The 56,428-nt window shown below is 44.9% G+C and carries 48 protein-coding genes and 2 tRNA genes; 38 read left to right on the top strand and 12 right to left on the bottom strand.

Going from position 1 to position 56,428, the window contains the following annotated elements; genetic code table 11:
- On the bottom strand, nucleotides 1-1,115 hold a 1,115-nt coding region (hemL, locus tag R7E51_RS19960), incomplete at its 3' end, for a glutamate-1-semialdehyde 2,1-aminomutase (RefSeq protein ID WP_318128315.1).
- Nucleotides 1,116-1,361: 246 nt separating this feature from the next.
- Between hemL and erpA the strand changes: the two genes are divergently transcribed.
- From erpA to vmeK, 3 genes are all read left to right on the top strand, one after another.
- The gene (erpA, locus tag R7E51_RS19955; protein ID WP_005380031.1) at nucleotides 1,362-1,703 is read left to right on the top strand and encodes an iron-sulfur cluster insertion protein ErpA; all 342 of its coding nucleotides are present in this window, start codon (nucleotides 1,362-1,364) and stop codon (nucleotides 1,701-1,703) included.
- A gap of 105 nt (nucleotides 1,704-1,808) precedes the next feature.
- A complete protein-coding gene (locus R7E51_RS19950; RefSeq protein ID WP_154205059.1) occupies nucleotides 1,809-2,924 on the top strand; it encodes an efflux RND transporter periplasmic adaptor subunit in 1,116 nt (371 codons plus the stop codon).
- Between the two features lie 9 nt (nucleotides 2,925-2,933).
- Nucleotides 2,934-6,038, top strand: a complete 3,105-nt coding sequence (gene vmeK, locus R7E51_RS19945) for a multidrug efflux RND transporter permease subunit VmeK (protein ID WP_025768204.1) — start codon at nucleotides 2,934-2,936, stop codon at nucleotides 6,036-6,038.
- Between the two features lie 65 nt (nucleotides 6,039-6,103).
- Here vmeK and R7E51_RS19940 read toward each other — a convergent pair whose 3' ends face one another.
- Nucleotides 6,104-7,396: a peptidoglycan DD-metalloendopeptidase family protein gene (locus R7E51_RS19940; protein ID WP_033905576.1), complete on the bottom strand. Its 1,293-nt coding sequence runs from the start codon at nucleotides 7,394-7,396 to the stop codon at nucleotides 6,104-6,106.
- Nucleotides 7,397-7,526: 130 nt separating this feature from the next.
- Between R7E51_RS19940 and tyrS the strand changes: the two genes are divergently transcribed.
- Nucleotides 7,527-8,714: a tyrosine--tRNA ligase gene (gene tyrS / locus R7E51_RS19935; RefSeq protein WP_017820416.1), complete on the top strand. Its 1,188-nt coding sequence runs from the start codon at nucleotides 7,527-7,529 to the stop codon at nucleotides 8,712-8,714.
- A 418-nt stretch (nucleotides 8,715-9,132) separates the two neighbouring features.
- Nucleotides 9,133-9,978 (top strand): magnesium transporter, encoded by an 846-nt coding sequence (locus R7E51_RS19930; RefSeq protein ID WP_005380062.1) that lies wholly within the window; start codon nucleotides 9,133-9,135, stop codon nucleotides 9,976-9,978.
- On the opposite strand, the gene dacB is transcribed toward R7E51_RS19930, so the two are convergent.
- Both dacB and R7E51_RS19920 read right to left on the bottom strand, forming a co-directional pair.
- Nucleotides 9,957-11,378: a serine-type D-Ala-D-Ala carboxypeptidase gene (gene dacB, locus R7E51_RS19925; RefSeq protein ID WP_017820417.1), complete on the bottom strand. Its 1,422-nt coding sequence runs from the start codon at nucleotides 11,376-11,378 to the stop codon at nucleotides 9,957-9,959. The genes R7E51_RS19930 and dacB overlap by 22 nt on opposite strands.
- Nucleotides 11,379-11,564: 186 nt before the next feature.
- The gene (locus R7E51_RS19920; RefSeq protein ID WP_005380064.1) at nucleotides 11,565-12,587 is read right to left on the bottom strand and encodes a porin; all 1,023 of its coding nucleotides are present in this window, start codon (nucleotides 12,585-12,587) and stop codon (nucleotides 11,565-11,567) included.
- Nucleotides 12,588-13,132: 545 nt separating this feature from the next.
- On the opposite strand from R7E51_RS19920, the gene greA reads away from it, so the two are divergent.
- The gene (gene greA, locus R7E51_RS19915) at nucleotides 13,133-13,606 is read left to right on the top strand and encodes a transcription elongation factor GreA (protein WP_005380065.1); all 474 of its coding nucleotides are present in this window, start codon (nucleotides 13,133-13,135) and stop codon (nucleotides 13,604-13,606) included.
- An 84-nt stretch (nucleotides 13,607-13,690) separates the two neighbouring features.
- On the opposite strand, the gene yhbY is transcribed toward greA, so the two are convergent.
- Complete coding sequence (gene yhbY / locus R7E51_RS19910) at nucleotides 13,691-13,987, bottom strand: ribosome assembly RNA-binding protein YhbY (protein WP_005380066.1); 297 nt, start codon at nucleotides 13,985-13,987, stop codon at nucleotides 13,691-13,693.
- 137 nt (nucleotides 13,988-14,124) lie between these two features.
- On the opposite strand from yhbY, the gene rlmE reads away from it, so the two are divergent.
- The 17 genes from rlmE (at nucleotide 14,125) to R7E51_RS19825 (ending at nucleotide 32,204) form a co-directional block, all read left to right on the top strand.
- Entirely contained in the window at nucleotides 14,125-14,754 is a 630-nt protein-coding gene (rlmE, locus tag R7E51_RS19905) for a 23S rRNA (uridine(2552)-2'-O)-methyltransferase RlmE (protein WP_005388985.1), read from the top strand.
- 108 nt (nucleotides 14,755-14,862) lie between these two features.
- Nucleotides 14,863-16,836, top strand: coding sequence for an ATP-dependent zinc metalloprotease FtsH (gene ftsH / locus R7E51_RS19900; protein ID WP_021034025.1), 1,974 nt, complete (start codon nucleotides 14,863-14,865; stop codon nucleotides 16,834-16,836).
- 52 nt (nucleotides 16,837-16,888) lie between these two features.
- Nucleotides 16,889-17,719, top strand: coding sequence for a dihydropteroate synthase (gene folP / locus R7E51_RS19895; RefSeq protein ID WP_017820419.1), 831 nt, complete (start codon nucleotides 16,889-16,891; stop codon nucleotides 17,717-17,719).
- A 19-nt stretch (nucleotides 17,720-17,738) separates the two neighbouring features.
- On the top strand, nucleotides 17,739-19,079 hold the full coding sequence (gene glmM / locus R7E51_RS19890) for a phosphoglucosamine mutase (protein WP_005388992.1): 1,341 nt from the start codon (nucleotides 17,739-17,741) through the stop codon (nucleotides 19,077-19,079).
- Between the two features lie 220 nt (nucleotides 19,080-19,299).
- Complete coding sequence (secG, locus tag R7E51_RS19885; RefSeq protein WP_005380080.1) at nucleotides 19,300-19,638, top strand: preprotein translocase subunit SecG; 339 nt, start codon at nucleotides 19,300-19,302, stop codon at nucleotides 19,636-19,638.
- Between the two features lie 16 nt (nucleotides 19,639-19,654).
- Nucleotides 19,655-19,738: transfer RNA gene (locus tag R7E51_RS19880), tRNA-Leu, on the top strand.
- Nucleotides 19,739-19,794: 56 nt separating this feature from the next.
- A tRNA-Met gene (locus R7E51_RS19875) sits at nucleotides 19,795-19,871 on the top strand.
- Between the two features lie 225 nt (nucleotides 19,872-20,096).
- Nucleotides 20,097-20,552 (top strand): ribosome maturation factor RimP, encoded by a 456-nt coding sequence (rimP, locus tag R7E51_RS19870; RefSeq protein ID WP_005386424.1) that lies wholly within the window; start codon nucleotides 20,097-20,099, stop codon nucleotides 20,550-20,552.
- 36 nt (nucleotides 20,553-20,588) lie between these two features.
- Nucleotides 20,589-22,076 (top strand): transcription termination factor NusA, encoded by a 1,488-nt coding sequence (gene nusA, locus R7E51_RS19865; RefSeq protein WP_005380084.1) that lies wholly within the window; start codon nucleotides 20,589-20,591, stop codon nucleotides 22,074-22,076.
- 22 nt (nucleotides 22,077-22,098) lie between these two features.
- Complete coding sequence (gene infB, locus R7E51_RS19860; protein ID WP_005380086.1) at nucleotides 22,099-24,810, top strand: translation initiation factor IF-2; 2,712 nt, start codon at nucleotides 22,099-22,101, stop codon at nucleotides 24,808-24,810.
- A 114-nt stretch (nucleotides 24,811-24,924) separates the two neighbouring features.
- Nucleotides 24,925-25,320: a 30S ribosome-binding factor RbfA gene (gene rbfA, locus R7E51_RS19855; RefSeq protein WP_005380087.1), complete on the top strand. Its 396-nt coding sequence runs from the start codon at nucleotides 24,925-24,927 to the stop codon at nucleotides 25,318-25,320.
- The gene (gene truB, locus R7E51_RS19850) at nucleotides 25,320-26,273 is read left to right on the top strand and encodes a tRNA pseudouridine(55) synthase TruB (protein ID WP_005380088.1); all 954 of its coding nucleotides are present in this window, start codon (nucleotides 25,320-25,322) and stop codon (nucleotides 26,271-26,273) included. Before rbfA ends, truB begins: the two co-directional genes overlap by 1 nt.
- 141 nt (nucleotides 26,274-26,414) lie before the next feature.
- Nucleotides 26,415-26,684, top strand: coding sequence for a 30S ribosomal protein S15 (gene rpsO, locus R7E51_RS19845; RefSeq protein ID WP_005380094.1), 270 nt, complete (start codon nucleotides 26,415-26,417; stop codon nucleotides 26,682-26,684).
- Nucleotides 26,685-26,976: 292 nt separating this feature from the next.
- Entirely contained in the window at nucleotides 26,977-29,112 is a 2,136-nt protein-coding gene (gene pnp / locus R7E51_RS19840) for a polyribonucleotide nucleotidyltransferase (RefSeq protein WP_005380098.1), read from the top strand.
- A gap of 178 nt (nucleotides 29,113-29,290) precedes the next feature.
- The gene (nlpI, locus tag R7E51_RS19835; RefSeq protein ID WP_005380101.1) at nucleotides 29,291-30,211 is read left to right on the top strand and encodes a lipoprotein NlpI; all 921 of its coding nucleotides are present in this window, start codon (nucleotides 29,291-29,293) and stop codon (nucleotides 30,209-30,211) included.
- Between the two features lie 99 nt (nucleotides 30,212-30,310).
- Complete coding sequence (locus R7E51_RS19830) at nucleotides 30,311-30,733, top strand: MarR family winged helix-turn-helix transcriptional regulator (protein ID WP_005380103.1); 423 nt, start codon at nucleotides 30,311-30,313, stop codon at nucleotides 30,731-30,733.
- Nucleotides 30,734-30,857: 124 nt separating this feature from the next.
- The gene (locus tag R7E51_RS19825; RefSeq protein ID WP_017635889.1) at nucleotides 30,858-32,204 is read left to right on the top strand and encodes an MATE family efflux transporter; all 1,347 of its coding nucleotides are present in this window, start codon (nucleotides 30,858-30,860) and stop codon (nucleotides 32,202-32,204) included.
- A 51-nt stretch (nucleotides 32,205-32,255) separates the two neighbouring features.
- Here R7E51_RS19825 and R7E51_RS19820 read toward each other — a convergent pair whose 3' ends face one another.
- From R7E51_RS19820 to R7E51_RS19810, 3 genes are all read right to left on the bottom strand, one after another.
- Nucleotides 32,256-33,134, bottom strand: a complete 879-nt coding sequence (locus tag R7E51_RS19820) for a U32 family peptidase (protein ID WP_021034024.1) — start codon at nucleotides 33,132-33,134, stop codon at nucleotides 32,256-32,258.
- Nucleotides 33,135-33,154: 20 nt separating this feature from the next.
- Nucleotides 33,155-34,168: a ubiquinone anaerobic biosynthesis protein UbiU gene (ubiU, locus tag R7E51_RS19815; RefSeq protein WP_005386427.1), complete on the bottom strand. Its 1,014-nt coding sequence runs from the start codon at nucleotides 34,166-34,168 to the stop codon at nucleotides 33,155-33,157.
- Between the two features lie 133 nt (nucleotides 34,169-34,301).
- Nucleotides 34,302-36,341 carry a sensor domain-containing protein gene (locus R7E51_RS19810; protein WP_017820424.1) on the bottom strand — a complete coding sequence of 680 codons (2,040 nt, stop codon included), beginning with the start codon at nucleotides 36,339-36,341 and terminating at the stop codon, nucleotides 34,302-34,304.
- Nucleotides 36,342-36,704: 363 nt separating this feature from the next.
- Here R7E51_RS19810 and ubiT point away from each other — a divergent pair, with 363 nt between their 5' ends.
- Both ubiT and R7E51_RS19800 read left to right on the top strand, forming a co-directional pair.
- On the top strand, nucleotides 36,705-37,232 hold the full coding sequence (ubiT, locus tag R7E51_RS19805; RefSeq protein ID WP_005394645.1) for a ubiquinone anaerobic biosynthesis accessory factor UbiT: 528 nt from the start codon (nucleotides 36,705-36,707) through the stop codon (nucleotides 37,230-37,232).
- A complete protein-coding gene (locus R7E51_RS19800) occupies nucleotides 37,216-37,719 on the top strand; it encodes a GNAT family N-acetyltransferase (protein WP_017820425.1) in 504 nt (167 codons plus the stop codon). The genes ubiT and R7E51_RS19800 overlap by 17 nt, the downstream gene beginning before the upstream one ends.
- Before the next feature lie 62 nt (nucleotides 37,720-37,781).
- Here the strand turns inward: R7E51_RS19800 and R7E51_RS19795 are convergent, their stop codons facing one another.
- Nucleotides 37,782-38,228 (bottom strand): hypothetical protein, encoded by a 447-nt coding sequence (locus tag R7E51_RS19795; protein ID WP_017820426.1) that lies wholly within the window; start codon nucleotides 38,226-38,228, stop codon nucleotides 37,782-37,784.
- A gap of 159 nt (nucleotides 38,229-38,387) precedes the next feature.
- Here R7E51_RS19795 and R7E51_RS19790 point away from each other — a divergent pair, with 159 nt between their 5' ends.
- The 6 genes from R7E51_RS19790 (at nucleotide 38,388) to R7E51_RS19765 (ending at nucleotide 43,672) form a co-directional block, all read left to right on the top strand.
- Nucleotides 38,388-38,789, top strand: a complete 402-nt coding sequence (locus R7E51_RS19790; protein WP_005380121.1) for a DNA polymerase III subunit psi — start codon at nucleotides 38,388-38,390, stop codon at nucleotides 38,787-38,789.
- 12 nt (nucleotides 38,790-38,801) lie between these two features.
- Nucleotides 38,802-39,257: a ribosomal protein S18-alanine N-acetyltransferase gene (rimI, locus tag R7E51_RS19785; protein ID WP_005380122.1), complete on the top strand. Its 456-nt coding sequence runs from the start codon at nucleotides 38,802-38,804 to the stop codon at nucleotides 39,255-39,257.
- A gap of 285 nt (nucleotides 39,258-39,542) precedes the next feature.
- Nucleotides 39,543-41,132, top strand: a complete 1,590-nt coding sequence (gene prfC, locus R7E51_RS19780; protein ID WP_005380123.1) for a peptide chain release factor 3 — start codon at nucleotides 39,543-39,545, stop codon at nucleotides 41,130-41,132.
- A 94-nt stretch (nucleotides 41,133-41,226) separates the two neighbouring features.
- On the top strand, nucleotides 41,227-41,424 hold the full coding sequence (locus tag R7E51_RS19775; RefSeq protein WP_005380125.1) for a DUF5363 family protein: 198 nt from the start codon (nucleotides 41,227-41,229) through the stop codon (nucleotides 41,422-41,424).
- Nucleotides 41,411-42,184: a TatD family hydrolase gene (locus R7E51_RS19770; protein ID WP_206957698.1), complete on the top strand. Its 774-nt coding sequence runs from the start codon at nucleotides 41,411-41,413 to the stop codon at nucleotides 42,182-42,184. The genes R7E51_RS19775 and R7E51_RS19770 overlap by 14 nt, the downstream gene beginning before the upstream one ends.
- A gap of 204 nt (nucleotides 42,185-42,388) precedes the next feature.
- The gene (locus R7E51_RS19765; protein ID WP_005380131.1) at nucleotides 42,389-43,672 is read left to right on the top strand and encodes a NupC/NupG family nucleoside CNT transporter; all 1,284 of its coding nucleotides are present in this window, start codon (nucleotides 42,389-42,391) and stop codon (nucleotides 43,670-43,672) included.
- Nucleotides 43,673-44,030: 358 nt separating this feature from the next.
- Here the strand turns inward: R7E51_RS19765 and R7E51_RS19760 are convergent, their stop codons facing one another.
- Nucleotides 44,031-44,165 carry a hypothetical protein gene (locus tag R7E51_RS19760; RefSeq protein WP_005391675.1) on the bottom strand — a complete coding sequence of 45 codons (135 nt, stop codon included), beginning with the start codon at nucleotides 44,163-44,165 and terminating at the stop codon, nucleotides 44,031-44,033.
- Between the two features lie 90 nt (nucleotides 44,166-44,255).
- On the opposite strand from R7E51_RS19760, the gene deoC reads away from it, so the two are divergent.
- The 4 genes from deoC (at nucleotide 44,256) to deoD (ending at nucleotide 48,610) form a co-directional block, all read left to right on the top strand.
- Nucleotides 44,256-45,032 (top strand): deoxyribose-phosphate aldolase, encoded by a 777-nt coding sequence (deoC, locus tag R7E51_RS19755; RefSeq protein ID WP_005380133.1) that lies wholly within the window; start codon nucleotides 44,256-44,258, stop codon nucleotides 45,030-45,032.
- Between the two features lie 97 nt (nucleotides 45,033-45,129).
- Nucleotides 45,130-46,461 carry a thymidine phosphorylase gene (deoA, locus tag R7E51_RS19750; protein ID WP_017820429.1) on the top strand — a complete coding sequence of 444 codons (1,332 nt, stop codon included), beginning with the start codon at nucleotides 45,130-45,132 and terminating at the stop codon, nucleotides 46,459-46,461.
- Between the two features lie 65 nt (nucleotides 46,462-46,526).
- A complete protein-coding gene (locus R7E51_RS19745) occupies nucleotides 46,527-47,747 on the top strand; it encodes a phosphopentomutase (RefSeq protein WP_017820430.1) in 1,221 nt (406 codons plus the stop codon).
- Between the two features lie 143 nt (nucleotides 47,748-47,890).
- Entirely contained in the window at nucleotides 47,891-48,610 is a 720-nt protein-coding gene (gene deoD / locus R7E51_RS19740; RefSeq protein WP_005380140.1) for a purine-nucleoside phosphorylase, read from the top strand.
- 95 nt (nucleotides 48,611-48,705) lie between these two features.
- Here the strand turns inward: deoD and R7E51_RS19735 are convergent, their stop codons facing one another.
- A complete protein-coding gene (locus tag R7E51_RS19735; protein WP_005391677.1) occupies nucleotides 48,706-49,311 on the bottom strand; it encodes a YtjB family periplasmic protein in 606 nt (201 codons plus the stop codon).
- A 91-nt stretch (nucleotides 49,312-49,402) separates the two neighbouring features.
- Between R7E51_RS19735 and serB the strand changes: the two genes are divergently transcribed.
- Nucleotides 49,403-50,383, top strand: coding sequence for a phosphoserine phosphatase (serB, locus tag R7E51_RS19730; protein WP_005386439.1), 981 nt, complete (start codon nucleotides 49,403-49,405; stop codon nucleotides 50,381-50,383).
- 64 nt (nucleotides 50,384-50,447) lie between these two features.
- Here serB and R7E51_RS19725 read toward each other — a convergent pair whose 3' ends face one another.
- On the bottom strand, nucleotides 50,448-52,796 hold the full coding sequence (locus R7E51_RS19725) for a PilZ domain-containing protein (RefSeq protein WP_017820431.1): 2,349 nt from the start codon (nucleotides 52,794-52,796) through the stop codon (nucleotides 50,448-50,450).
- 136 nt (nucleotides 52,797-52,932) lie between these two features.
- Here R7E51_RS19725 and radA point away from each other — a divergent pair, with 136 nt between their 5' ends.
- Both radA and fusA read left to right on the top strand, forming a co-directional pair.
- Nucleotides 52,933-54,312 carry a DNA repair protein RadA gene (gene radA, locus R7E51_RS19720; protein ID WP_005386443.1) on the top strand — a complete coding sequence of 460 codons (1,380 nt, stop codon included), beginning with the start codon at nucleotides 52,933-52,935 and terminating at the stop codon, nucleotides 54,310-54,312.
- Between the two features lie 215 nt (nucleotides 54,313-54,527).
- Nucleotides 54,528-56,428 (top strand): elongation factor G (gene fusA, locus R7E51_RS19715; protein WP_318128314.1); only part of this gene is annotated, 1,901 nt, incomplete at its 3' end.

Raw genomic sequence — 56,428 nt, 5'->3', positions numbered from 1 at the left:
GTTACGTCTTCGTAGCAAGTTACTTTTTCTTGGTCAGTGAAGAAGAAGCCGAACATACCGCCCACTTGGTTAACAACTAGCGGAATACCGTGTTTTTCTGCTAGAGACTTAAAACCTTCAGCAAGTTGTTTCGTTTTAGAAGCTAGGCGCTTTTCGTTGCCTTCTTCTTTTAGAAGGTTCAAACATGCGTAGCCTGCTGCCATTGCGACAGGGTTACCGGAAAGGGTACCAGCTTGGTAAACTGGGCCTGTAGGTGCAACGTATTGCATCACTTCTTTACGGCCACCGAAAGCACCTACTGGCATACCGCCACCAATCACTTTACCCAGTGTCGTTAGGTCGGGTTTGATGTTGTAGTGTGCTTGCGCGCCGCCTAGAGCAACACGGAAGCCTGTCATTACTTCATCAAAAATTAGTAGCGTGCCTTCTTGATCACAGATTTCACGTAGCCCTTCGTGGAAGCCTTCCACTGGTGGAATACAGTTCATGTTGCCTGCTACTGGCTCAACGATGATACAAGCAATTTCGCCTTTGTTAGCAGCAAATAGCTCGCGTACAGAATCTAGGTCGTTGAATGTTGCTGTTAGCGTGTGTTTAGCAAAATCTGCAGGAACGCCAGGAGAGCTTGGTTGGCCTAGAGTTAGTGCACCAGAACCTGCTTTTACTAGCAAGCTATCAGCGTGGCCGTGGTAACAACCTTCAAATTTCATGATCTTATCGCGACCGGTGAAGCCACGTGCAAGGCGAATCGCGCTCATAGTAGCTTCAGTACCAGAACTTACCATGCGGATTTGCTCCATTGATGGAACAAGCTCAGAAACTAATTCTGCCATCGCGATTTCAAGTTCTGTTGGCGCACCGAAGCTAAGACCGCGTTGCGCTGCATCAATTACTGCTTCGCGGATAACCGCGTGGTTGTGGCCAAGAATCATTGGACCCCAAGAGCCAACGTAATCAATATACGCTTTACCATCGGCATCAAAAATCAGTGGACCGTCTGCTCGTTCGATAAATAGCGGAGAGCCGCCAACGCCGTTGAATGCACGAACTGGTGAATTGACACCGCCAGGGATGGTTTGCTGAGCTTTTTGATACAGCTCTGATGATTTGGTCATGGGGTTATCCTCTTTTGATTGCTCGGACCAAGTGGAGCGCATTGTACCTAGCTATAATCAAGTTAGAAACGTTTTGCTTAATTTATGTGTTGTTTCGCAGTGTAATCTTATATATCCGCATCTGTTATAAAGAATCGGCGGCGAATACTTGAACGAGTTTGTCAGGTATTGGATAATCGTCTCAATTAGCACAAATTTGACGTCTTGCTTCAGGCTTGACGCATTACACGAGTGAGAGAGGTCTTCGTGAGCGAAGTAAACGTACCATTATCTTTTTCTGACGCAGCAGCATCTCGCGTTAAAGCATTGATTGCTGAAGAAGAAAACCCAGCATTGAAACTGCGCGTATACATTACTGGCGGCGGCTGCAGCGGCTTCCAATACGGCTTTACTTTTGATGAAAATGTAAACGAAGGCGATACAACAATCGTAAACAGTGGTGTAACACTGGTTGTAGACCCTATGAGTCTGCAATATCTCGTTGGCGGTATTGTTGACTACACAGAAGGGTTGGAAGGAGCGCGCTTCTTCGTAAATAACCCCAATGCAACGACAACATGTGGTTGTGGTGCATCGTTCAGTGTGTAATTAACACCTAACAGGCAGCTAATGGCTGCCTGTGCTTTATGTAGAAGGATGTCACGTAAAGCACACGCTCGCAGATATGCAGAGAAATAATAAAAAGGACTTTATATGTCTGGACTTTCTTTTGGACGCCGAATTGTCGAGCGCCCTTGGCTAGTATCTCTTATCCTCGTCTTACTTCTTGTTGCATGGCTAACCATCGGCCAACTCAAAGCACAAGATGATCATCCTAACTCTTCAACATCCACGAACACGACACCACTTGCAAAGGTGATGTTTGATACTTTTCTTGCCGAACCTACCAGTAAAACCATTGAATTGTATGGACGAACAGCGCCCAATCGTCAAGCGCGTCTTGGCGCCGAAGTTGCCGGTAAAATAGTCAGTCTTAACATAAAGAAAGGCCAAGCGGTCAAACAGGGACAAGTGATCGCAAACATCGATAAGCGCGACCTTGGCATTCAACTTAAACGGGCCCAGGCGATGCTGTTGGTTAAAGAGAAAGAGTTTAATGCAGCTAAATCGCTAAAAAGTCGTGGACTGCAAGGTGAGGTTGCATTTGCGACAGCGCAAGCAGCGTTGGTAGATGCACGTGCGAATTTGAGTAACGTGCAAACGGCTTTAAGAAATACTGAGGTTAAAGCGCCATTTGATGGCATCGTAGATCACCACTTTGTTGAGTTAGGTGATTTTGTCGGGATTGGCGATCCTATTGCGACGGTCATTGATTTGGATACTTTAGTGATTGAAGCCGATGTCAGTGAACGGCATATACAATACCTTAAGGAAGGCCTAGAAGCCGACGTAAGAACCATTAACCAACAGCATCATCAAGGTCGTGTGCGCTACATTGGACGTGTTTCTTCTGCTTCTACTAATACATTTCCAATTGAAATCGAAATTGATAATCAAGACGCAAGAATTCCTGCCGGTATGAGCGCAGAAGTACAGCTGCCTTTGAGTGAAGTGTTGGCAGTAAAGATTACGGCTGCCATGTTAGCACTAGATGAAGAAGGTAACTTAGGTGTCAAGACACTGCGTAATGAGCATGTTGAGTTTGTTCCAATTCAACTCGTTAAGGCCGAGGATGATGGTGTGTGGCTCTCTGGGTTAGGAGAGCGTGCAGACATTATCGTGCTGGGACAAGGTTTTGTGCGAGATGGTGATCAAGTACTGGCCAATAAAGTTGATGACGTAGTTGTTGAAGCGGCTAGTGAGCAGTAAGGAGCACTTATGTACACTCTGATTGATGCTGCGTTATCCCGCGCTCGCACCATGCTGACATTACTGGTGATGATCTTAATTGCCGGTGTCATTACTTACGTCACTATCCCCAAGGAATCGAGCCCTGATATTACCATTCCTATTATCTACGTTTCTGTTGGGCATCAAGGCATTTCTCCCGTCGATGCCGAACGTTTATTAGTTCGGCCAATAGAGCAAGAGTTGCGCTCTATTGAAGGCGTAAAAGAGATGACCTCTGTGGCATCAGAAGGTCATGCTTCGGTGACGCTGGAATTTAGTGTTGGAGTGGATCTTGATAAAGCGATGGCAGATGTGCGTGATGCGGTTGATCTTGCAAAGCCAAAATTACCAGAGGACAGTGATGAGCCAACGGTAAATGAAGTCACGTTTGCATCTGAAGAGCCTGTTTTGACTGTTGTTCTATATGGCACCGTACCAGAGCGGACCATTGTACAGATTGCCAGAACGCTACGTGATCGTTTGGAGAGTTTCCGTCAGGTTCTTGAAGTTGAAATCGCAGGGGATCGCGAAGACATCGTGGAAATAGTTGTCGATCCGCTATTGATGGAAAGCTACGGTCTCGATCAAGCGGATATCTATAATTTAATTGCCTTGAATAACCGAGTTGTGGCTGCGGGGTTTGTCGATACTGGGTATGGACGCTTTTCGGTAAAAGTCCCATCGGTTTTTGATTCACTGAAAGATGTGCTTGAACTACCGATCAAGGTGAATGGCAAAGAGGTGATCACTTTTGGCGATGTGGCGACAGTACGGCGTGCATTTCGCGATCCTGAAAGTTTTGCTCGTTTAGATGGCGAATCTGCCATCGTTTTGGACGTAAAAAAACGGGCAGGGGAAAACATCATTGAAACGGTTGAGCTGGTAAAAGAAGTACTGGCTCAGGGACAGAAGCGCGCCGAGTGGCCCGACAATTTGCAAGTTAAATACACTTGGGATCAATCCGACGATGTCAAATTGATGCTCAGTGATCTACAAAACAATATCTTATCCGCAATTATCCTCGTAGTTATCGTCATTATTGCCATATTGGGGGTTAGGACCGCGCTTCTCGTGGGGATTTCTATTCCAGGATCGTTCTTGACTGGGTTGTTGGTGTTATCGGTATTTGGGCTGACGGTCAATATCGTCGTACTGTTTGCTTTAATTATGGCAGTAGGCATGTTGGTGGATGGTGCCATTGTGGTGACAGAGTTTGCAGATCGGCGCATGCAAGAAGGAACGCCACGTAAAGAAGCCTATCGAGATGCAGCAAAGCGAATGGCCTGGCCGATTACCGCATCCACAGCAACCACATTGGCTGCGTTTGCTCCGTTACTTTTCTGGCCAGACATCACTGGTGAGTTCATGAAGTACTTACCACTTACTTTAATTGCTACCTTGGCCGCTTCACTGATGATGGCTTTACTGTTCGTTCCTGTCATCGGTGGGATCATTGGCAAGCCTCAAGTCGTCAATCAGAAAGCTCAGCGAGAAATGGTGGAGCTGCATAACGGCAACTTTGAAAAAGCGACAGGCATTACCAAGCTTTATTACCAGACTCTGTCGGTAGCGATTCGTCATCCATGGAAAGTCTTACTCAGCGCGATACTGCTAGCGGCAGGTGTCGGCTTCACTTACAACAAAGCTGGCTTGGGTGCAGAGTTTTTCCCTGAGGTGGACCCTGCCTTTTTTACCGTTAAAGTTCGTTCTTATGGTGACTTGTCTATTCACGAAAAAGATGTTGTTATGCGCGAAATCGAGAAGGTGATGCTCGGTCATGACGAGTTTGAAAGTGTCTACACGCGCACGGGGTCGAGCGATAATGGGGACGAGATTGGCCAGATTCAAATAACGCCTGTGGATTGGCAGTATCGACGCAAAGTGAAAACCATTATTGAGGAACTAAAAGAGACGACAGATCGCTTTTATGGTGTTGAACTTGAGTATAAATTCCCGGACGCAGGACCGCCTGTCGAGCATGATCTCGTGATTGAAGTATCATCACGAAACTTGAGTGTTAGTGCGTTAGATGAAGCGGCCAAAAAAGTACGACATTGGGCTGATGGTAATCCTGCACTGACCAACTTGAGTGATACCACTAATAAGGAAGGGATTGATTGGCAAATTGATATCCAGCGAGATGACGCCTCTCGCTTTGCAGCGGATGCTACCTTAGTCGGGAATACCGTCCAGTTTGTTACGAACGGCTTGAAAATAGGCGATTATTTGCCTGATGATGCAGATGAAGAAGTCGATATTTTGGTGCGCTATCCGCAAGATAAGCGCGACATAGGTCGATTTGATCAGCTGAGAGTGAAAACGGCAGCTGGTCTAGTACCGATTACGAATTTTGCTCAAATCAAACCAGATCATAAGCAAGACACCATTCGTAGGGTCGACGGTCATCGAGTTATCAATATTAAAGCGGATATGGTGGAAGGTTACAATTTAGCGCTTGAATTACCTAAGATTGCCGCTGGAATGGAACAGCTCGAGTTACCGGAAGGCATTGAATATAAGATTCGGGGGCAAAATGAAGAGCAGGAAAACTCATCAGCATTCTTGCAAAATGCTTTTATTGTCGCGCTTGGTGTGATGGCTTTGATTTTAATTACGCAGTTTAATAGCTTTTATCAAGCTTTCTTAATCCTTAGCGCAGTGCTGTTTTCTACTGTTGGTGTCTTCGCTGGGTTACTTATTTTCCAAAAGCCATTTGGCATCATTATGTCGGGAATTGGAGTGATTGCGTTGGCTGGTATCGTGGTAAACAACAATATTGTTTTAATCGATACTTATAATCAGATGCGTAAACGTGGCTTAGAAAAATCTGAGGCTATTTTGCGTACGGGTGTGCAGCGTTTAAGACCCGTTTTACTTACGACGGTGACCACCATATTAGGCTTATTGCCAATGGTGTTAGAAATGAACATCGACTTAGTTAATCAGAAAGTGGAGTTTGGCGCACCAAGCACTCAATGGTGGTCTCAGCTTGCGACCGCTGTCGCGGGTGGTTTGGCGTTTGCGACTTTGCTAACGTTAGTTCTGACACCGTGTTTGCTTATGCTCGGGAGAGAGCATCACTCCGAACAGTAAGCTTTATCGTGATGATATCGACAAAACAAAAAGGGCAGCGAAGCTGCCCTTTTCAATACCTTGCCTTACTTCATTGCTAGCAGTTTGCTGTAGCGTTCAAGCTTGTCCATGCTAACTTTCGCGTTTGCCATGAAAGTTTGTCTCGCTTTTCCTGTCAGGGATTTAGATTGTGGCAAATTCACCGTGCGCGGGTTTTTATGGACACCATTCACAAGGAACTCATAGTGCAGGTGAGGGCCAGTTACACGGCCAGTTCCGCCAAGCGTACCGATGGTTTGGCCTTGCTTAACGCGTTGACCAGCTCGTACAGTACGTTTGGTTAAGTGCAGGTACTTGGTAATGTAAGTATTACTATGTTTAATGAAAACGTAGTTACCATTAAATTTGTTGTAAGACGATTTTTGAACAACACCATCACCAGCCGCCCAAATCGGGGTGCCCACTGGTGCTGCATAGTCCGTGCCTCTATGAGGACGAACGCGTCCCGTCACTGGATGTAAGCGGCGTGGGTTGAAGTTAGACGAAACTCGACGGAAATCCAACGGCGCGCGTAAGAATGCTTTTTTCATTGCACGCCCATTTTCGTCGTAATACTTGCCACTTTTCTGATCCAATATTGCGGTAAAGGTATCGCCTTGGTTTTTAAAGATCGCAGCAATGATTTTTCCACGGCCGATTACTTCTCCTTCTACCACTTCCTCTTGGTAAAGTACTCGGAAGCTGTCGTTTTTACGAATATCTAAAGCAAAGTCGATGTCCCAACCAAATATGCCAGCCAGTTCCATGATTTGGTTACCATTTAATCCAGAAGATATTCCTGCATTCCAAAAGTTTGATTTGATGGTGGCTTCAGCGTAGTTGTACTGGAAGTCGACTTCTTTTTTATCAACTTCAGAAACGTACTTGCCGTCTTTTAATGTGATACGAAAAGTCTCGAACGCGCTTAGTGTTCTTCTTAGCTGCACCAAGTCGTTATTTTCGTCAAAACCAAATTGCAATCGGTCACCAGGTCGAAGCCGAGTTAACTGTTTTTCCACTTCTTTGTCTGATGACACCAGTTCATGTAATAGACGAGCAGAAAGCCCTACGCGACTAAATAAGATGGCAGCACTCTCGCCATTTTTTACCTTGTATGTCTCCCAGCGCAGCACGGCGGGAACCGCAGGCGATGAACTATTTAGTGCACTGAGTTCGAGGGAAACTGGAACAGGATAATGTTGACCAACTTTTAATCGGCTCTGCTGCGGGTCTAGGTCTTGCGGATCAGGTAAAAAGAAGAGCGCGAAGATAATCAGCGCACTAAAAAAACCGATCAATACTTTGTGCAAGAGTGGAAGTCGGACAAAAATCGAATGCATGAGGTACTTGATTGCTAAATTAAACGGAAAAAGTGACAACTACCTAGTCTAACGTGTTTCAAAATGCATCGCTATTCAAGTAATATGTTCAGCTATTATATTTTTGCCAAATCTGTGGGAGTGAACAAGAATGGCGAGCATTGAAGCTGCACTAGCCGAGATTAAGCGCGGTGTTGAAGAGCTGATTCCAGAAGAAGAGCTAATCGCAAAACTAAAAGAAGACCGTCCTCTACGTATTAAATTGGGCGCTGATCCAACAGCACCTGACATTCACCTAGGCCATACGGTTATTTTCAATAAGCTTCGCTTGTTCCAAGAACTAGGTCATGAAGTGACGTTCCTAATCGGTGACTTCACTGCAATGGTTGGTGACCCAACAGGTAAAAACACAACTCGTCCACCGCTAAGTCGTGAAGACGTATTGCGTAACGCTGAAACGTACAAAGAGCAAGTGTTCAAAATTCTCGATCCTGCAAAGACTAAAATTCAGTTTAACTCTGAGTGGCTGTCTGAATTGGGCGCAGAAGGTATGATTCGCCTTGCGGCAAACCAAACCGTTGCTCGTATGCTAGAGCGTGACGACTTTAAAAAGCGTTACGCGGGTGGTCAGCCAATTGCTATTCATGAGTTCATGTACCCACTTCTACAAGGTTGGGACTCAGTAGCAATGGAAACGGATGTTGAATTAGGTGGTACAGACCAGAAGTTCAACCTTCTAATGGGTCGTGAACTGCAAAAGTCTCACGGTCAAAAACCTCAGGTTGTACTGATGATGCCGCTTCTAGTGGGCCTTGATGGCGAGAAGAAGATGTCTAAGTCAGCAAACAACTACATCGGTATCAGCGAAGCGCCAAGCGAAATGTTTGGTAAAATCATGTCTATTTCTGATGACTTAATGTGGAGCTACTACGAGCTGCTCTCTTTCCGTCCTCTGGAAGAGATTGCTCAATTCAAAGCTGATGTAGAAGCGGGCAAAAACCCTCGTGACATCAAAGTATTGCTAGCAAAAGAAATTATTGCTCGTTTCCACAGTGAAGCCGATGCCGATGCAGCAGAGCAAGAATTCGTAAACCGTTTTGCGAAGAACCAAATTCCTGATGAAATGCCAGAGTTTGACTTTGACGCAGGTCGCCCAGTGAGTAATCTGTTGAAAGAAGCAGGTTTATGTCCATCATCGTCAGATGCGATGCGCATGGTTAAGCAGGGCGCTGTGAAGATTGATGGTGAAAAAATTGCGGACAGCAAATTTGCTCCAGAAGCGGGTACTTACGTGTTCCAAGTAGGCAAACGTAAATTTGCTCGTATTACTATTCAGTAATCCATAATGACTGCAAATGAAAGCGTCCGAAGGGCGCTTTTTTTGTATGAAAATTTAGCAAAAACGGCAAAGTAAAACTTCCATACCTGATGAACTTTGCTACTATACTTGCGCTGCCAATAATGGCAGCGCTATCGGAGATTTACATGAACAATACCGACCATCCTCCCAGTCGTTGGGTGAGTAAGATTAAGGGAGCGAAATAACCCGCTTCGGTATTGGCGATCTCCGCCTTACCTAAGTGGTGAGGCATCTTTTCTAATTTTTTTCTCGTTATTTCCTTCATACATTCTGAATAGACAGTGCATTCGCATTGGTTTTCTCTGTGCATCTTATTTGTTGTCTGACTTTTAGCGTGCAAGAGTGGCTTTTCATGCTTTGTCGATGGTCGTTACCAATGCCAATCGGGAGATTCGCCATGACGGTAATGAACAACACTTTTATTGAAACAACACCAAACTTTTCTGAAGTAGAAATTGGTGCAGCTCGCAATGCATTCTTGCAGTACGAGCAAGAGCAACAAGTCCATTTGCTTACGGTTATGCCGATTGATGAGGCTGTAGGTATTTTACAGCATTGCTCTGTCGGCTATGTGAATAGTCTTATTGCTCAACTTGAGCAAGCAGGCCATGACAAACGCGCACGTCATTATGCTCACCAATTAGGTCTGCATATGTCTGAAGTTGATACACCTGATGGTTATTTATCGACTAGTGTTTTGGGGCACGTGAAGCAGCGTATTGGGTGGATCATTGCACTGGCTCTTTTAGGGATAGTGTCAGGCTTGATCATTGCTCAGTATGAGGACACCCTTAGTCAGCTTGTTTTACTTGCAGTGTACATGCCAGTGATTGCAGCTGCTGGTGGTAACACAGGAACACAAGCAGCAACTTTAGTGATTCGTGCTCTTGCTACTGGAGAGTTAAAAAAACGCCAATGGTTAGAAGTTTTGTGGAAAGAGAGCCGAGTCGCTCTATTTATTGCGCTAGCGATCGCTATCGTGATGATTGGACGCATTATGTTATTTAGTGCAGGACAATCAACAGGAGGCTTTGAACTGACCGATATCGCACTGGCAATAGCAGTTGCGCTGTTCATTCAAGTCACCATTTCTACAACATTGGGCGGGCTGTTGCCAATTATTGCACGAGCTTGCAAGTTGGACCCAGCCGTATTGGTGAGTCCAGTTCTTGCGTCTATCGTCGATATTTCAGGAATGTGGATTTACTTTAACGTGGTGAACTATTTCTTAGGTATTGCCTGACTAAAGTTCACAATGTCATTGTAAAAAAGCTGCTCAAAATGTGTAATCGGGGCGATGACAGGTGTGTTGTCGTCCCGTTTTTCTGGGAAGTAGTCTGAAACAAACTGAACAAAAATGGTGTTAGGTTGACCATTTTTATCCAAGCCATATCCAGCCATATTGTAAGTCCCGTAGATAGAGCCACTTTTAGCGATCAGCTGTCCTTTAATTGGAAGTTTTCGCATACTTTGTCGGTACTTTAATGTGCCGGATTCACCTGATTTCGGCATGATGGCAATCAATTTGAGTTCGTTTTCATGCTTCCAAATATAGCGCAGCATTTCAGCCATCTTGGTCGCGGAGATCCGGTTATTTCGCGAAAGTCCTGAGCCGTCTTCTAGGCGCGCATTACGAATATCAATACCAGTGTTGGCGAAAATGATCTGCTTGATCGCTTCTGTACCGTTAGTAAAACTACCTGGCTGAACGAAAAATTTAGCACCAAGTGTTTTGGTTAATGTGTCGGCAATCAAGTTGTCAGAGTTTTTGAGCATATCTTCAAGAATGTCTGGTAAGGCCTTTGATTGATGCATTGCGATGAGCTTTCGCTGCTTTTCTGGCGCCGTACCGACCCTAATCTTTCCTGATACCCCAATGTTGAGCTCCTTGAGCAAAGTCGCCAACCTTTGACTGGTGTAACGCTCAGGGTCTTGAACCGCAAATTTCAGTGGCAATGGTTTGTCTCTTTCAACCAAGCACCCTGTTAGCTTGTAGTTGTTATCGGGATTTGCAACTAAACCTAAGTCACAATGACGACTTTTCTTAATGGTTTTAGAAACAGTTTCTACGGTACTTGTGACACGAATAGGTTGATGCTCTGGTACGTAGACCCGCGTTCCACCATCTTTTTGTGTATAGATAGAGGCTTGTACACAGTTGTTATTGAGTGTGATGGTCGATGCCGGAGCGCTGTAGCAAACTCCCAAGATATCCCACGGCCAGCCCACCGCACGGTTATAACCAGTGAATGCGCTGTTATCGAGCCATAGGTCACCGTTAATCCGTTTTAAGCCATTTTTCTTAGCTAGAGTGAGAAGTGATTTTAAGTCGTTGGTTTGGAGTGTTGGGTCGCCGACAAAGTAAATCACTGCATCTGAGTTCGACGTTTCCAGCTTGGTTCGAAACCGGAAATTATCCCCCAGTTCTAGCTTTGCGGCTAATGCGGTGACGATTTTTAATGTACTCGCTGGTGGGAACAGTTGTTCGGTAGGATGAACACCGTCAAGCTCAGCATTTTCACTGAGTTTTTCCGCAACTAAACTGATGCGGGCGCCTTCAGGCAACACCTCTTGATGAGGGTACGCTTGTGAAAAAGCAGAAAGTAATGAAGAGAATATGAGCAAGGGCCAACGTAAACGCATAATGATACTTTCTAAGGTGAGTTATGTGATTGAGTATACGCAAGTCCTTTCAATATGCTAGGTAACTAAAGAAATGCTTCAAATGTCTTCATGAATGAGACACGAGAGAAAGGCGCGCTGCTTAAAATGAAGTATAAAAAATGCCCGCTTAAAGCGGGCATTCGATATTCTAGTCAAAGACCGGAATTAGAAGTCGTAACGTAGACCTAGAGCTAGCTCGTCTTCAGCATCGATCTTAGTTGCAACTGTTTTGCTAGTGTCAGTTGAACCAAACTTGTCACCTGCATCAATCAGGTTGAAGTTGTAAGAAATGTAACCACGGAAGTTAGGCTTGAAGTAGTAAGAAGCATCAACAGCGAAGTTGTTTGCAGAAGTTTCGTTGTTAGTTTCTGCATTGTTGTATGATGTTGTAAATACTGTTTGGCCTAGAGTGTAAGCACCCGCTAGCTCGTAACCAGTGTAATCAACTGTGTTACTGTTGTTTGAATCTTCCATTTTCTCGCCGTCAGTGAATACACCAGCGAAGTAAAGATCAGACATTGTGTAAGATGCAGCTAGCATGTACTCGTTAGCTTTGTCTTGATCTGCGTAACCAGCACCTAGCTCAAGACCAGTGTCAGCTAGAGCGTAGATTGCAGATAGAGAGTAACCGTCTTGTTTGTTGTCGTAGTACTCACCAGTGTTTTTGTTTTCCATACGATCAGCGAAGCGGTAGCTTGCTTTTACGCTTAGGTTTTCAAACTGGCCTTTGTAAGCCATCATGTTGTCTGTACGGTCTGATACAGCTAGTTTGTCTGCTGCAGAGTTACCGTGGTAAGCCATGATATCTGTGAAGTCAGTGATAACGCCTAGTGCACCTTCAGTTTTACCGTATGCGAACTCACCGTAAGCACCGCCAAGACCAGCGTAAGCAAGACGAGTTTCTAGATCGCTCTTGTCGTCGCCGTCTACAGTACCGTTTTGAGCAGTCTCAAATTCACCTTCCCAGAAACCAACACCGTATAGGTTGTCATTGATTTCTTGTTTACCAAGGAAGTTTAGACGGATGCGAGATTTGTCTTGAGCGTCGCCATCTTTCATAGATAGACGTGCTTCAGCACGGCCGCCCATTTCTAGAGAAGTACCGTCTTGGTTGTAAAGTTCAGCTGCGTTTACGCCAGTTGCCATAGCTGCTGCAGATACAGAAAGAGCAATTAGAGTCTTTTTCATCTTATTTGTCCTAGTTAGCTGTCCATAATCATTGTTGTATGGGGGAGAGGTGATCTCTCACAAGTTGTTGGTCCAAAATTGACTAATTGAGCGATATAGTTCGCACTTGTAAGCCATTGATCTAACAACTCGCTGGACATGTTTTACTGCTAAAGTTTCCGTATGAGTTAGTAAAATGATATAAATCCCACTGATGAACACTGTTCAATTGTACGTTGTTTTTATTTAAATTACTGTTTTTGATTGAAATTATTGGCAATGACATTGGCCTGACATTGATTAGTTTTTATCTTTTTTGATATTTTTGGTGTAATGAACAGTGTTGTTTTTCAATAAATTGAGAAGGTGATTCGCCCTAGAACCGCTCTAAAAGTGAGTTATATCATTATGCCGAAAAGGCATAGTCTTGCTGTCTTTCGAATTAAGATGATTTCGTCCGGGAGTTTGTTTACACTAAACGAAATACATCTTTAAGCGCACTACCCAGTCCTATGACAGGGTGGGCTTTTTTTGTCCAAAGACCCATTTGGGCTTGAGGTTATAAAATGGAAAAAGTTCCAATGACACTACGTGGCGAGCAAAAGCTACGTGCAGAACTCGATCGTCTACTTAAACTACGTCCTCAGATCTCAGAGGCAATTGCTGAAGCTCGTGAGCTAGGTGATTTAAAAGAGAATGCTGAATATCACGCCGCTCGTGAAGAGCAGGGCATTTGTGAAGCACAAATCCGTGACATTGAATACAAACTGTCAGTTGCTCAAGTTATTGATGTAACGAAGATGGAGAACACGGGTAAAGTTATTTTTGGTTCAACCGTAACCTTGATTGATATCGACACCGAAGAAGAAAAAACGTACCAAATCGTTGGTGATGACGAAGCCGATATCAAAGCAGGTCGCATTTCAGTGAGCTCACCTATTGCTCGTGGCCTGATTGGTAAGATGGAAGGCGATGAAGTTGCTATTCAAACTCCGGGTGGCGCGAAAGACTTCGAAATTGACCGAGTAGAATATATCTAAGTCGTTTGGAGTAGCATTACTACTCTGATAAAACGCAAAAAGGTCGCCTCAGGCGACCTTTTTTCTTCAGCAACGTAAGTAGGGTTACTTACGAGGGATTTCGATTTTACGCTCTTCAGACTGGCGGTATAGCACAAGCACTTTACCAATAGTCTGAACTTTTTCAGCGCCCGTCTCACGTACGATAGCGTCGATGATTAGCTGTTTTGTTTCACGATCTTCCGAAGCAACTTTTACTTTGATAAGTTCGTGATGGTTAAGAGCGATTTCAATTTCTGCTAGCACGGCTTCTGTAAGTCCATTTGCGCCCATTAGCACAACAGGTTTTAAACTGTGAGCTAGGCCTTTAAGGTGCTGCTTTTGTTTGGTGCTTAGGTTCATTACGCGGCCAATTTTCTTTAAATAAGGGTTGAAAAAAGCTATTTTAACGCCATCTATTGCTGAAGACTATAATTTATTGAGTAATAGGTAGCGCCTATTAAAACAATAGCTCCAATTTGTGCCTTGTTGGGATTAAAATGAGTAAACAAAAACATTCGGCTAGTTCTGGTCGTTGGTTGAAAGAACACTTTGATGATAAATACGCGAATGAAGCCCGAAAAAAAGGCTACCGCTCACGTGCTTATTTCAAGATCGATGAGATTCAAACGAAAGATAAATTGTTAAAGCCTGGAATGACAGTCGTCGACTTGGGGGCTGCGCCGGGCGGATGGTCTCAATATGCTGCTAAGATAGTAGGGGACAGTGGTCAGATCATCGCGTGTGACTTGCTTCCTATGGACCCGATTGCTGGCGTTAGCTTTTTACAAGGCGACTTTCGTGATGATGCAGTATTGGAAGCTTTGCTAGAAAGGATCCAACCTTCCATGGTAGACGTAGTAATGTCTGATATGGCGCCTAACATCGCGGGAAACAATTCTGTTGATCAACCTCGCGCTATGTATTTAGTTGAATTAGCTTTAGATATGTGTCGACAAGTTCTAGCGCCTAATGGTAGCTTTGTCGTAAAGGTTTTCCAAGGGGAAGGCTTCGATCAGTATGTGAAAGAAGTCCGAGACATGTTTAAAGCCGTAAAAATTAGAAAACCAGACTCATCGCGAGCCCGCTCTCGAGAGGTCTTCGTCGTAGCCACTGGTTACAAAGGTTAACCATTTTGCTCTCTTGAGAGCGTGTTAACACTATAGCTACAGTTAATGAACTGTAGTACCCTACCTTTAATTACAATTAGTTATCGAGAGGCTTACACCTTGAGTGACATGGCAAAAAATTTAATTCTGTGGCTTGTTATCGCCGTCGTATTGATGTCGGTATTCCAGAGCTTTGGCCCTGGAGAAAGCAATGGCAGAACCGTGGATTACACCACGTTTGTACAGGAAGTTGGCCAAGGCCAGATTCAAGAAGCAACTTTTAAAGACGGTGAAATTAGCTTTGTTCGTCGTGGCGGCGGTGCCAAAATGGTCACTTACATGCCAGTGTATGACCAAAAGCTTCTAGATGACCTAATTAACCAAAACGTGAAAGTACAAGGCACGCCTCCAGAAGAGCAAAGCTTGCTTGGTACTATCTTCATCTCTTGGTTCCCAATGATCTTACTAATTGGTGTATGGATTTTCTTCATGCGTCAAATGCAAGGCGGCGGTGGTAAAGGCGCCATGTCTTTTGGTAAGAGCAAAGCTCGAATGATGAGCGAAGAACAAATCAAGACAACTTTTGCTGACGTTGCAGGTTGTGACGAAGCAAAAGAAGACGTGAAAGAGCTGGTGGACTACCTACGCGATCCAAGCCGCTTCCAAAAGCTGGGCGGTAAGATTCCAACGGGTGTTCTAATGGTTGGTCCTCCTGGTACGGGTAAAACGCTTCTAGCGAAAGCCATTGCCGGTGAGGCGAAAGTACCATTCTTTACTATCTCTGGTTCTGATTTCGTAGAAATGTTCGTTGGTGTTGGTGCATCTCGTGTGCGTGACATGTTTGAACAAGCAAAGAAAGCCGCACCTTGTATCATCTTTATCGATGAGATCGATGCGGTAGGTCGTCAACGTGGCGCAGGTGTTGGTGGTGGTCATGATGAACGTGAACAAACACTAAACCAAATGCTCGTTGAGATGGATGGTTTCGAAGGTAACGAAGGTATTATCGTTATCGCTGCGACTAACCGTCCGGATGTGCTGGACCCTGCGTTACTGCGTCCTGGTCGTTTTGACCGTCAAGTGGTAGTTGGTCTTCCAGATGTACGTGGCCGTGAACAGATCCTAAAAGTTCACATGCGTAAGGTCCCTCTAGCGGGTGATGTAGAGCCTTCTCTCATCGCACGTGGTACTCCAGGCTTCTCTGGTGCTGACCTAGCAAACTTAGTTAACGAAGCAGCCTTGTTTGCTGCGCGCGGTAACAAGCGCAACGTTTCTATGGTTGAGTTTGAACTGGCGAAAGACAAAATCATGATGGGTGCTGAGCGCCGTTCAATGGTGATGTCTGAGGAAGTGAAAGAGTCAACCGCATACCACGAAGCTGGTCACGCGATTGTTGGTCGCTTGGTTCCTGAACACGATCCAGTGTACAAAGTGTCTATCATTCCACGTGGTCGTGCGTTGGGTGTAACAATGTACCTTCCAGAGCAGGACCGCGTGAGCATGTCTCGCCAACACCTAGAATCAATGATTTCTAGCTTGTACGGTGGTCGTTTAGCAGAAGAACTTATCTACGGTGCTGACAAAGTATCAACCGGTGCTTCTAATGATATCGAGCGCGCAACAGATATTGCTCGTAAGATGGTTACTCAATGGGGTTTCTCTGAAAAGCTTGGCCCTCTGCTGTATGCAGAAGATGAAGGCGAAGTGTTCTTAGGACGTAGTGTAACTCAGACTAAACATGTGTCTGACGATACAGCGAAGTTGATTGATGACGAAGTTCGTCAGATCATTGACCGCAACTACGATCGTGCGAAGAAGATTCTTCAAGAGAACATGGATATCATGCATGCGATGAAAGATGCGCTGATGAAGTATGAAACCATTGATGCTCGCCAGATTGATGACTTAATGGAGCGCAAAGCTGAAATTCGTGAGCCTGCGGGCTGGAGTGATAACTCAGCAAGCAAACCAGAAGACAGCGACAAGCCTCAAGCAAAGCAAGAAGTTAAAGAAGAAGCAACGGATACTGCGAAAGATGCAGAACAGCCTAGCTCTTCTGATACAACTTCTAACGAAGCGCCTGAAAAGAAAGACTCTGAATAAAGAGTATCGATAATATTAAACCCCGAGTTATCTCGGGGTTTTTGTGTTTATGATGATGATTACAGCAAATAACAAATCTTTGGACCTTTCGCGTCCACATGTCATGGCCATTCTAAATGTGACACCGGATTCCTTTTCGGATGGCGGTAAATACAACTCAATTGAACTTGCTCTTGCTCAAGTTGATAAAATGATAAAGGCTGGTGTAAGTATTGTTGATGTTGGTGGTGAATCGACAAGACCTGGTGCACCGGATGTGTCTTTGGAAGAAGAGCTTAGGCGTGTTGTCCCAGTAATCAAAGCCATTCGTGAAAAGTATGATGTGTGGATTTCCGTTGACACCAGTAAAGCAGAAGTGATGCGTCAAGCAATTGATGCTGGGGCTGATTTGATCAATGACATCCGTTCGCTGCAAGAGCCAGGTGCTCTGGAAGTCGCAGCAGAAGCAAACCTTCCAATTTGTCTGATGCATATGAAAGGTCAGCCTAGGACCATGCAAGTTGACCCTCATTATGATGATTTAATGGGGGACGTGTCGGCTTTTCTAGAAGAACGTATCGCGGCGTGTGAAGCAGCAGGGATTGATAAATCTCAACTGATTCTCGATCCTGGGTTTGGCTTTGGCAAAACAATCGAACACAATTATCATATGCTTGCTCATCTTGAAAAGTTTCATGAATTCGGCCTGCCTATTTTGGCTGGCATGTCTCGTAAATCCATGATCTTCAAACTGTTAGACAAGCCAGCGGCAGAGTGTACGAACGCAAGTGTCGTTTGTGCTACGATTGCCGCGATGAAAGGCGCGCAGATCATTCGCGTGCATGACTTTGAAGAGACAATCGAAGCGATGAAAGTTGTTGAGATGACGAAAAACAATATTTAAAAATAATAAAGGAAAGTTTATGTCGAATGAAAGACGTTACTTTGGTACTGACGGTGTGCGCGGTAAAGTAGGACAATACCCAATCACTCCAGACTTCGTACTTAAGCTTGGCTGGGCTGCTGGTCGTGTACTAGCGAAACAAGGCACAAAGAAAGTTATCATAGGTAAAGATACACGTATTTCAGGTTATATGCTTGAATCTGCACTAGAGGCTGGCCTTGCAGCTGCGGGACTTAAAGCAACATTTACTGGTCCCATGCCAACTCCAGCTGTGGCATATTTAACTCAGACTTTCCGTGCCGAGGCTGGTATTGTGATTTCTGCATCACATAACCCATATTACGACAACGGCATTAAATTCTTTTCTTCTGAGGGTACTAAGCTACCTGACGATATCGAATTGGCGATCGAAGCTGAGTTAGATAAAGAAATTGAATGTGTGGAGTCTGCTGAGCTTGGTAAAGCAACCCGCCTAAATGATGCAGCTGGTCGTTACATCGAATTCTGTAAGAGTACTTTCCCATCTGAGTTGAGCCTTGCGAACTTTAAGATCGTAGTAGACTGTGCGCACGGTGCAACGTACCACATCGCTCCAAATGTTTTCAAAGAACTTGGGGCAGAAGTTATCGCTATGGGCGTAGAGCCTAACGGCATCAACATTAATGAAAAAGTGGGCGCAACAGACGTACGAGCTCTTCAACAGCGTGTTGTTGAAGAGCAAGCGCATCTTGGTCTCGCATTTGATGGTGATGGTGACCGCATCATTATGGTCGACCACCTAGGTAACAAAGTTGATGGTGACCAAATTGCTTATATCATCGCTCGTGATGCACTTCGTCGTGGTGAGCTAAAGGGTGGTGTTGTTGGTACACTAATGACTAACTTGGGTATGGAAAATGGTTTAAAGCAGCTAGGCATTCCGTTTGTACGTGCTGCTGTTGGTGACCGTTATGTCATGGAGCAACTGCTAGAAAAAGGTTGGAAAATTGGTGCTGAAAACTCAGGCCATGTGATCTTATTAGATAAAGTCACAACCGGCGATGCGATTGTTGCTGCACTTCAAGTACTTGCTTCTGTAATTGGCAGCGATATGTCTTTATATGAACTATCGCAAGGAATGACATTATATCCTCAGGTTTTAGAAAATGTCCGTTTCTCAGGAGAAAGTAACCCTCTTGAAGCTACAGCTGTATTAAACGCTGTCGCTGAAGTAGAGGCGACACTTGGTGATAAAGGGCGTGTACTGCTGCGTAAGTCTGGCACTGAGCCTTTGATCCGCGTTATGGTGGAAGGCGAAGATGGTGAACTAGTTCAACACTCAGCATTGAAAATCGCTGAGGCTGTTAAAGCAAGTTGTTAATCATTGCGTTAAAGCATGTCTTGAATGAAAAGGGCATCTTTTGCCCTTTTTTTGAGCGCTTAACGCATTGGCATTGATTTTTTACTAATTTTCCCTTGTCAGCGTTACTGGCTTTCGCTAGTATTGCTCCGCCTCCCGTTAGGAGGTCGCTAGCCTTGTTCATAATGATTTATTCTTTTGAACGGCGCTGGCTCAACAATTTGGAACATAGGTGGAAAAAATGTTTTCAGTTCTACTTGTGATTTACCTGTTGGCAGCGCTTGGTGTGATTGGCCTTGTGTTGATTCAACAAGGTAAAGGCGCAGATATGGGAGCCTCGTTCGGTGCTGGTGCTTCAAACACAGTGTTTGGTGCTGGCGGCTCAGGTAATTTCTTAACCCGAACAACTGCTATTTTAGCAACCGTATTCTTTATCGTTAGCTTGTTACTTGGTCGTATGTCTACGCACCAGACTGAATCACAATGGGTAGACCCAACGTTAGGTCAACCAGTTGTTGAACAAGTTAAGGATGCAGCGAGTGAAGTTCCTGCCCCTGCGGGTGATGAAATTCCTCAATAAGCTGTAAGGTTTTGATGCCGAGATGGTGAAATTGGTAGACACGCTAGCATGAGGTGCTAGTGCCTTAGGTGTGAGGGTTCGAGTCCCTCTCTCGGCACCATGTATTTACAAACTTGTAAATCACTTGTTTGCGAGTATAATGCTCAGCAAGTCGGACGCGGGGTGGAGCAGCTTGGTAGCTCGTCGGGCTCATAACCCGAAGGTCGTCGGTTCAAATCCGGCCCCCGCAACCAATCTCTTTCTTTAAAAGGAAATCGTAGATTGGCAAGTTTGCGTAGTGCTAACCACACTACGAGTTAAGAAAAGCAATTGTTGGCTATTCTTAACGTATCAGGGTCCAGCAGCATAAAACCCCGACTATCGGGGTTTTTTGTTATCTGAGCTTTTTGAAATAGCTCAGATACTGCTTGGTTTTTTGATTGGGCTCTGAGCCCTTTTTTTGTTTCTGGAGTGGTTAAATGACTGGTTTAGAAAGACAACTTACTGAAATGCTTGACGCGCCAGTAGCGGCATCAGGTTATGAGTTAGTTGGATTAGAATTCATTCGTGCAGGCGCGCACTCAACGTTACGTATCTACATTGACCATGAAAATGGTATTAACGTAGACGACTGTGCAGAAGTTAGCCACCAAGTTAGTGCAGTTTTAGACGTTGAAGATCCAATTTCTGTTGCTTACAGCCTAGAAGTGTCTTCTCCAGGTTTAGAAAGACCACTTTTTAAAGCAGCACATTACGAGCAATTTATTGGTCACGAGGTCAGCATCGTATTGAAAATGGCTGTAGCAAACCGTCGTAAGTGGAAAGGTATTATCCACGGTGTTGATGGCGAAACAGTGACAATTACTGTAGACGGTCAGCAAGAAGAGTTTGCTCTAAGTAACATTTCCAAAGCTAACCTGATCCCTAAATTTTAGTTCCCTAAAAAAGTTTAAGCTTAGAGGCTAAATACAATGAGTAAAGAAATTTTAGCGGTAGCAGAAGCGGTATCGAACGAAAAAGCGGTACCTCGTGAGCGTATCTTTGAGGCTCTTGAGATTGCTCTAGCAACTTCTACAAAGAAAAAATACGAAATCGAAATCGACGTACGTGTTGCCATTGACCGTAAAACCGGTGAGTTTGTAACTTACCGCCGTTGGTTAGTTGTTGATGACGTTGAGAACCCTACAAAAGAGATCTCACTAGAAGCAGCGCAATACGAAGATGACTCAATCGAGCTTGGCGACTACGTAGAAGACGAAATCGAATCAGTAACGTTTGACCGTATTACGACTCAAACTGCTAAGCAAGTTATCGTTCAAAAAGTTCGTGAAGCTGAGCGCGCACAAATCGTTGAACAGTTCATCGACAATGAAGGTGATCTAATCACTGGTGTCGTGAAAAAAGTAAACCGTGACACAATCGTGCTTGATCTTGGTAATAACGCTGAAGCGGTAATCCTGCGTGATGACCAACTTCCTCGTGAAAACTTCCGTCCAGGCGACCGCGTACGTGGTCTTCTTTACAAAGTCGCGCCTGAAGCACGTGGTTTCCAATTGTTCATCACTCGTTCTAAGCCAGAAATGTTGGCAGAACTGTTCCGTGTTGAAGTGCCTGAAATCGCAGAAGATATTATCGAGCTTAAAGGCGCAGCACGTGATCCTGGTTCTCGCGCTAAGATCGCTGTCAAAACAAATGACAAACGTATCGACCCTGTAGGTGCGTGTGTTGGTATGCGTGGTGCACGTGTACAAGCTGTTTCTGGCGAACTTGGTGGTGAGCGTATCGATATCGTTCTTTGGGATGATAACCCAGCTCAATTCGTTATCAACGCAATGGCGCCAGCTGATGTTGCTTCTATCATCGTTGATGAGGATGCACACTCAATGGACATCGCAGTTGAAGCTGACAACCTAGCGCAAGCTATTGGTCGTAACGGTCAAAACGTGCGTCTAGCATCTCAACTAACCGGTTGGGAACTGAATGTTATGACAGTTGCTGATCTTCAGAAGAAACACGCTGAAGAATCACAAGCATCTATTGAAAACTTCATGAAGTACCTAGATATTGAAGAAGACTTCGCTCAACTTCTTGTTGAAGAAGGTTTCTCAACGCTAGAAGAAATCGCATACGTGCCAGTTAACGAGCTACTAGAAATCGATGGTTTGAATGAAGAACTAATCGAAGAGCTTCGTGGACGTGCAAAAGATGCACTAACGACGATCGCACTAGCACAAGAAGAGTCTTTTGAAGGTCTAGAACCAGCTGAGGACCTACTTGCACTTGAAGGTCTTGAGCGTGAGATGGCATTTAAATTGGCAGCGAAAGGTGTAGCGACACTGGAAGATCTTGCTGACCAAGGTATTGACGATTTAGAAGGTATCGAAGGCCTGACCGAAGAACGTGCAGGTGAGCTAATTATGGCCGCACGTAACATCTGTTGGTTCGGCGAAGAAGCATAATTTTCGGCAAGGAGGAAGCGGCATGACACAATTAACAGTTAAAGCACTGAGTGATGAGATTGGTACGCCAGTCGACCGCTTGATTGAACAACTTGCTGACGCTGGCATTAAAAAGGCGAGCTCTGACAATGTTACTGATGAAGAGAAGCAGAAGCTTCTCTCTCATTTAAAGAAAGAACACGGTGATAAATCAGGTGATTCAGAGCCGACTCGCCTTACGCTTCAGCGTAAAACTCGTAGTACACTTAGTGTGAACGCGGGTGGTGGTAAGAGTAAGAATGTTCAGGTTGAGGTGCGCAAAAAACGTACATACGTGAAGCGCAGCACAATTGAAGATGAAGCGAAACGTGAAGCTGAAGAAGCAGCACAACGTGAAGCAGAAGAAGCAGCAAAACGTGCAGCAGAAGAAGCTGCAAAACGTGAAGCTGAAGAAGCTGCGAAACGTGAAGCTGAAGAAGCTGCAAAACGTGAAGCGGAAGAAAAAGCGAAACGTGAAGCTGAAGAAAAAGCGAAGCGAGACGTAGATACGAATGCACAACGTAATGCTGAAGAAAAAGCAAAGCGTGATGCTGAAGAGAAAATTAAGCAAGAAGCAGCGCGAAAAGAGGCCGACGAGCTTAAACGTCGTCAGGAAGAAGAAGCTAAGCGTAAGGCTGAAGAGGAAAGTCAGCGCAAGCTTGAAGAAGCTCGCGAATTGGCTGAAAAGAATAAAGAGCGTTGGTCTGCTGCAGAAGAGAAAAAGGGTGATATGGAAGATACAGATTACCATGTAACGACTTCACAATACGCACGTGAAGCCGAAGATGAAGCAGATCGCAAAGTAGAAGGCGGTCGTCGTAAGAAGAAAAAAGCAGCTTCGGGTAAAGACGACCAAGCTCGCGGTGGCCGTAACAACCAACGTGGCGGTAGAGGTCGTAAGGGCAAACTTGCTAAGCCGACTTCAATGCAGCACGGGTTTGATAAGTCAGCAACGGTTGCTAAGCAAGACGTTGTAATTGGCGAAACGATCGTTCTATCAGAACTTGCTAACAAGATGTCGGTTAAAGCGACAGAAGTTATCAAAGTAATGATGAAGATGGGCGCTATGGCGACTATCAACCAAGTGATCGACCAAGAAACAGCACAACTTGTTGCTGAAGAAATGGGCCATAAAGTAGTTCTTCGTAAAGAGAACGAACTGGAAGAAGCGGTACTATCTGACCGTGACACTAACGCGGAAGCAGTTCCACGTGCTCCAGTTGTTACTATCATGGGTCACGTTGACCACGGTAAAACGTCAACACTTGACTACATCCGTCGCACACACGTTGCTTCTGGCGAAGCGGGTGGTATTACTCAGCACATTGGTGCGTACCACGTTGAAACAGACAACGGCATGATCACGTTCCTTGATACTCCTGGACACGCAGCGTTTACTGCAATGCGTGCTCGTGGTGCTCAAGCGACAGATATCGTTGTTCTTGTAGTTGCAGCAGACGATGGCGTAATGCCACAAACAGTAGAAGCGATTCAGCACGCGAAAGCGGCAGGCGTTCCTCTAATTGTTGCTGTGAACAAGATCGATAAAGAAGACGCGAACCCAGATAACGTTAAGAACGAGCTTGCTCAATACGACGTTATTCCTGAAGAGTGGGGCGGTGAGAACATGTTCGTTCACATCTCTGCTAAACAGGGTACAAACATCGATGGTCTTCTAGAAGCAATCCTTCTTCAGTCTGAAGTTCTTGAACTTACAGCTGTAGCTGAAGGCATGGCATCTGGTGTTGTTGTTGAATCTCGCCTAGATAAAGGTCGTGGTCCAGTTGCAACAGTACTTGTTCAATCAGGTACACTAAACAAAGGCGACATCGTTCTTTGTGGTCAAGAATACGGCCGTGTTCGTGCAATGCGTGATGAGCTAGGTAAAGAAATTACTTCGGCTGGCCCATCTATCCCTGTAGAGATCCTAGGTCTTTCAGGTGTACCATCTTCAGGTGATGAAGCAACAGTAGTTCGTGACGAGCGTAAAGCGCGTGAAGTAGCTAACTACCGTGCTGGTAAGTTCCGTGAAGTGAAACTTGCTCGTCAGCAGAAATCTAAACTAGAGAACATGTTCTCTAACATGACTGCTGGTGAAGTTGCTGAACTTAACGTTGTACTTAAAGCAGACGTTCAAGGTTCTGTAGAAGCAATCGCAGACTCACTAGTTAAGCTATCTACTGACGAAGTTAAAGTGAACATCGTTGGTTCTGGTGTTGGTGGTATTACGGAAACTGACGTAGTACTAGCGGAAGCTTCAAACGCAATCATCCTTGGCTTTAACGTTCGTGCAGATGCTTCTGCTCGTCGTGCTGTTGAAGCCGCAGCTGTTGACTTACGTTACTACTCAATCATTTACCAATTGATTGACGAAGTGAAACAAGCAATGGGCGGTATGCTTGCTCCAGAATTCAAGCAAGAGATCATTGGTCTTGCTGAAGTTCGTGACGTGTTTAAGTCACCGAAACTGGGCGCTATCGCTGGTTGTATGGTTACAGAAGGTGTGATCAAGCGTAACAACCCAATCCGTGTACTACGTGATAACGTTGTTATTTACGAAGGTGAACTAGAGTCACTGCGTCGTTTCAAAGATGACGTTCAAGAAGTTAAGAATGGCTACGAATGTGGTATCGGCGTTAAGAACTACAATGATGTTCGCGTTGGTGACCAAATCGAAGTCTTCGAAATCGTTGAAATTAAACGTACTCTAGACTAATTGACTAAAATTACTAATATTGTCTTTGAAAGATAAGTAGTAATTGGTTGTTGAATACACCATGGGGGGCTGGCTTTGACCAACCCCCCATTCTTTCTATATAAGAGTAAAGATATGTCAAAAGAATTTAGCCGCACGCAGCGCGTTGCACAGCAGCTGCAAAAAGAACTAGCGATGATCCTTCAACGTGAAGTTCGTGACTCTCGCCTTGGCATGGTGACGATCTCAGACGTAGAAGTCTCTCGTGACCTAGCTTACGCAAAAGTATTTGTGACCTTCCTATGTGTGGGTGAGCAAACACCTGAATCATGTCTAGCAGCGCTACGTGAGCACGAAGTGCACATTCGCATGATGTTAGGTAAGCGTATTCGTCTACGTTTAACGCCAGAAATCCGCTTCCACTATGACAATACGCTTGTTGAAGGTATGCGTATGTCTAACCTAGTGTCTGAAGTCGTTAGTTCAGACAAACAAAAGCAAAAAGATTCTGGTCGTGAGGACGAAGAATAATGGCTCGTCGTCGTAAAGGTCGTCCAATTAATGGCGTTATACTGTTGGACAAACCAACAGGTATCTCTTCCAATGATGCACTGCAAAAAGTAAAGCGAATCTACTTTGCCGAGAAAGCAGGCCACACTGGAGCCTTGGACCCATTAGCGACAGGCATGCTGCCAATTTGCTTGGGTGAAGCGACAAAATTTTCTCAGTTTCTTCTTGATTCTGATAAACGCTACCGCGTGATCGCAAAGCTGGGTGAACGTACCAATACGTCTGACTCGGATGGTGAAGTTGTAGAGACGCGTCCAGTCGATGTTACGTTAGACAAGCTAGAAGCGTGCATCGATCAGTTCCGTGGTGAATCTGATCAAGTGCCTTCCATGTTCTCTGCGTTGAAGTATCAAGGTAAACCCTTGTATGAATACGCTCGTAAAGGCATCGAAGTTCCGCGTGAATCTCGTAAGATCACGGTATATGAGATTGTTCTTCACCGTTTTGAAGGCGATGAAGTAGAGATGGAAGTGCACTGCTCTAAAGGTACCTATATTCGTACTATCGTTGATGATCTGGGCGAAATGTTAGGTTGTGGTGCGCACGTAACTATGCTTCGTCGTACTGGTGTGGCTAAATACCCTTACGAGAATATGGTAACACTTGAGCAACTAAATGAGTTGCTAGAGCAAGCTCACCGCGAGGAACGAGCGCCTCGAGAACTACTGGACCCACTGCTTTTGCCAATGGATACAGCGGTAGAAGACTTACCAGAAGTCAATTTGGTGCCTGAACTGGCGAATATGGTCCAACATGGGCAGCCCGTTCAAGTATTTGGTGCTCCAACTGAGGGCTCACTTCGCCTTACTATGGGTGAAGAACGCTTGTTTATTGGCGTTGGCGAAATGAACGAAGATGGCAAAATCGCTCCTAAGCGATTGGTCGTGTTCCGAGATGACGTTGCATCCAAGTAAATGATTGAAAATACCGACCTGAGTGTCGGTATTTTTATATTGCACGAGATAGGAATTTTCCCTATAATCCGCGCTTCGCGTAGCGGCTGAATCAGAGATTGGCTGCTACAACTTTAAACCTACTCTTATTAGGAGAGAATTATGTCTCTGAATGCAGAAACTAAAGCAGCAATCGTTGCAGAATACGCACAAGGCGAAGGCGACACTGGTTCACCAGAAGTTCAAGTAGCTCTACTTACAGCTTCTATCAACCACCTACAAGGTCACTTCAAAGCGCACAAAGGCGATCACCACAGCCGTCGTGGTCTTCTACGCATGGTTTCTCGTCGTCGTAAGCTTCTAGATTACCTAAAAGGTAAAAACCTAGCTCGCTACCAAGACCTAATCAAACGTCTAGGCCTACGTCGCTAATCAGCGACTGCATAGCAGTTTGTCTAAAAAGGGGCTTTATGCCCCTTTTTTGTTGCCTAAATTTAGCCAAATTAGACTTATGCCGTTATAATACTGGCGGCTAAACCTTGTAAGAGGTTTTCTCAAAAGCTCATAGCATTACAGTCAACCACGTCGACCAAAAGGTCGCGACTATTCAAAAGGAATTTCCGAGTTTCTTTTTACTAGTCGCGATTCGTAATGCCTTGAGTGTCAATTAACACATCTAAGATTTCTTTAAGCACTAAAGGAAGATTAGAAACAAGGAATAACAATGTTCGAAAAACCAGTTGTTAAAACGTTCCAGTACGGTAACCACACAGTTACTTTAGAAACTGGCGTTATTGCACGTCAAGCTACAGCAGCAGTTATGGTCACAATGGATGATACGTCTGTATTCGTATCTGTTGTAGGTAAAAAAGAAGCCGTTGCAGGTCAAGACTTCTTCCCACTAACGGTTAACTACCAAGAGCGTACTTACGCTGCGGGTAAAATCCCAGGCGGCTTCTTCAAACGTGAAGGTCGTCCTTCTGAAGGCGAAACGCTAACAGCTCGTCTAATCGACCGTCCAATCCGTCCGCTATTCCCAGACGCGTTTAAAAACGAAGTTCAGGTTATCGCGACAGTAATGTCTGTAAACCCAGATGTTCAGCCAGATATCGTTACAATGATCGGTACTTCTGCTGCTCTTGCTATCTCTGGCATTCCATTCAACGGCCCTATCGGTGCGGCGCGTGTTGGTCATATCGATGGTCAGCTTGTACTTAACCCTAGCCAAACTGAACTAGAAACTTCTAAGCTTGACCTTGTTGTTGCAGGTACAGAGTCAGCAGTACTGATGGTTGAGTCAGAAGCGGACAACCTAACTGAAGAAGAAATGCTAGCGGCGGTTGTTTATGGTCATGACCAACAACAAGTTGCTATTCAAGCTATCAACGAATTCAAAGCAGAAGTTGCAACTCCTGCTTGGGATTGGGTTGCTCCTGAAGAGAACACAGCGCTTAAAAATAAGATTGCTGATCTAGCAGAAGCTAAACTTGTTGAAGCTTACCAAATTACTGAGAAAATGGCTCGTTACGACCGCATCCATGAGATCGCTGCGGAAGTAAATGAAGTTCTTCTTGCTGAAGATCCTGAAGCAGATACAAAAGAAATCCACACTATCTTCCATGATCTAGAGAAGACAGTAGTACGTAGCCGTATTATTGCAGGTAACCCTCGTATCGATGGCCGTGAAAAAGACATGGTTCGTGCACTAGATGTACGTACTGGTGTTCTTCCTCGTACTCACGGTAGCGCGCTATTCACTCGTGGTGAAACTCAGGCGATCGTTACGGCAACGCTAGGTACTCAGCGTGATGCTCAAATCATCGATGAGCTAACTGGTGAGCGTAAAGATCACTTCCTACTGCACTACAACTTCCCTCCATACTGTGTAGGTGAAACTGGTTTTGTAGGTTCTCCTAAGCGTCGTGAAATCGGCCACGGTAAACTGGCGAAGCGTGGTATTGCTGCAGTAATGCCTTCTGTTGATGAGTTCCCATACACAGTACGTGTTGTATCGGAAATCACTGAATCTAACGGTTCATCTTCAATGGCTTCAGTATGTGGTACTTCTCTTGCACTTATGGACGCAGGTGTACCAATCAAAGCATCTGTTGCTGGTATCGCAATGGGTCTTGTTAAAGAAGGTGACGATTTCGTTGTACTTTCTGACATCCTTGGCGATGAAGACCACCTAGGTGACATGGACTTTAAAGTAGCAGGTACTAACACTGGTATCACTGCACTTCAAATGGACATCAAGATCGAAGGCATCACTAAAGAAATCATGCAAATTGCGCTTAACCAAGCTCAAGGCGCACGTAAGCACATTCTATCTGTAATGGATGAAGCTATCTCTGGTGCTCGTGAAGACATCTCTGAATTTGCTCCGCGTATTCACACGATGAAGATCAGCGCTGAGAAGATCAAAGACGTTATCGGTAAAGGTGGTGCAGTTATCCGTGCTCTAACTGAAGAGACTGGTACAACTATCGAAATCGAAGACGACGGTACTATCAAGATTGCTGCAACTGAAGGCACTGCTGCGAAAGAAGCTATCCGCCGTATCGAAGAGATCACTGCTGAAGTTGAAGTGGGCCGTATCTACACAGGTAAAGTTGCACGTCTAGCTGACTTCGGTGCATTCGTAACGGTTCTTCCAGGCAAAGATGGTCTTGTACACATTTCTCAAATCGCAGAAAAACGCGTAGAGAAAGTGTCTGACTACCTAGCTGAAGGTCAAGAAGTTCAAGTTAAAGTTCTTGAAATCGACCGCCAAGGCCGTGTACGTCTAAGCATGAAAGAAGCGGTAGAAAAGCCAGCTGAAGAAGCTGCTGCTGAAGCACCAGCTGCTAAAGACGAGTAAGACAAAATGAGACTTTCAGCCTTTTATTAGATTAAGGGCCTGAAAGCATGTTATAAAAGGGGAGCATTTTCGCTCCCCTTTTTTGGTTTGTTTCGATGTATTAACCTCAAACGAGGTTATCGCCTATATTGCATTAAGAGAAATAAATCTTGAGCGGTCCAAACAGGAGTATCAATTAGTGAAATGGTTTCAAACCGCAATTTTATGTGTTGCTATCGCGCTGACCGGTTGTGCAAATACTTCTCAACAATCAGCACAAAAGTGGTTATATCCACCGATGGCGGTGCCACTTCAGCCTAGTGTTCAACAAGAAGTACAAATCGCGCGTCTCTCGCAGTTGCTACAACGTCCCGACCTTAGTGATGAAGTGCGCGCTAAAATGCATTATGAGCGCGGTAGCTACTACGACAGCGTTGGTTTACGTGATCTTGCCCGTTTGGACTTTAACCAGTCTTTGCAGTTGAATCCTGCTCAGCCGGACATCTTCAATCTTTTGGGAGTATACTTTACCCAAGTAGGAGAGTTTGATGCGGCATATGAAGCGTTTGACTCGACCATAGAGTTGGCTCCTGATAATACCTATGCTGAGCGCAACCGTGCGATTGCACTGTATTATGGTGGCCGAATCGATCTCGCTTTAGAAGATATGACCAAGCATTATCAAGAAATGCCAACGGATCCTTTTCGTTCATTATGGCTGTACATCATCGAAGCTGAGCAAAATCCAGAGCAAGCAAAAGCCAATCTTCAACAGCGTTATTTACGAGATCGTAGTGAAGAGTGGGGGTGGGTTCTTGTTGCTATCATGCTGCGAGACGTCTCGGACGAAGACGCGCTTAAAGCAATTATGGATGGAACGAGAGAGAACTATCGCCTAGCTGAACGATTGACGGAAACGTATTTCTACCTTGGAAAGCGTAATCAGCTTGAAGGTGATATCGCAAGTGCCATCTCACTTTATAAGCTCGCGATTTCGTTCAACGTTTACGATTATGTTGAGCATCGCTATTCTTTCTTGGAGTTGGCGCAAATTTACGATCAATTACAGCAAGATAGATTGGCCAAGTTAAAGGCTGCCAAGAAGCTGGAAATTGAATGATTTAGAGCCGCTCGATGAGAGCGGCTTTTTTTATGATTGAACTTGATGAGTGACTCATTTAAAATAGTTAGTCTTGCTAACTAAGTGGTGGTGGCTTTTATGGCATTAGAAGAAAGCTTGATTGATTTAGAGCGTTTTTGCGCCAAAGCTTGGCGTGTCTATGCCAAAGAAGATCCATTATCACATCTAAGCTTTAATGAGTTCGATTATTTACGTGTGATTCAGGTTTACCCTGAGGGTGTGCGAATAACCGATCTTGCAGAAGAGCTGCAAGTGACTAAGCCTTCCGCATCGACAATGGTTGTGCGTTTGGAAAAAAAGGGTTTGGTGAAACGCATCGCATGTAATGAGGATGCTCGTGCTAAGCGTGTGTTGCTTACGGAAGAAGTCGCAGAAAAAATGTCTTTGGAGCAGGTAGTGTACAAAGATATCTCTGACCAAATGATGCAACAATTAAATCAGCAAGAAGCTGAACAGTTACAAGCTTTATTGAATAAAGCATTGAGTAATAAGTCATTTTAAACTGAAGCAAAGGCCTCAGCTGTATGGTTTAGTTTTTGTTGTTTCATCTTTCTTTTATTTAATTTAACCATTTAGTTAGCCTTGCTAATTAAATGGTTAGCTTTGCTAACTACTGGTGACAGTCATGCAAAACTCAATTTATAGACAGTTTTGGAAATATACGATTCCAACCGTCGCAGCAATGCTCGTAAACGGTTTGTATCAAATAGTTGATGGCATTTTTATTGGCCGTTATGTTGGCGCTGACGGATTAGCTGGGATCAATGTTGCGTGGCCTATTATCGGTTCGATCCTCGGTATAGGAATGATGATTGGGGTGGGGACTGGCGCGCTGACTTCGATCAAGCAAGGAGAGAACGATCATGAAGGCGCTAAGCGAATCCTAACGACCGGATTGACGTTGTTAGCGGCATTGATGCCGATCGTTGCTACAATATTGTTCTTGTTTTCGGATGAATTTATTCGCTGGCAAGGTGCGGAAGGGCGAGTGTTTGAACTTGCGCTGCAATATTTGCATATTCTGATTGTCGCGTGCGTATTCACGTTGGGTTCTATCGCAGTTCCGTTTTTATTACGCAATGACGACAGCCCGAACTTAGCAACGATTTTGATGGTCATCGGTGCCGTTATTAACATTGTATTAGACTACGTATTTATTGCTTGGTTGGAGTGGGAGTTAACCGGAGCCGCTATTGCCACTGCACTTGCACAATTAGTGGTCACTGTGCTCGGTATTGGTTACTTCTTTACTTCAAAAGCAACATTACGCCTTCGTATCCGCGACTTCAAAGTTCAGGTTGATGCTGCACCAAAGATTATCATGATAGGTACATCAAGTTTCTTTATGTACGCCTACGGCTCTGTGATGGTGGCACTGCACAACGCGTTATTTGCTCAATACGGAAGTGCAATGTTGATCGGAGCGTACGCCATTTTGGGGTACATCGTGACGGTTTACTATCTGATAGCAGAAGGAATTGCGAATGGTATGCAGCCTTTAGTGAGCTTCAACCACGGTGCACGTAATCAGGAGAACATCAGAAAGTTATTAAAGGTCGCGATGGGGACATCTGTGCTTGGTGGGGTGGCGTTCGTTGTTTTGATGAACCTTTTCCCGTACGAACTGGTTGCGGTGTTTAATAATGCTGACCAACAGTTGATTGATAGCACCGTGATCGGGATTCGTTTACACATGTTTGCGTTGTTCTTAGATGGTTTTTTAGTTGTGGCGGCCGCGTACTATCAATCAGTAAACAAAGGCAGCAAAGCTATGTTTGTAACACTAGGCAACATGCTGGTCCAGTTGCCATTCTTATTCATTATGCCGAAACTTTTCGGCGTGACAGGTATTTGGTTAGCTTTCCCATTGTCTAACATTGCATTGAGTTTGGTCGTGATCAGTATGTTGTGGCGAGATGTGAAAAAGCTGCTTAATGAGAGTTCTGTCGAACCAAGGGTGCAAGCCTGCTAACAAAAGCTAACAGATAAAAGCGAGGCTAGGCCTCGCTTTTATCTTTAAGGATTAAATGGTTTTTACTTCTAAGCCCGCTAGTTGATGCCAATAGCCATTGCATTGGCGGCTTTCGAGCTTTTCAGGATTATCGCCGTATTCGTTTGAGCGAAAACGCTCTAACTCTGAAAAAGTGTCGATACCAAGAGGGCTTAACCGGACCACATCAACCAGCCCTTTCATAGTAGGTAAGTCATTGATGAGGTTGTAGCAATACCCTGACTGTGTTTGAATGCCGTTAAGGTTAAAGACTTCTTGCCCTTCTTGGCTGCTGACCTGGATACCCGTAGGGTATTTGATACAGCAGGTTTCGCAATCGTCTTTCGCTCGGTTTTCAGCTCGGGCTGTGAAACAGCGAGCGGAATACGCTAAAGGCAAATAACCGTGGCTAAATACCTCAACTTCAAACTTGTTACGAATACCAAGCTCGTCACACTGAACTAAAGTATCGTTTAACCATTCGCGAGATAGCTCGACAGGCATGCACCAACGCATCATACCTTGCTTCAAAAATAAGTTGAGCGTGTGTGCGTTATAAGTATTGATTGCAGGGCCAACGACGAAAGGCACTTTATGCTCTGATGCCAATTGAACAGCAGATACGTCATTTGCTTCAATCGCGAAGTCACCGTTGTCGATGTACTTCTTCATTATGTTTACTTCACTCGGAGCTTCTAGTAGTGCCATTGTTGATAGCACCACTTGCTTGCCAGATGCAGACAGCTCTTTTGCGATTTCAAGCCAATGCGAAGGCTTCATTTCTCGACGTTTTGAACATACGGTTTCCCCAAGATAGATGATGTCCGCGGAGCTTGATTTCGCTTGTTCATAAAACGCTTCGATGTCTTGTTTTGGCCAGAAGTACAACAGCGGGCCAAGCGCGTATTTCATTGAATTATCCATCTTAACCTCTACTGCCATTTGCGGTGATAAGCACCAAGTGTGGTCTGCGTACCTTCAGACACGTTTGCCAATGCGGCATCCCAAGCCGCTTCGACTTGATAAGCTTCTGGGTTTGCTTGGTAACGGTCAATCGCGGCTCGCCATGTTCGAGTGACTTGTTCTACGTAAGCTGGGCTACGTTGGCGACCTTCAATTTTTACAGACGCCACATTTGCAGCAAATAGTTCTGGCAGCATAGAGAGGGTGTTCAAACTGGTTGGTTCTTCCAGTGCGTGGTAGCGTTTTTTCTCGCCTTCGATTTCTGCTTCGAAACGACCTTTACACAAGGTAGGGTAGCCCGCATTTTCACCGGCGCTGTAGCGATCGATCAAAATGTCGTTAAGGCGGGATTCCAGACCATTTTCTGTTTCTTGCCAGCGAACGTACTTAGCTGGAGAGCATGCTCCCACAGTGTTTGGAGACTCGCCTGTCATATATGACGATAGGTAGCAGCGACCTTCAGACATGATGCAAAGGCTACCAAAAGCAAAGACTTCTAACTCGACATCGCTAGTGATGTTGCGTGAGAGCTGTTTGACCTGATGAATCGATAAAACGCGGGGTAGCACTACCCGTTTTACGTTGAAGTTTTGTTTGTAAAAATCAATGGCTGCGACGTTGGTCGCTGATGCTTGCACTGAAAGGTGTAGTTCCAGATCGGGATATTTGCGAGCCGCGTACTCCAGCACTGCAATGTCTGCAACAATCAGCGCGTCTACACCCAGTGCCGCTGCATTGTCTACTGCGTTCGTCCAGCGCTCGAAGCCATTGGGATGAGCGAAGGTATTCAACGCGACATGAATTTTTTTATTGCGGTCATGAACGTATTGCACCGCTTTTTCTAACTTTTTGCCGTTAAAGTTTAGGCCAGCAAAGTGACGGGCGTTGGTATCATCTTTGAAACCAATGTAGACGGCATCGGCACCGCAATCAATCGCAGTTTTTAACGCAGGCAGGTTACCCGCGGGACACAAGAGTTCCATATGCTCACAATCATTGAGAATAAAAAGGTGCCCGCATTTTATGAAGAATTATGAATAGCGAAATTGACCTAAGTTAGGTTTAGCTCAATAAAGTCGATATTTACCCCTTGCGAGTAAGGGGATCGGGTCGGGGTTAGTTCTTGTGACGACGATTCTGTACAAACAGCTCTTCAATTTCATGTTTTGGCTGCGGGCGATAAAAATGGAATCCTTGAATCGCATTACATTGAAGGTTAGAGAGCAAAGTAGCTTGCTGGTGGGTTTCCACCCCCTCGGCAACGACAGTTAAGTCGAGCGACTTACCCAGATTAATGATGTTTTCAATCACAGTGACTTGTTTCGGTAGTGTGTCGATATCATTAATAAAAGCGCGGTCGATTTTTAGCTCGTCAATAGGGAAACGCGCTAAGTAAGAAAGAGAAGAGTAGCCGGTACCAAAGTCATCGATAGAGAGAGCGAAGCCAAGCTTTTTAATCGCATTCAACATTTGCAGTGTATGTTCGCTATCACTCATCACGGCACTTTCGGTTAGCTCGAAGGTAATGCAGCTTGGATCAAGCTCGGTAGTGCGAAGCAGCTTTTCCATAAAGTCGATCAGCTGTGGGTTGCCAAATTGCTCGGGAGAGAGGTTGATGGCGACACGGCCTGGCAGTATGCCTTGTTGCTTCCAACGTTTTACCGTATTGAAAACATCACGCATCACGACACGTCCAAGGTGTTCGATTAACCCAGCGCGCTCGGCGACAGGAATGAATGAGCCAGGACTAATGTACCCTTCGACTGGATGCTTCCAACGAACGAGCGCTTCTGCGCCGTTGATACTGAAGTCTCGCGCGTTAACCTTAGGTTGATACCACACTTCCAAACCGTTCTGCTGCAATGCTTTTTGCAGTTCGATTTCAAGCCACAAACGCATACGCGCTTCTTTGTTCATTTGATCGTTAAATTTGATCAGACGATTTCTACCACGATCTTTGGCTTCATACATCGCAGTATCGGCATTTTGTAGTAGGATTCGTGCATCTTGTCCGTCTTCAGGGTATCGAACGCTACCAATTGAACAGGCAAGGCGTTTACTGAAGTGGTGCAAGTCGAAAGGTTGGTTGATCAACGAGATAATGCGATCGGACAAAATTTCAGCCATGCGGGTATTTTCTGGCTCCGGCAGAATGACGCCAAACTCATCGCCACCCAAATGACCAATAATCGCTTGGTTTGGTAGTAACCGTTTAAGACGGGCCGATACCTCTTGAATCACTTTATCGCCAATATGGTGACCAAGTGAGTCATTAATGTTTTTGAAGTTATCGATATCCAAATAGAACACCAGAAGCGGTGTTTGCTTTTTGATCAGCTGTTCCAAACGTTTGGTGAAGCCAAAGCGGTTGTAGAGTTTGGTGAGCGAGTCAATGTGTATGTCTTCATTCGATGCAGAAGACAGGTTTTTGGGCGCATCATCAGCATCTTGGATTAGGATAATTTGAGATTCGCTACCTAATATCGCCGTGGAATCCGCGTGTAGCTGAACTTTCCGTTCAAAGCCGCATCTTGCACTGGTTAAGCAGACAAAAGGTTTGTCAGAAATTAATGTACTCAATCGATGACTAAATACCTTTTTACTGTTTTCATCGATGAATAAACGACTTAGCTCTTCGCCCAACAATTCATGAGGAGAGTTAAGTCCGAGAAGGCGCGCTGATGCGGGGTTCGCAGAGATGACAATATCATCTTCGATAAGCAGTAATCCGTCTGGTAGCAGTTGTGTTAACTTCGCAAACTTACTTTCGGACTCTTCTAAGGAGCGAACGAGTATCTGCTTTTCTGAAGTATCGACAGCGTGAAAAACAACAAAGCGAATGTCGTTATCTTCAAAAACTGGCGAAAGGCTAAAGTGAAGACTGGTTTCAAGGTCGGTTTCATCGAGCGTGATTTCGGCTTCGACATGTGCCCCTTTGAACGCGCGCTGATAGTATGGTGCAAGCTTCTTATAAAACTGCTCACCCAGCACTTGGCAATCGTTTAAGCCGACGATTTCCTCATGACTTAAACCTGCGATATCGCAGTAACGGTCACTTACCATTCGATAATTGTGTTTTTTATCAAGAATGGCAAAGAAGAAAGGGCTATTTGAGGTTAGCGTGGCAAACCAATGTTTTAATTGCTGGGAAGGCATTAGGGTATTACCGATCTCCAATGAGCCAGATTATTCGTCCGTGTATAAAAAGCGACACCCTGATAAGCCTGCGGCGATCTACCACCAAGCCAAAGTGTTACTTGCCATTAAAGGGCTCGCGGTTTTAGCTGTGCAGTCGACAATCACATGGATACGCTCAGATAACTATAACTTTGAAAATACGGTTGTAAAAGTGTTTATCCACCTGTTCGCATCAATAATACACGTAAGTTCAAAAAAAGAAGCGTTAGTGAGCAATAAACCACCAATCTAAAATAAGCACTTTATTGATACATAACAGTAATCTCATCGCCACGATTGCTTAATATAAGCAACCTAATGACAAAGTAACGGATAATGAACGTGTTAAACAAGATTCGCAGTCAACTAGTAAAGAACGCAGCTAATATTTTGCGTTCTCCAGTCCAGTTATTACCACAGCCAATTCAGCAAAAAGCGTTGCTAGAAGGGCTAAAAATGGTGTTTAAAGAAGCCTTGGAAGATGGTGACTTTGAGTTCCTTGAAGACAAGTGGTTAAAAGTTGCGATTAAAGACTTGAACTTAGCATGGTACATCAGCTATCAAGACGAAAAATTGGTGGTAGCTGAAAAACCAGTTCAGGAAGATGTGAGTTTTAGTGGTAATCTAAACGACCTAGTACTGATTGCTGGTCGTAAAGAAGACCCTGACACACTGTTCTTCCAACGTCGCCTTTCAATTGAAGGTGATACTGAGCTTGGCTTAGAAGTGAAAAACTTAATGGACAGTGTCGACTTAGAGCAGTTACCGAAAGCAATGCAAGTCGCTTTGAATCAATTGGCTGATTTTGTTCAGAAAGGAGTTCAAGCGCCTGCACAACCAACCGGAGTAGCGAATGCTTATTCGAACTGAAGCCCCAGCGGACATTCTTACCATTGACCGCTTATTGAAACACGCCTTCCCGACGGAAGCTGAAGCTGAGCTTGTGATGCGTTTGCGCGAAAACAGCAAATTCACGCTTTCCTTAGTCGCGTGTACAGATGAGGGAGAGGTGATAGGCCATGCTTTATTTAGCCCTGTGACCTTAAATGGTGAAGATTTGTCATGGCAAGGGCTAGCGCCATTAGCTGTTCATGAAGATTACCGTCGCCAAGGCATCGCTGCAGAGTTGATCAAAGAAGGTTTTGATTCACTGCGTGATTTTGGCTATCCAGTGTGTGTGGTGTTGGGCGATCCTGATTATTACGCGCGCCAGGGTTTTCAATCATGCGACGAGATGGGCTTTGAATGTGCTTGGGATGTCCCTAAAGGTGCATTTCGAATCGCAGAGTTGGTCGAAGGTCAATGTGCCGGACGCTCCGGACGTATAGACTATGCGCCAGAGTTCTCTGAACTGTAAATGAAAGAAGCCCACGACTATGTGGGCTTCTTTCTTATTCACTGAAAACTGAGATAGGGAGGTTACGATGACGGGTTACTTTTCTTTTTGCCCCAGACCTCTATTTTCGCTTTTTTACTTACCCCTAGCAGGCTAAGTTTTGTGCTTCCCCAGCTACTGTAAGTCATTTCAATCTGTTTTAGCTTGGCTTCTTTTGTGCCTGGAAGGCTCCAGGCACGAGTCGACAATCCGCTTGTTAGTACGCCCATCGAGGAAAGCTTTTTCTCACTACCATCTGTCATGACGACTTTTAAACTATTAATGTCTACCGTTCCTTGCACACATTTTAGTTTTATTTTACTGAAGCTTCGGTTTCGGAATAGGCTATTTGGTGTCACGGTATCTGTTTCTGTATGAAAGTTAACGGTTTTCGTTGCAATCAGCTCCCACTCATCGCTGTTATTAGCAAAAACACTCACGCTGGTGGCGGCTACCAGTGTGCAAAGTAGTAGCGTATTTAAGAATTTCATAATGTACCTCATATGTCATACCCAATGTGTGGCCGTTGGCAAAACGCTATGTTCAGGAATATCCAAATCATCTCATTGTGTTCAGGTGTCCCTTGAAGTCCTTTAGGTATAATCGCGATAATTTGATAGGATTGCCCTCGTTCAAATAGGTGACGGAAAATGTCAATTAACGAGAAACAGTATTTACGTGAAATGGGGATCAGCACATGGGAGCTGGTACACCCTGAAAGACTGGAAGGCTATCAATCGCCATTATTGGATTTGCAAAGTTCATGTAAACTCCTATTGGTATCGCCAATATGTCCAGAAAACGAGACGGCATTGATGTTTGAGCGCGTATTAAAAAGCATTAAGCTCACGCTTGATGATGCGCTACACCTAGAGCCTGAGCGCTTATCCATGCTGGGTGAACATCAGCTAGAGTGGGTGTGGTTTGCAGGCTGTGAGGCTGATCAAAGCATCAAGGCAAAGCACCTGACCTCGCCACTATTACAAGATATTGATGGTAATAACGAACAGCGCCGCGCATTGTGGCAACAAATCTGTTCGTACTCTTCTTAACGGAGCTAATGCGTGACAATTGAAATTACGCCGATGCGTGCAGAGCACCTCGACCAAGTTTGGCAAATCGAGCAGCAAGCACATTCTCACCCTTGGGCCGAATCTTTGGTTCGTGACTTATCCAGTCGCGGTGCTTGCCATCATGTGATGCTGGAAGGCTCTCAAGTGGTTGGTTACTTCTATGGACAGAATATTGTTGGAGAAGTGACACTATTAAATATTGCAGTAGCGCCTTCTCAACAGGGCAGAGGGCTAGGGCAAAAATTGCTGGACGCGTTTATTGAATACTGTGAACAAGCCAAAGCAGAGAGTGCTTGGTTAGAAGTGCGTGAAAGTAATCACCCAGCTATCCATATTTATGAGCAAGCAGGTTTTAATGAAGTGGACCGTCGTTACAACTATTACCCAGCTAAATCGGGAAATGGTAAGGAAGACGCCATTATCATGAGTTACTTATTTTTGAGTTAGTTTTAGGCCGTTACTAATTACCTCATCAACACTTATGCTTTAAATGCGTATCCGGATTCGAGGCTTTTGAATATGTAATAATAATTTTTTGAATTTTTACATCTCTTTGTGTGGAGCTGGCTTTCCCTTGTTAGTTGCAGGTAAAGGCTGGTGAGCCGAGTAAATTCAGTTCATGTCTTTCCAGTTTGCTAGCACAGCGATAATAAGCGAGAATACCGCACAATATCGAATAGTAGATATGCTTGCCTATTTTGTGAGCATGAAAGTAATTTAGAAGATTAACTAATGTCAAATCCCCTTTTTTTAGGCGAAGTGTCTAAGCGCAGAACGTTCGCTATTATTTCTCACCCGGATGCGGGTAAAACCACCATTACTGAAAAAGTACTGTTATTCGGAAACGCGATCCAAAAAGCAGGTACGGTTAAAGGTCGTGGTAACGCACAGCACGCAAAATCAGACTGGATGGAAATGGAAAAGGAACGTGGTATCTCGGTTACTACTTCTGTAATGCAGTTCCCTTACAACGATTGTCTGGTAAACCTACTTGATACGCCTGGACACGAAGACTTCTCGGAAGATACTTACCGTACTCTAACGGCAGTTGACTCATGTCTGATGGTTATCGATGCAGCGAAAGGTGTTGAGGACCGTACTCGTAAACTAATGGAAGTTACACGTCTACGTGACACGCCAATCGTAACCTTCATGAACAAACTTGACCGTGACGTTCGTGATCCAATGGAAGTATTGGATGAAGTAGAAAACGAATTGGGCATGATGTGTGCGCCAATCACATGGCCAATCGGCTGTGGTAAAGAGTTTAAAGGTGTTTACCACATTCACCGTGATGAAACGATTTTATACGAATCAGGTCACGGTCATGAGATTCAAGAAGTTCGAATCATCAAAGGTCTCGATAACCCAGAGCTTGATGAAAAAGTTGGTGCAGGCCTTGCGGAAAGTGTTCGAGAAGAGCTTGAGCTTGTTATGGGTGCTTGCCCTGAGTTTGATTTGGAAATGTTCTTAACAGGTGACCTGACGCCAGTTTACTTCGGTACTGCATTAGGTAACTTTGGTGTGGATCATATGCTAGACGGTCTAACTGAATGGGCTCCAGCGCCGAAAACTCGTCAAGCGGTTGAACGTGAAGTTGAAGCGACTGAAGAGAAGTTCTCTGGTTTCGTATTTAAGATCCAAGCGAATATGGACCCAAAACACCGCGACCGTATCGCATTCATGCGTATTGTATCGGGCACTTACACGCAAGGTATGAAGATGAACCACGTTCGTCTTGGCAAGCAAGTGAGTATCTCTGATGCAGTAACCTTTATGGCTGGTGACCGTGCACGTGCAGAACACGCTTACGCCGGTGACATCATTGGTCTACACAACCACGGCACTATTCAGATTGGTGATACCTTTACGCAAGGTGAATCACTGAAGTTCTCTGGTATTCCGAACTTCGCTCCGGAACTATTCCGTCGTATTCGCCTGAAAGATCCACTAAAGCAGAAGCAGCTTCTCAAAGGTTTGGTTCAGCTATCAGAAGAAGGTGCGGTACAGGTATTCCGTCCTCTACAGAACAACGATCTGATCGTTGGTGCCGTTGGTGTACTTCAGTTTGATGTTGTTGTGGCTCGTTTGAAGTCTGAGTATAACGTTGAAGCGATTTATGAAGGCATTAACGTTGCAACTGCGCGTTGGGTTGAGTGTGGTGATGCGAAGAAACTGGATGAGTTCCAACGCAAGAATCAAGCGAACTTAGCATTGGATGGTGGTGATAACCTAACGTATATCGCTCCAACAATGGTTAACTTAAACTTAGCGAAAGAGCGTTTTCCTGACGTTGATTTCCGTGCGACACGTGAGCACTAATTTGCGCGGTTAGGGTAAGCCGTAACGCAAGCTAGATTTTAAAACGCCCTTGGCTATAAACTTAGCCAAGGGCGTTTTTATATAAGGATAAGATATGAATTGGTTTAAACGTGGGCTAAAGCGTTACGACAACTGGTGTAAAGAGATGGGGTTAACTCCCGATCAGAAACGCAGTTGTGTCCCATATCGAAAAGACCCAGCCCATCAAACTGAAGAGAAGAGTGAAGCCCAACCATCCTCTGATTTTCTGCCCGCAGATACAGATAAAAAGCGTCAAGATGAAGCTCTTTGATACGCACTGCCACTTTGATTTTGATGTGTTTCAAGATGACTTTGCACATCAACTTGAGCTTGCTCAAACGCAAGGCGTCGCAAGAATTTTGATTCCTTCCGTCGGTCCGCAAAACTGGGCTCGTATTCAAACTTTGGTAGAGCAACATGCCAATTTGTATTATGCGCTCGGCTTTCATCCGTATTTTCTTGAAGATAACGTTGAGCAGCACCTTACAGAGCTAGAAGGCTATCTAAATCAAAAAGGGCAGCAGTGCGTGGCAATAGGAGAGTGTGGTTTAGATTTTGCCATTGATGTTGATCCACAGTTGCAAGAAAAGATACTTGAAGTTCAATTTGAGCTGGCTAGACGCTTCGAACTCCCAGTTATTTTACATAGCCGAAAAGCGCACAATCGCCTCATTCAAATGGTGAAAGCGGCGAATCTCCCTAGAGGTGGTGTGCTACACGCTTTTTCTGGGAGTTATCAGCAAGCCATGGAGTGGGTCAAATTAGGTTTTTTTATCGGTGTAGGAGGAACGATTACCTACCCAAGAGCCAAGAAAACACGCGACGCAATTCAAAAATTACCACTCGAAAACCTAGTAATCGAAACAGACGCACCAGATATGCCTATACTTGGATATCAAGGGGAGTCAAATCACCCAGCCAAACTCATTCACGTCTTTAATGAGCTCGTAGAGTTGCATAACGGCCGAAAGCAATCGATTGCCTCTCAACTGTGGAAAAATAGCAATTTTGCTTTCTCGATATGTGAATAAAATCTAAAGATGTGGTTTGAAATCGAAAACGTTTTCCTGCTTATTGTGAATTAACTCACAAAGCTGGTTGAATCAATCATGAATCTTATAGGAAAGTGTGAGGCTGGCATTACTTTAATTGATTCTGCATGAGTATAATTGCCCCCGCTTTATAGCTCCATTTTGTAACACGCCAATAAATAACTTATAAGGAAGTCATAAACTATGAGCCTGTTTATGAGCCTAATCGGTATGGTAGTGCTTCTTGCGATTGCAGTGGCATTTTCTAACAACCGAAAAGCTATCAACTTTAGAACTGTGGGTGGCGCATTCGCTATCCAATTCGCATTAGGTGCATTTGTTCTGTATGTACCTTGGGGCCGTGATCTACTAAACGGTTTCTCTTCAGGTGTTTCTAACGTTATCAACTACGGTAACGATGGTTCATCATTCCTGTTCGGTGGTCTTGTTTCTGACAAGATGTTCGAAGTATTCGGCGGCGGCGGTTTCATCTTCGCATTCCGTGTTCTTCCTACACTGATCTTCTTCTCTGCACTGATTTCAGTTCTTTACTACATTGGCGTTATGCAATGGGTTATCAAGATTCTTGGTGGCGCACTACAAAAAGCGCTAGGCACTTCGCGTGCGGAATCAATGTCAGCGGCAGCTAACATCTTCGTAGGTCAAACTGAGGCACCTCTAGTTGTTCGCCCATTCGTTCCAAAAATGACTCAATCAGAGCTATTCGCGGTAATGTGTGGTGGTCTAGCTTCTGTTGCTGGTGGTGTACTAGCTGGTTACGCATCTATGGGTGTTCCACTAGAGTACCTAGTTGCGGCATCATTCATGGCAGCACCAGGTGGTCTACTGTTCGCTAAAATCCTTCACCCAGAGACTGACCAGCCTCACGAAAGTATCGAAGAAGCGATGGACGGCGGTGACGACAAACCAGTTAACGTAATCGACGCAGCTGCGGGCGGTGCGGCTTCTGGTCTACAACTTGCGCTTAACGTAGGTGCAATGCTAATCGCATTCGTTGGTCTAATCGCGCTAATCAACGGTATGCTAGGTGGCATCGGTGGTTGGTTCGGCATGCCAGAACTAACACTAGAGCTAATCCTAGGTTACGCGTTCTCTCCACTAGCATTCCTAATCGGTGTTCCATGGGCAGAAGCTGTAACAGCTGGTTCATTCATCGGTCAGAAAATCGTAGTGAACGAATTCGTTGCTTACTTGAACTTCACACCATACCTAGGTGAAAACGCTCAAGTAATCGCGGCAACTGGTGAAGTAATGTCTGAGAAGACAACAGCTATCATCTCATTCGCACTATGTGGTTTCGCGAACCTTTCTTCTATCGCGATTCTACTTGGTGGTTTAGGTAGCCTTGCACCAAACCGTCGTAGTGACATCGCTCGCATGGGTGTTAAAGCAGTTCTTGCAGGTACGTTGTCTAACCTTATGGCAGCGACAATTGCAGGCTTCTGCTTAAGCCTTGCAGCACTATAATTAGAATCGGTTCTTAATATATAGACGCCGTTTTACATCATGCCCTGTAGCAAGAGATTGCTGCGGGGCATTTTTCGTTTTTCGGGCTCCAAAATTTCATCGGGTGTTTGCCTTAGTCGAGGTATTACGCAGTCAATGGAATAGGGGCTAGGAAATTTTGAGATACAAACCGTTTGCGCTCTATTTGGTGCTACAGTTTTGCGGTGAAACTCTATAATGTATTAATCACAGGATAGTGGTTAAGCTTGATTCTTAATCACGTAATGAATATTACATAATCGATGGGCAAATGAATTGCCCTGCAATATCAGATCTAATAGGCGTTTTGCTTTGTGATGTGATATTAAAGACACCGCAATCATAGATTGTTGTGCCATAGGCCAAACTGGTACTGTGCGGTGACAAGGATAGCAATTGGCATATGATAAATTTTCGCTGTATATGCCGAGTCTTCAGGGAACCAAGTCCGTTCATTAATAGACTGTTTAGCCATTTACTCACATTGTCTCGACTTGTTGATTATAGTTAAAGACGTGATGTAAGGCTGAGTAGTGAATTTTTTGAATATTGATCGGAGATAGAAATGAGCGATTTAAAAGCAGCAGCGCTACGTGCACTTAAACTTATGGACCTAACTACGTTGAATGACGATGACACTGATGCAAAAGTGATCTCACTATGTCATGACGCGAAAACAGCAGTAGGCAACACAGCTGCAATTTGTATTTACCCTCGCTTTATTCCTATTGCTAAGAAGACACTTCGTGAGCAAGGTACGCCAGAGGTTCGTATTGCAACAGTAACGAACTTCCCACATGGTAACGACGACATTGAAATCGCAGTTGCTGAAACAAAAGCGGCGGTTGCTTACGGTGCAGACGAAGTTGACGTAGTTTTTCCTTACCGCGCGCTAATGGCGGGTGATGAGAAAGTAGGCTTCGAACTAGTTAAGCAATGTAAAGAAGCTTGTGGTGACATTCTTCTTAAAGTGATCATCGAAACAGGTGAACTAAAAGAAGAAGCACTAATCAAGAAAGCATCTCAAATCTGTATTGAAGCAGGTGCTGACTTCATTAAAACTTCAACTGGTAAAGTGCCAGTAAACGCAACACCAGAATACGCTCGCATGATGCTTGAAGTTATTCGCGACATGGGTGTTGCAGAAACTGTTGGTTTCAAACCAGCAGGTGGTGTGCGCACTGCTGAAGACGCAGCAGCATACCTAGCAATGGCTGACGAAATCCTAGGTGACAACTGGGTTGATGCTCGTCACTACCGTTTTGGTGCGTCTAGCCTGCTAACCAACCTACTAAATACATTAGAAGTATCGGACGACGTCGCTGATCCAACAGCGTACTAATTCCAATAATACGTCTGAACGGTAGCACCTAAACGGGTGCTACCAAACCTCTTCTATCCTACTACAACCATGGCTCAAAAGAGCTTGGGAGGCACTAATGTATTTACCACAAGAAATCATTCGTAAAAAACGTGACGGTGAAGTACTTACCGCAGACGAAATCAACTTCTTTATTCAAGGCGTAGCGAACAACACGGTATCTGAAGGTCAGATTGCGGCGTTTGCTATGACGATTTTCTTTAATGAAATGACCATGGATGAGCGCATCGCCTTAACGTGTGCAATGCGTGATTCGGGCATGGTTATCGACTGGAGCCACATGAACTTCGGTGGTCCAATTGTCGACAAACACTCAACCGGTGGTGTGGGTGACGTAACTTCTTTAATGCTTGGCCCAATGGTGGCAGCGTGTGGCGGTTTCGTACCTATGATCTCTGGCCGCGGTCTTGGTCATACAGGCGGTACGCTGGATAAACTTGAATCTATCCCTGGTTACAACATTACGCCGAGCAACGATGTTTTTGGTCAAGTAACCAAAGACGCTGGTGTGGCGATCATCGGTCAAACTGGTGACCTTGCTCCTGCGGATAAGCGTGTTTACGCGACTCGTGATATTACCGCAACGGTAGACAATATCTCCCTGATTACGGCGTCGATCCTTTCTAAGAAACTGGCGGCGGGTCTGGAATCGCTAGTGATGGACGTAAAAGTGGGTTCAGGTGCATTTATGCCAACTTACGAAGCGTCTGAAGAGCTAGCAAAATCAATCGTTGCGGTAGCAAACGGTGCTGGCACTAAGACTACGGCAATTCTTACGGACATGAACCAAGTATTGGCGTCTTCAGCGGGTAACGCAGTGGAAGTTCGTGAAGCGGTTCGTTTCTTAACGGGTGAATACCGTAACCCTCGTCTACTTGAAGTGACCATGGCTTCATGTGCTGAAATGTTAGTACTTGGCAAGCTTGCTGAGAACACAGAAGACGCACGCGCAAAACTGATGGAAGTGCTGGATAACGGCAAAGCGGCTGAGTGCTTCGGCAAGATGGTTGCTGGCTTAGGCGGTCCTGCGGACTTCGTAGAAAACTACGACAACTACTTAGAAAAAGCAGAAATCATCAAGCCAGTTTACGCAACAGAAACGGGCATTGTCTCTGCAATGGATACACGTGCTATCGGCATGGCTGTGGTTGCTATGGGTGGTGGTCGTCGAGTTGCTACTGATGAAATCGACTACGCAGTTGGTTTCGACGAGTTCATCCGCCTAGGTGAGGTCGCAGACAGTGATAAACCTCTTGCGGTTATCCACGCTCGCACTGAAGAGCAATGGGAAGAAGCGGCAAAAGCACTGCGCAGTGCAATCAAAGTAGGTGGTGAATACACACCAACTCCAGAGGTTTACCGCCAAATTCGTGCAGAAGATATCCAATAGAACAAGTAATTACACAAGGCCTACTCAACCATAATAAAAAGCCGAGTGGGCCTAAGGAACGAGCAATGAAAAGAGCATTTATTTTAGTACTAGACTCATTCGGTATCGGTGCAACTGCCGATGCTAAAGAATTTGGTGATGTAGGTTCAGACACACTAGGTCACATCGCTGACCAATGTGAAAAAGGCTTAGCAGATAACGACAATCGCCAAGGTGCACTTCGCCTTCCAAATCTATCGAAACTTGGTTTGGCAATGGCGCATAAAGAATCGACAGGTCGCTTCGCACCTGGACTAGACGCAGACGCTGAAATCATTGGTGCATACGGTCATGCAGCAGAGCTTTCTTCAGGTAAAGACACGCCGTCTGGTCACTGGGAAATCGCAGGTGTTCCTGTTTTGTTTGACTGGGGTTACTTCACTGACAAAGCAAACAGCTTCCCGAAAGAATTGACTGACCGCATTCTTGAGCGTGCAGGTCTTGACGGTTTCCTGGGTAACTGCCACGCATCTGGTACTCAAGTTCTTGACGATCTTGGTGAAGAGCACATGAAGACTGGCAAACCAATCTTCTACACGTCTGCTGACTCTGTATTTCAAATCGCATGTCACGAAGAGACTTTCGGTCTAGACCGTCTACTAGAGCTTTGCCAAATCGCACGTGAAGAGCTAGAAGATTACAACATTGGTCGTGTTATCGCGCGCCCATTCGTTGGTGCTGGTAAAGGTCAATTTGAGCGTACAGGTAACCGTCGTGATCTTTCTGTAGAGCCACCATCAGCAACGGTTCTTCAGAAGCTCGTTGATGAGAAGCAAGGCAACGTGGTTTCTATTGGTAAGATTGCTGATATCTACGCAAACTGCGGCATCACTAAGAAAGTGAAAGCGACAGGTATCCCTGCATTGTTCGAAGCAACGCTAGAGCAAATCAAAGAAGCGGGCGACAACACGATCGTATTCACTAACTTTGTAGACTTCGACTCAGCTTACGGTCACCGTCGTGACGTAGCGGGTTACGCGGCGGCACTTGAGTACTTCGATGGTCGCATCAACGAAGTGCTAGAGATTATGGAAGAAGACGATGTGCTTATCCTAACGGCAGACCACGGCTGTGACCCAACATGGCCAGGCACTGACCATACTCGTGAGCACATCCCAGTATTGGTTTATGGTCAAAAAGTACCAGCTGGTTCTCTTGGCCGCCGCGAAACATTCGCAGATATCGGTCAAACATTGGCAAGTTACTTCGGTACTTCTCCAATGGATTACGGTAAGAACTTCCTATAATTAGTTAGGTTTTTGAAAACTAGGAGCTTGATTGCTCCTAGTTTTATGTTTGCAGTATGTAAATGCTGCTTGTCGGAAATGAGAATACTCTGGCTTATATCGCCTTAAGCGCGGAGCGCTAGAGAAAGGTTAAGGAAAAGAAAATGGCAACTCCACATATCAATGCTGAAATGGGTGCATTTGCAGACGTCGTACTGATGCCTGGTGATCCACTACGTGCAAAATACATCGCAGAGACTTTCCTTGAAGATGTCGTTCAAGTGTGTGACGTTCGTAATATGTTTGGTTACACAGGTACATACAAAGGCCGTAAGATCTCGGTAATGGGCCACGGTATGGGTATCCCATCATGCTCGATTTACGCGACTGAACTAATCAAAGACTTCGGCGTGAAGAAAATCATCCGTGTTGGCAGCTGTGGCGCAGTGAATGAAGACATCAAAGTGCGTGATGTTGTGATCGGCATGGGTGCATGTACTGACTCTAAAGTGAACCGTATCCGCTTTAAAGGTCATGACTTCGCGGCAATCGCAGACTACAACATGGTTCGTGCGGCAGAAGACGCTGCAAAAGCTCGCGGTATTGACGTTAAAGTTGGTAACCTATTCTCAGCAGAGCTTTTCTACACGCCAGATCCAGAAATGTTCGATGTAATGGACAAGTACGGCATTGTTGGTGTTGAAATGGAAGCGGCTGGTATTTACGGTGTTGCGGCAGAATACGGTGCAAAAGCTCTGACAATCTGTACGGTTTCTGATCATATCAAGACTGGCGAACAGACTACATCTGACGAGCGTCAAACGACATTCAACGACATGATGCTAATTGCACTAGATTCAGTATTGCTTGGTGACGAAGAGTAAGCGACGAAGAGTCATTCTATTTTTCGCTCTCAAGAGCTAAAAAAACAGCCCGCACATTGCGGGCTGTTTTTATATGAGTTGTTAGCGCTACCTAGTTACTTGGTTAGCAGCAGGTTTGGCGCTTTTTTACGACGTATCGGTTGTCGACGTAAAATCAAGATGAACAACATGCCACAGACAAAGCTCATTAAGACCATCATGTACATATAACGATCGCTCTTGCGATAGTGGTGGTCAGAAATAGCCGTCACCCGGCCCGTCTCAAAGGTCACGCGAACAAAACCGATAAGCGCACCATCTGCAAACACTGGTTCAACCAACTGCTGGCGACCAATGGAAGCTGTTGCCAAAGGCGTATCCAGGCCAAGAACTTCGCGTACCGATAATGCCTCTTCACTAGACGCTAAACGTACACCCTGTGCATCGTAGATTGTTGCATCAAACACTAAACGGTCTTGTGCTAGCTGGTTTGTTAGCTGAAGTAATCGTTCTTGATCTTTAGTTAAAATCATCTCACTGGCAGAAAGAGACGCCTGTGAAATCAAAACTTTGGTGAGTGTTTCAAGCTGTTGTGCTTGAATTTTCTCATTACCCTTACTGATCACAACACTGTTTTTTATTGTGATAAACAACATCACACACAGCAGGATTAGTGCCAGAATTCTTAGGGCATTCCTTACTGAGAACAAAGATTCACTCATGCTCTTTACTCATCCATTTAAAATAAAACAAAGACTTGCCTTTTTAGTTTGTTGAGGTAACGTTTTAGCAAAGTCATAAGGGATTATATACATGGACGCGTCAAAAAGCTTGCCTATCAGAAAACATACGACACTTTTAAAACGATTACCCGAGACTCGATTTGCCTCCCAATTAGATAAAGCAAAAGCAAACTGGATCGTATTTGCTGAGTACCTTTCGCCAAGTCACTTCGAAGACATTGATTTCTTCACCGGCTTTTACAACCCGATACTAGAAACGTGGAAAGTTGGCCAATATGAAGTAGCCCTGATGGCCGGAGAGTTGACTCCTCAACATGAAACGATCTTACAAAGTCTCAACCTAGATTACGCCTCGCTTAATGAAGTGCCCGATCTATCAACCCAAGGGTTGATTGTATTTGATATGGATTCAACGGCGATCCAGATAGAGTGTATTGATGAAATCGCGAAACTGGCAGGAGTAGGGGATGAGGTCGCTGAAGTCACTGAACGTGCCATGCAAGGTGAGCTGGATTTTGAGCAAAGTTTACGTCAGCGAGTTGGTAAGCTCAAAGGTGCCGATGAATCAATTCTTGAACAAGTTCGTTCCCAGTTACCATTCATGCCGGACTTTGAAGCGCTAATTGCGACGTTGAAAGCCTTGGGCTGGAAAACAGCGATTGCCTCCGGTGGTTTTACTTACTTCTCTGATTACATCAAAGATAAAGTCGACCTAGATTTTGCTCGTTCCAATCAATTAGAAATTATTGACGGCAAACTCACGGGTAACGTACTTGGCGACGTGGTAACGGCGCAGATGAAGTCAGACATTCTAGTGGAATTGGCGGATGAATATGAAATTGAGCAACACAACACGGTCGCTGTCGGTGATGGCGCTAATGATCTTGTGATGATGTCGGTGGCGGGCTTAGGGATTGCGTATCACGCAAAACCAAAAGTGGAAGCTCAAGCGCAATCTGCGATTCGCTTTGCTGGGTTGGGCGGTGTGCTCTGTATTTTATCTGGCGCATTGGTGAAGCAGCAAAAGGTCAGCTGGAAAGCTAAACCTTAACCATCCATTCAAAAACACCGCCAGAAAGGCGGTGTTTTTTTTTCAATTTGGTATGACTTTGAATTTACTCGGTTAACTCCAATCTAATTACAACCTCTTCAGTAATGTCTTCAAATTCACTGTAACCAACGAGCGCCGTCAACTCTTTTTCTAACTTGCTCGCTTGATGTACACCAAATTGGGTTAAGTCACTTAAATCTTGTTGCAGTAATGATGTCATCGGATCGAAAATTGGTGCAGTAGAAAGGCGAAGCACGTAAAAGTCACCCATCATTCGCGCTTTCTTTATAAATTGAATCCGCTCTTTTACGCTGTTGAACTCTTGATGAAGCTTTGACTCAATGCCTGTAATTTTATTGCCTACTTTTGCGGCGCTTATGTAGATATCCTGATGTCTGGCTTGAGCACCTTCTACACGTTTTATTGGCTCTGCGATTAATGTGCTTGTCCGGCCTTTAAAGATAGGTTCAAGTGACAACAGTTGGTCATGCCCAAGACGGGCAAAAAGCTCAATGTGTTTAGGTAGCGGCAAGTTCACCCCGATAACGGGGGTTTTGATTGAAGATGACGTACTCTTACTGATAAAAATGGGCGTGCTCAGCGTACGCGAGAGCAACATGCAGTGTAGCCTTTCAAGTAGAGCATTACTTGGTAGCGTCTCTTTTTGCGGGATTAGCTTGTCTTGATTGTGCTCGATAATGCTGTTGAAAAAAGCGATTACCTTCATGGTTTGGCTGCTTTCATCAATAACTAGCTGCACGCTACAACCGTCTGGGCTTACACGAATTACTCGGTATGGCACCGACATTAACGGCAATTTTTTATCGTAGAGTTGTAATTCTCGAAAGTTGATTCTTACCTCTTGCCCAGAACGTAACATCGTGGGCTCACTTAGCCTAATTCCGAGTCCTCGTTTGGAAAGGTCAACAGTACTGCCGCCTGTTTTAGTCTGTCCTGAGTACAACTCTAAAGGTGTTTTAAAACGATAACGAGGCTCTTTTCGACGAGACTTTGCATCAAAATAAATGCCCTTTGGATTGCCGATAACTCTTCTCGGATGGCGAAACGCGTTTAATGTATTAGCGGGTAAGCGCGGCTTTTCAGTTAGCAGGTAATCCTGCCCTGACTTTTCGTCAGCAATTTCTTGCAAAATACCAATATGGGTCAGTGATTGAGACGTTTCTGCCAACTCTGGAGAGAATGCTGCTAGGTCTTCCTGTTCTTGCTCTGATAGTTCAAAGATTGAAATTCTAAAGGCGCGCCAACTCTCTCGTTTGCCACCTAAATGCCAAAATAGCTGGCGCTGTTCGCGAGTTGCTTCTGGGCGAAACATCGAATAGAAATAGGTTCGATTCTCGTGCTCGTGAGTAAATGAATAAAGGACATTGGTTGTTCCTTTAACACCAGGCTTAATGAGTGACGCGATGCGTTGCTCGTTGAATAAGGAACCAAACATTTGCTGGTTTCTCTCATCGTGCCAGTATTGCCAAAGCTTTTGATTGTTTGGCGTTAACATTGCTAATTTTAGGTCACTACCATCAAAGAATAGAGGCAAGCTGCTGGTGTGCTTTAGTGCGATGTGCTCATAACCGCGAGTTCGAGCTCGAATAATCTTGTCTTGATTGTCGTGACGAGCCCTTTTAACAGCACTGTTGAGCGCTTCATCTATCACTCTGGTGACGACATTGGTATCAGTTAAGCGTATGGTTCTGAGGTATCGAACTGAGTCATTTTCGTAACAGTCATCAACCGCGAGTATGCGGTATGCAAGCGGTTTCTCTATACCTGCAACGTTAGATTTGCTGGCAAATTCAGTAAACGTGACCTGAATAATTTCCCCAAGGTTATATTTAAATGCGCTAGGGACTTTGAACTTTGCGCCAGAGCTAGATAAATCAATGCTTAATCCATGAAGAAGCTGTCCTTTAGAACGGCAAATTTCAACTTGAGATTGGACTTTCAAGCGTTTTTCTTGGCGCTTTAAATCGTAGCCTAGGTGAACGGGTTCTGCTAAGAACGGGCTTTTAGGATCCGTTAACGATTGCGTTTTTTGCTGAGTAAGGCGCTTGCTCATTACGCGAAAGTTATTTCGCGTGTTGACCAATGCTTCCCACATTCCTTCCGTGTAGCAGCCAAACTTTTTGATGTTTTTATGGTAAGCGTTGAAAGCAACATCATCCAACCAATGTGGAATACCATCCAAAATATACTCGCGACATTCGCCTTGAACGCGACCTCGCAAATCAATACTTTTTTTGCATGGAGCCATTAAGCGGTTAAGTTCCATTTTAACCAAAATTTTGGCCGAAGGCGGCTCTTCCTCGGTCAGTTGGCCAAGGACAAAGTCAAAGTCATTCGTACCGTAAACGGGAATGAGTCGTTCTGCGAGCGAGAGAATTTCAGATTGCTGCATTATTTCTGTTAGAGTATGTCGTTACTTTAAATTGTATCGGCTAAGCGAAGTAATACTTAAGTATATCAATAGTTCATTTCAGTTCAGGTCTGACTTGGCTGTGCTTAGTCACATTTGTAGAAAAAATTGAGGCATCATGGCGAAAGCAAAACGAGCGTATGTTTGTAATGATTGTGGCGCGGACTTTCCCCGTTGGCAGGGGCAGTGTAACGCATGTGGTGCATGGAATACGATAACAGAAGTACGTATCGCTGCATCGCCAACCGTTGCTCGCAACGAACGCTTAAGTGGCTACGCTGGTTCCGCAACAGAAGCAACGGTTCAAACGCTATCCGAAATTGATCTGCAAGAAGTACCTCGCTTCACCAGTGGGTTTAAAGAGCTTGACCGCGTATTGGGTGGTGGTGTTGTGCCAGGTGCCGCAATTTTGATTGGTGGTAACCCTGGCGCTGGTAAATCAACCCTTCTGTTGCAAACCATGTGTAGTTTATCTGCGCAAATGCCAACGCTTTACGTAACCGGTGAAGAGTCGTTACAGCAGGTGGCAATGCGTGCTTCCCGATTAGGCTTGCCGAAAGATCATTTAAAAATGCTATCGGAAACGAACGTCGACAAAATTTGCCAAATCGCCGAAAAAGAGCAGCCTCGTATAATGGTAATAGACTCGATTCAGGTGATGCACGTTTCTGATGTTCAATCGTCGCCTGGCAGTGTTGCTCAGGTACGTGAATCTGCGACGGCTCTGACACGATACGCAAAACAGAATAATGTTGCGGTATTTATTGTTGGTCATGTAACAAAAGATGGTACCCTTGCGGGCCCCAAAGTTCTTGAACACATTATCGACTGTTCGGTACTACTCGATGGTGGAACGGATAGCCGATTCCGCACTTTGCGTAGTCATAAAAACCGTTTTGGCGCTGTGAATGAGCTTGGTGTCTTTGCAATGACAGGCCAAGGGTTGAAGGAAGTGAGTAACCCATCAGCAATCTTCCTTTCTCGTGGTGAAGAAGAAACATCAGGCTCTTCAGTCATGGTGGTTTGGGAAGGCACGCGCCCTCTACTAGTAGAGATTCAAGCGCTGGTGGATTACTCGCAGTTAGCCAACCCTCGTCGTGTTGCGGTCGGCTTGGAGCAGAACCGCCTATCACTTTTGCTCGCTGTGTTGCATAAGCATGGTGGCTTACAAATGGCAGACCAAGATGTCTTTGTTAATGTGGTTGGCGGTGTTAAGGTGACGGAGACAAGCGCTGATCTTGCTTTAGTTATGGCGCTTTTATCGAGTTTTCGTGACCGTCCACTCCCTAAAGATGTGGTGATTTTTGGTGAGGTAGGGCTTGCGGGCGAAATCCGTCCAGTGCCAAGTGGGCAAGAGCGTTTGAATGAAGCGTTCAAACATGGTTTCAAGAAAGCCATCGTGCCAGCAGCCAACATGCCGAAAGGTGGCATCCCTGGCATGCAAATTCACGGCGTTAAGAAATTGTCGGAAGCGATAGAGGCTTTTGACGAGCTGTAATGCTCATAAGAATGGTATTTGTGCAATCACAAACTGTTCTATCCGTCCTCAATAAAATGCGAATAAAGTACATAAATTGCTGTGTTTGACTATGCTTTGGGGACGGAAATTTCACGTTAAAATTTTTTTTCTTCCATCCGCACGCAAGGGTATCAGTATTGACAGAATGTGATATACTCTGCGCGCACTTTATACCTTATTAACAGAGTAAGACAATGACTGATTTATCAAAATACAGAAACATTGGTATTTTTGCTCACGTAGACGCGGGTAAAACTACCTCTACAGAGCGTATCCTAAAGCTAACTGGTAAGATCCATAAGATCGGTGACACTCACGACGGTTCAACTACTACTGACTTCATGGAGCAGGAAGCTGAGCGTGGTATCACAATCCAGTCTGCAGCAACAACTTGTTTCTGGAACGATCACCGTCTAAACATCATCGATACTCCTGGACACGTTGACTTCACTATCGAAGTTTACCGTTCTCTAAAAGTACTTGACGGTGGTATCGGTGTATTCTGTGGTTCTGGTGGTGTTGAGCCTCAGTCAGAAACTAACTGGCGTTACGCTGACGAATCACACGTATCACGTCTGATCTTCGTTAACAAACTAGACCGTATGGGCGCAGATTTCTACAAAGTTGTAGATCAAGTACAGAACGTACTAGGTGCTACACCTCTAGTTATGACTCTACCTATCGGTATCGAAGAAGATTTCGTAGGTGTTGTAGACGTACTAAGCCAACAAGCTTACGTATGGGATGAGTCTGGCCAACCAGAGAACTACGAAGTTCAAGATATTCCAGCAGACATGGTAGAGAAAGCTGCTGAATACCGTGAAATGCTAATCGAAACTGCTCTAGAGCAAGACGAAGATCTAATGATGGCTTACCTAGAAGAAGGCGAAGAGCCATCTCTAGAAGACATCAAACGTTGTATCCGTAAAGGTACTCGTGATCTAGCATTCTTCCCAACTTACTGTGGTTCAGCGTACAAGAACAAAGGTATCCAACTTATTCTTGACGCGGTAATTGATTACCTACCATCTCCAACAGAAGTTGATCCACAGCCTCTAACTGATTCAGAGACTGGTGAGCCAACTGGTGAAGTTGCGACTGTATCTGCAGACGAGCCACTACGTGCTCTTGCATTTAAGATCATGGATGACCGCTTCGGTGCTCTAACCTTTATCCGCATCTACTCTGGTAAGATGAAGAAAGGTGACACAATCCTTAACTCTGCAACTGGTAAAACAGAGCGTATCGGCCGTATGGTTGAGATGCACGCGGACGAGCGTAACGAAATCGATTCAGCACAAGCTGGTGACATCATCGCTGTAGTTGGTATGAAGAACGTTCAAACTGGTCACACTCTATGTGATCCTAAGCACGAATGTACTCTTGAGCCAATGATCTTCCCAGATCCAGTAATCTCTATCGCAGTTAAGCCTAAAGATAAAGGCGGTTCTGAGAAGATGGGTATCGCGATCGGTAAAATGGTTGCAGAAGATCCATCATTCCAAGTTGAGACTGATGAAGATTCAGGCGAAACTATCCTGAAAGGTATGGGTGAACTTCACCTAGACATCAAGGTAGATATCCTTAAGCGTACTTACGGCGTTGAGCTAGAAGTTGGTGCTCCACAGGTTGCTTACCGTGAAACTATCACTCAAGCAATCGAAGATAGCTACACGCACAAGAAACAGTCTGGTGGTTCTGGTCAGTTCGGTAAGATCGACTACCGCATCAAACCAGGTGAGCCAAACTCTGGCTTCACGTTCAAATCTACAGTTGTTGGTGGTAACGTACCTAAAGAATTCTGGCCTGCAGTTGAGAAAGGCTTTGCGTCAATGATGGAGCACGGTGTTCTAGCTGGCTTCCCTACTCTAGACGTTGAAGTTGAACTATTCGACGGTGGTTTCCACGCAGTTGACTCTTCAGCTATCGCTTACGAAATCGCAGCGAAAGGTGCATTCCGTCAGTCTATGCCTAAAGCTGGCGCGCAACTTCTTGAGCCAATCATGAAAGTTGACGTGTTCACTCCAGAAGATCACGTTGGTGACGTAATCGGTGACCTTAACCGTCGTCGTGGTATGATCAAAGACCAACAAGC

The organism is Vibrio sp. Vb1166 (assembly GCF_033338695.1).
GTDB classification, from domain to species: Bacteria; Pseudomonadota; Gammaproteobacteria; order Enterobacterales; family Vibrionaceae; genus Vibrio; species Vibrio alginolyticus.
Note: the sequence above shows the minus strand (reverse complement) of the source record. Positions and strands in the feature narration are given on the sequence as shown.

Bases quoted from the DNA above. Each gene is read 5' to 3' on its own strand.
- R7E51_RS19950 (WP_154205059.1), top strand. From the start codon at position 1,809: ATGTCTGGACTTTCTTTTGGACGCCGAATTGTCGAGCGCCCTTGGCTA.
- vmeK (WP_025768204.1), top strand. From the start codon at position 2,934: ATGTACACTCTGATTGATGCTGCGTTATCCCGCGCTCGCACCATGCTG.
- R7E51_RS19940 (WP_033905576.1), bottom strand. From the start codon at position 7,396: ATGCATTCGATTTTTGTCCGACTTCCACTCTTGCACAAAGTATTGATC.
- tyrS (WP_017820416.1), top strand. From the start codon at position 7,527: ATGGCGAGCATTGAAGCTGCACTAGCCGAGATTAAGCGCGGTGTTGAA.
- R7E51_RS19930 (WP_005380062.1), top strand. From the start codon at position 9,133: ATGACGGTAATGAACAACACTTTTATTGAAACAACACCAAACTTTTCT.
- dacB (WP_017820417.1), bottom strand. From the start codon at position 11,378: ATGCGTTTACGTTGGCCCTTGCTCATATTCTCTTCATTACTTTCTGCT.
- R7E51_RS19920 (WP_005380064.1), bottom strand. From the start codon at position 12,587: ATGAAAAAGACTCTAATTGCTCTTTCTGTATCTGCAGCAGCTATGGCA.
- greA (WP_005380065.1), top strand. From the start codon at position 13,133: ATGGAAAAAGTTCCAATGACACTACGTGGCGAGCAAAAGCTACGTGCA.
- yhbY (WP_005380066.1), bottom strand. From the start codon at position 13,987: ATGAACCTAAGCACCAAACAAAAGCAGCACCTTAAAGGCCTAGCTCAC.
- rlmE (WP_005388985.1), top strand. From the start codon at position 14,125: ATGAGTAAACAAAAACATTCGGCTAGTTCTGGTCGTTGGTTGAAAGAA.
- ftsH (WP_021034025.1), top strand. From the start codon at position 14,863: ATGGCAAAAAATTTAATTCTGTGGCTTGTTATCGCCGTCGTATTGATG.
- folP (WP_017820419.1), top strand. From the start codon at position 16,889: ATGATGATTACAGCAAATAACAAATCTTTGGACCTTTCGCGTCCACAT.
- glmM (WP_005388992.1), top strand. From the start codon at position 17,739: ATGTCGAATGAAAGACGTTACTTTGGTACTGACGGTGTGCGCGGTAAA.
- secG (WP_005380080.1), top strand. From the start codon at position 19,300: ATGTTTTCAGTTCTACTTGTGATTTACCTGTTGGCAGCGCTTGGTGTG.
- rimP (WP_005386424.1), top strand. From the start codon at position 20,097: ATGACTGGTTTAGAAAGACAACTTACTGAAATGCTTGACGCGCCAGTA.
- nusA (WP_005380084.1), top strand. From the start codon at position 20,589: ATGAGTAAAGAAATTTTAGCGGTAGCAGAAGCGGTATCGAACGAAAAA.
- infB (WP_005380086.1), top strand. From the start codon at position 22,099: ATGACACAATTAACAGTTAAAGCACTGAGTGATGAGATTGGTACGCCA.
- rbfA (WP_005380087.1), top strand. From the start codon at position 24,925: ATGTCAAAAGAATTTAGCCGCACGCAGCGCGTTGCACAGCAGCTGCAA.
- truB (WP_005380088.1), top strand. From the start codon at position 25,320: ATGGCTCGTCGTCGTAAAGGTCGTCCAATTAATGGCGTTATACTGTTG.
- rpsO (WP_005380094.1), top strand. From the start codon at position 26,415: ATGTCTCTGAATGCAGAAACTAAAGCAGCAATCGTTGCAGAATACGCA.
- pnp (WP_005380098.1), top strand. From the start codon at position 26,977: ATGTTCGAAAAACCAGTTGTTAAAACGTTCCAGTACGGTAACCACACA.
- R7E51_RS19830 (WP_005380103.1), top strand. From the start codon at position 30,311: ATGGCATTAGAAGAAAGCTTGATTGATTTAGAGCGTTTTTGCGCCAAA.
- R7E51_RS19825 (WP_017635889.1), top strand. From the start codon at position 30,858: ATGCAAAACTCAATTTATAGACAGTTTTGGAAATATACGATTCCAACC.
- R7E51_RS19820 (WP_021034024.1), bottom strand. From the start codon at position 33,134: ATGAAATACGCGCTTGGCCCGCTGTTGTACTTCTGGCCAAAACAAGAC.
- ubiU (WP_005386427.1), bottom strand. From the start codon at position 34,168: ATGGAACTCTTGTGTCCCGCGGGTAACCTGCCTGCGTTAAAAACTGCG.
- R7E51_RS19810 (WP_017820424.1), bottom strand. From the start codon at position 36,341: ATGCCTTCCCAGCAATTAAAACATTGGTTTGCCACGCTAACCTCAAAT.
- R7E51_RS19800 (WP_017820425.1), top strand. From the start codon at position 37,216: ATGCTTATTCGAACTGAAGCCCCAGCGGACATTCTTACCATTGACCGC.
- R7E51_RS19795 (WP_017820426.1), bottom strand. From the start codon at position 38,228: ATGAAATTCTTAAATACGCTACTACTTTGCACACTGGTAGCCGCCACC.
- R7E51_RS19790 (WP_005380121.1), top strand. From the start codon at position 38,388: ATGTCAATTAACGAGAAACAGTATTTACGTGAAATGGGGATCAGCACA.
- prfC (WP_005380123.1), top strand. From the start codon at position 39,543: ATGTCAAATCCCCTTTTTTTAGGCGAAGTGTCTAAGCGCAGAACGTTC.
- R7E51_RS19775 (WP_005380125.1), top strand. From the start codon at position 41,227: ATGAATTGGTTTAAACGTGGGCTAAAGCGTTACGACAACTGGTGTAAA.
- R7E51_RS19770 (WP_206957698.1), top strand. From the start codon at position 41,411: ATGAAGCTCTTTGATACGCACTGCCACTTTGATTTTGATGTGTTTCAA.
- R7E51_RS19765 (WP_005380131.1), top strand. From the start codon at position 42,389: ATGAGCCTGTTTATGAGCCTAATCGGTATGGTAGTGCTTCTTGCGATT.
- R7E51_RS19760 (WP_005391675.1), bottom strand. From the start codon at position 44,165: ATGGCTAAACAGTCTATTAATGAACGGACTTGGTTCCCTGAAGACTCG.
- deoC (WP_005380133.1), top strand. From the start codon at position 44,256: ATGAGCGATTTAAAAGCAGCAGCGCTACGTGCACTTAAACTTATGGAC.
- deoA (WP_017820429.1), top strand. From the start codon at position 45,130: ATGTATTTACCACAAGAAATCATTCGTAAAAAACGTGACGGTGAAGTA.
- R7E51_RS19745 (WP_017820430.1), top strand. From the start codon at position 46,527: ATGAAAAGAGCATTTATTTTAGTACTAGACTCATTCGGTATCGGTGCA.
- deoD (WP_005380140.1), top strand. From the start codon at position 47,891: ATGGCAACTCCACATATCAATGCTGAAATGGGTGCATTTGCAGACGTC.
- R7E51_RS19735 (WP_005391677.1), bottom strand. From the start codon at position 49,311: ATGAGTGAATCTTTGTTCTCAGTAAGGAATGCCCTAAGAATTCTGGCA.
- serB (WP_005386439.1), top strand. From the start codon at position 49,403: ATGGACGCGTCAAAAAGCTTGCCTATCAGAAAACATACGACACTTTTA.
- R7E51_RS19725 (WP_017820431.1), bottom strand. From the start codon at position 52,796: ATGCAGCAATCTGAAATTCTCTCGCTCGCAGAACGACTCATTCCCGTT.
- radA (WP_005386443.1), top strand. From the start codon at position 52,933: ATGGCGAAAGCAAAACGAGCGTATGTTTGTAATGATTGTGGCGCGGAC.